Here is a 55,188-nt window from a genome sequence, read left to right as displayed (position 1 = left end):
GCTATTCCGTTCAACATATATACAGGAGAGATCACACCCTGCAGCGCCATCTGGCCGGTGTCAGTGGCAAAAACCCCATCCATAGAAATCCCAAGCGACGCCCCCGTCGCGCTGGCTTGGGTCAGGTTGACGCGATTGGAAGACAGGCGGAAATCAGCTTCGACCGTGTCAAAATATATCCCGTCCCCGTTCAACTCGTTGATCAGGCCGACCACGGAGACTGCGTTCACCAGCGCTGCAATCGTCGGGGCGTCCTTGATACGAACGTCTTTAATCTCTGCATGACCGTCGAAAGCCCCGCCCGATCCGGCGGGTACCAGGGTCAACGAAAGCGCGCCGCCGTGGACTTGTTGTGCAATGTTGGCAGACCTCAAAACGCCACCAGCATCGGTTGCCGTCAATTGCACCGCGCTACGGCCATCCTTGGGTACGACGCGGCCAGAAACCGGCGCGCCCCCGTTCAAGGCTGCCGTGAACCGTCCATCAAGGCCACGCGCGACGTTAAATTCGCCCTGCATTCCTGTCAGGGCAATCTTATCCGTGACCTGCAACCTATCCAGCGACAGCAACATCGGCGGGCTCGCGACCCCGCTGGGCTTGCTTTTTCCGAGCTCCGCCGTGCGCAAATCAAGACGGCCGCCCTTCACCACCACCTGCACCGGGCGACCTGCCCCCTGCCCGATCAGATCCACAGGCACATCCAGCCAGTTCCCAACCTGCAATCGGTGAAATTGCAATCTGTCCAACGCACCACTTGGGTGCACTGTGACATCTCCCTGCGCCGACAGCCCCGCGGCGCTGATCTTCAAGGTATCGACGTCTGGAACCGGCCCAAGCCGCCCCGATATCTCCAACGTGCCCGTCTGGGATCGCGCTTTGGTCCAGCCGATCTGTGGAACGGTGATGCTCAAACCCCGCAGATCCGATGTGACAGAAAAATCTGGGGGCTGGCCTTTAACCAGATCCATCGCGAACCACGCGCGCCCTTCACCTGCTATCGTATCAGGGGGCAGCGCGATCTTGAAAGTCTCGAGCGTTTTGGCGTTCAGCGCAATATCCGCCCTGACACTGCTCGCAGCGCCCGGCTTCCCGAAGGGTTGGGACCATTCGCCGTCAAAGGGAACGCCGTCCAATTCGCCCTCGCCCTTGATCGTCAGGCCGCTGTTGGACGCGTTCAACGTCAGCTGGTCGGCGCGCAGCGCGCGATCTTTGACCAGACGGTCGCTTTGGAATTCACCCAGCGTTCCGTTGATGTCAAAGATCGTCAGCTTCGGGTCAGAGCCTTTTTTCATCGGAAAGGACAAAGTGCCCGCCAACTGGGCCCGTGCATTGGCGACGTCAACCGGCAGGTTGGCCTTGTCCATCGCCTGCAACGGGGGCCGGTTCAACAGCGCCAGGACCGAGGTGATGTCCGCATCGGCGCGCAACCGAACGATGCCGGGAGGGCCGTCCTTGACCGTGACATCCGGCATGATGAACGAAGACCCATTTACCGACACCGGCGTCTCGTCGGGCGGTGTGATCACGCCGGTATCCACGCTGACAACAAAGCGATTGCGCGAAAGGCTCGCATGACCGCTGCCGTCGGTGATATTCGGCATGGTGCGCAAAAATCGAACCTCGGCACCCTGAAAATCAAAGTCGAGGTATGCTTGCGGTGCCTCGCCTGGCTTCAAACGAAAGGCAAGGTCAACATCGCTCAACGCGCCTGCGTAGATATTTTCGTCCACCCACTTGCGGGTTTTTGGTTTGACGTTTTCTGGCCAAAGCTCAAGCAGGCGCGCTGGTTTCAACGCGTTCAACCCCGCATCCAGCGCAACTTGCCACCCCTGCGGCCCCGCCCGCAAATCCCCCGACAGGTTCAACGTCGTCCCCCCGTCGACGATAGCCATACGGCCGACGGACATGTGAAACGGGTTGAAAGTGATTTTGGCATCCAGGTCGGCACCCTCAATCGAAACCGGGGCGTCATAAATATCGGCAGGGTCAGCCACCAAATCGCGCAGACGGACCTGTGCGACCAGTTCGCCAAGTTTGCCGCTGTCATCAATACCCAGGCTTGCGGCCCCCTCGATCCGGCCCGACACCCATTTGCTTTCGACCGAAAGCTCGTCAAAACGCAGCAGACGCTGATCTGGGTCATAGCTGAAATAGCTGCGGGCCCCGTCAAAGGGGATCGGCGTAGCACGTTCATTAGGTTGAACCACCCCGGCACCGATCTGCAGCGTCGCGTTCAGCGGCTCGAAGGTGCCGTCCTCGTCAAGGCTGCTGCGCACCGAACCGGAGATAGACGCGCGCAGCACTTTCAACCAAGCAAACGCCGGGTTCTGCACCGCGATGTCACCCGCGCTCACGCCATCGAAATTCACACCGAACTGCGACGCGGTATCGCCGATTTTGCTACTGTAGTTGGCAGAAAGCGTGGCCACATCCGCCCCCCCGCCCAAAACGGCGAGCTCGGCTGTCATCCGCAGGTTATCGCCTTCGCGGTCCAGCAACAGCCGCCCGCCATCCACCGTCCACATCCTGTCGGACTGCAGATCGGTGTAGCGCAAGGTCAGGGCGCGCAGCTCTATCGACCGCAGCCGCGACAGCGCCTTCGTCTCGAACACTGTATCAAGCTGGCCGATCAACTGCGGCATCGTGGCCGCCCGCCGCTCTGCCGGGGCAGTCCCGCTTGCCGCGCTCAGCGCGACGCGGCCATCCTTATCGCGCCGCAGATTGGCCACCACCCCGGACATCGCAATATCGCGCGGCTGCACATCGCCTGCCAGCAGGCCCTGAATGGAAAAACTGGCCCGCACTTCGCGGAAGGCGGCAAAGCTAACCCCTTGGGGGTTGGTGATATTCACGTCGCGCAGCCGAACGCGCGGCCGCCACCCTTCGTCCACGATCAACACCATCTCGCCAAAGCCGATCCGCGCAAGCGGCATATCTTTGGCAAACCGCTCTTCGATGCGCGTCTCGAGCCATTCCGGCACGACAATAGGGCTGCGGATCATATAGATGGCAGCCCCCGCGATGGTGGCAACAATCAGCGAAATAACCAGCAGCGACCATTTGGTGGCTTGCCAAAGTCGTCTCCGCTTGGGGCTGCGGGGGGCTGCGCTGGTGTTGGGCATGGGCGTCCGTTTTTTAGGGCGGCTTGGGGTTTAAGTTTCGCCAAGCCCGACTAGTATGACAGTGCAGACAACGGCTTCCAATACATAAGAAAGTGACCCATGCCAGAGATTTCCCAACCTGCACCAGACTTTACGCTTCCTGTGACGGGGGGTGGCGAAATTTCGCTCTCCGATCTGCGGGGCAAGGCTGTGGTTTTGTATTTCTACCCCCGTGACGACACGCCGGGCTGCACCAAGGAGGCCGTGGGCTTCTCCGAACATCTTGAAGCATTTGCTGACGCCGGTGCCGTGGTTTTTGGCGTATCCCGTGACACGATGGCAAAACACGACCGTTTTTCGGCCAAACATGCCCTGACGGTTCCGCTGCTGGCCGATATCGATGGGGCCGTGACCGAAGCCTATGGCGTCTGGGTCGAAAAGAATATGTACGGCAAAAAATCCATGGGGATCGAACGCGCCACCTATCTGATCGATGCGAGCGGCAATATCGCCCGCATCTGGCGCAAGGTGAAAGTCGCCGGTCACGTGGAAGAGGTACTGGACGCGGTGCGCGCCCTATGATCGCGCTGGCCCAAATGGCGGAAAACGTGCTGCGCACTGCGGATGGCCGTGAAAAAACTGCGCTTTCTCACAAGTACGCAGCCGAGTGGCGGGCTGCCCGCGCCGCAGGCGAGGCACCGGAAATCGGCACGTCAAACCCGCCGTTGCGCCCCGCCCGCCCCGACAAGCCAGAACTCTTGTCGCCCCGCGATGTGCCCCACCGCAAGCCCGGATCGCCCGAAGGGCGCATCGCCTTGCTGCACGCCGTGGCCCATATCGAATTGAACGCGGTTGATCTACACTGGGACATTATCGCGCGCTTTACCGATGTCAAAATGCCCATGGGATTTTACGATGATTGGGTCAGCGCCGCCGACGATGAATCCAAACATTTCAATCTGATGTGCGATTGCCTGGAAGCTTTGGGCAGCCACTACGGGGCCTTGCCCGCCCATGCTGGTATGTGGCGCGCTGCCGAGGATACGGTGGATGATTTCATGGGACGTCTCGCCGTTGTGCCTATGGTGCTTGAGGCGCGCGGGCTCGATGTGACGCCCAATATGATTCAGGTGTTCAAAAGCGCCAAGGCCACGCAGGCCGTCGACGCGCTTGAGGTGATTTACGCCGAAGAGGTCGCGCATGTGGCCTATGGGTCAAAGTGGTTTCACTTCCTGTGCGGGCGCCACGAGCTTGACCCGAAAGAGGCGTTCCACGATCTGGTGCGCACCTATTTCCACGGTGTTCTCAAGCCCCCGTTCAACGAAGAGAAGCGGGCAGAGGCCGGGATTCCACCGGATTTTTACTGGCCCTTGACCGAGAGTGTTTAAAATATTCGCCCTCCAAACCGTTGAATCGGCAATTTATTGCCAAATTTGTCGTTAAACTTTCATTAACCGCCTGTGGGAAAGTCTGAAGGGTTGCCCGACGGACCCCCACTGGCTAAGCACGGCGGGTGACAATCAGCGCGCGGTGGGGGCCTTGCGTGCTGTGACAGGGACGGAACAAGGATACCACGCGTGCGGACAAGGTTTGCGATCAAAATTCATTCGGCGCTTGAACGGTTTTTTCCCGAACGCCGCGTTTTTCTGAAATCCGATACCGACACACGCTTTATCCGCCTGCGCCCCGTTACCCAGCTTTTCGTCTTCACCGGGGCCTCTTTGTTTGTGGCCTGGTCCATCGTCGCCACCGCCGTGATCCTGATGGACAGCATCGGGTCTGGCAATTTTCGCGAACAAGCCAAACGCGACCAACGTACCTATCAGGCCCGGTTGAGCGATCTTTCAGCGCAGCGCAATGGACGCGCGGAAGAGGCCGTCGCCGCGCAGGAACGGTTTAACGCCGCGCTGAAGCAGATTTCGGTCATGCAGTCCGAGCTGCTGCAATCCGAGACGCGCCGCCGCGAGCTTGAGACCGGCATCGAAGTTATTCAAAGCACCCTGCGCGACACGATGAAAGACCGCGAAGCTGCGCGCACTCAGGTCGCCGAACTGGAAGGCGCTGCCGCCGGCGAAGGTAAAGCGACCCGCGCCGCCAACGGGTCCTCCGCCCCGATTTCCCTGCTGGCAGAGGCGCTTGAGCGTACCGCCGCCGAACGCGATCAAGTGGTGATTGATGCGCAAGACGCGCTGATCCAGGCGGATGAACTGAACCAGAAGCTGGCCTTGATGCGCGAACAGAACGACGCGATTTTCCGCCAGCTTGAAGAGGCGATGACCGTCTCTGTTGCCCCTCTTGATAAAATGTTCCGCAGCGCGGGCATGCCGACCGACCGGATGCTGGCCACCGTGCGCCGCGGTTATTCCGGTCAGGGTGGCCCGCTGATGCCGTTAAGCTTTTCCACACGGGGGGAGGCTCCTTCTCCCGACACACTGCGCGCCAACCGTCTGCTTGGCCAGATGGACAAGCTGAACATGTACCGCATTGCCGCGCAAAAAGCGCCGTTCGCGAACCCGCTGAAATCCTCTTTCCGCTTCAGCAGCCCCTTCGGCTACCGCCGCGATCCCAAGACGGGGGGCCGCCGGATGCACAGCGGGACAGATTTCGCCGCCGGTATGGGCACGCCCATCCACTCCACCGCCGAAGGGGTTGTGACCCACGCGGGCTGGAGCTCTGGCTACGGGCGACTGGTTAAAATCCAACATGAATTCGGGGTCGAGACACGTTACGCACACATGTCTAAATTGCGCGTAAAAGTCGGCCAAAGGGTATCGCGCGGACAGCGGATAGGTGATATGGGAACATCAGGACGGTCTACTGGTGTCCACCTGCATTACGAAGTCCGTGTCGGTGGCAAGGCTGTAAATCCAATGATCTTTATCAAGGCTGCAAACGATGTTTTCTAAAAGCAAAATCAATGATCCCGCTCCTAAGTCCGACGCAGACACGTCCAGCACCGCTGCACCGTCACCCTCTGCATCGGCTGCGCCCAAGCAAAGCGAATTCAAGGCCAGCGCCCCCAAGGCAAAACCACCTGCCTCCGTGCTGTCCTCCGATCTGCACATCACCGGCAACCTGAAAACAACCGGCGACATCCAGGTTGAAGGCACCGTGGAAGGCGACATTCGCGCCCACCTGCTGACCATCGGCGAAACCGCGACCATCAAGGGCGAAGTGATCGCCGATGACGTTGTGATCAATGGCCGTATCGTCGGCCGCGTGCGCGGTCTGAAAGTCCGCCTGACATCGACCGCCCGCGTCGAAGGCGACATCATCCACAAAACCATCGCCATCGAATCCGGTGCGCATTTCGAAGGCTCCGTTCAGCGTCAGGACGACCCGCTGAACCCCGGCGCGAAATCCGCCCCTGCGCAAAAGCCGAACCCCGCGTCCTGATCGGACAAGGGTGATGAATGTGAAAGGGCGTCGCACTGTTGCGACGCCCTTTTTCGTTGTGATATCAAAATCTTCAGCTGCGAAGTGCTGCGCGACCAAAGCGGGGCAAAGGCGCAAGCACCCCTGCCCTACGCGATGATTATTCGGTCACCTTGACCTCGACCATACGGTCGGGCGTGCCGGTGACAGCGCCGTTCCCGCCGGTCCCACGCTTGATCGCGTCCAGCACGTCCAGCCCTTCGGTCACTTTGCCCACAACGGTATATTGCCCGTTCAGGAAGTGCCCCTGGTCAAACATGATAAAGAACTGCGAGTTCGCGGAATCCGGGCTCTGACTGCGAGCCATGCCGACGACACCGCGGTCAAAGGGGATGTCCGAGAATTCGGCAGGCAGGTCAGGCAGGTCGGAACCTCCCATGCCCGCGCGGCCTGTGTCCCCACCGGCCTTGCCAAATTCGACGTCACCGGTCTGCGCCATGAACCCGTCGATCACGCGGTGAAACACCACGCCATCGTAGGCCCCTGCTTCGGCCAGCTCTTTCAGCCGTGCCACATGCGCGGGGGCCACGTCTTCGGCCAGATCGATCTTGATGGTGCCTTGCGCTTCGCCATCCACGGTGATCGCCAGACCATCCGCGAAAGCCGCCCCTGCCATCACGGCAGAGGCAACGCCTGCTGCAATCAGATTACGCATCAGCGGCAACCTTGACGCTGATCATGCGATCAGGGTTCGCTGGCGGCTCGCCACGGGTGATCGCGTCGACATGCTCCATCCCCGAGATGACCTGACCGTAAACGGTGTATTGACCGTTCAAGAAGTCGTTGTCTTTGAAGTTGATGAAGAATTGGCTGTTTGCGCTATCGGGGTTGGCGGAACGCGCGGCACCGATGCTGCCACGAGCGTGCGGCACTTTGGAGAATTCGGCTGGCAGGTTCGGCATGTCCGACCCACCGGTCCCCGCGGCGCGCAGGTTGAAATTGTCTTCCATGTTGCCGTTGGCCACGTCGCCCGTCTGCGCCATGAACCCTTCGATCACGCGGTGAAAGGCCACGTTGTCGTATTTACCGGCGCGGGCCAGTTCCTTCATACGCTCTACGTGTTTGGGGGCCACATCTGGCAACAGCTGGATGGTGACAGTGCCGCCCTTCAGTTCCATCAGGATCGTGTTTTCGGGGTCTTTGATCTCGGCCATGCCGGTCTCCTTTAAGAATTTCGTTGGCAATTACCTAGGACGTGCAAGCGCAATTGCCAAGCGGGTCCATTGACCCTGACGGCAATAACGGCAAAACACGACGGGAATTGTGGTTTTACACGAGGGACAAGATGGGCTGGAAAGCATTGGATGACATGGACCTGCGCGGCAAGCGGGTTCTGGTGCGCGTGGATATCAACGTGCCGGTTGAAAACGGCAAGGTAACGGACGACACCCGCATCCAGCGGATCATCCCCACCCTGCGCGACATTCTGGAACAGGGTGGCACCCCTGTGTTGCTGGCGCATTTTGGCCGCCCCAAGGGCAAACGCGTGCAGGATCTGAGCCTGCGTGTCGTCCTCCCCGCGCTCGAGGCTGCCTTGGGCCGCAAAGTCGTGCTGGCCGAAACGCTGGAGGCCGCCGAGGCGGGCACCGAAGAGATCAACGCCGCCGATGTATTGCTGCTTGAAAACATCCGTTTCTATCCGGGCGAGACCGAGAACGACCCCGATTTTGCCAAACGTCTGGCCGGTTTGGGCGATATCTATTGCAATGATGCCTTCTCCGCCGCGCACCGCGCCCATGCGTCGACCGAAGGGGTCGCGCGGCTCTTGCCCTCTTGTGCGGGCCGTTTGATGCAGGCCGAGCTTTCGGCGCTTGAAGCCGCGCTGGCCACTCCGCAACGCCCCGTGGGCGCGGTGGTGGGCGGTGCCAAAGTATCGACCAAGATCGAACTGTTGGAAAACCTCGTGAACCGGCTGGATCTGTTGGTGATCGGGGGCGGCATGGCCAATACGTTTCTGGGCGCGCAGGGCGCTGATCTGGGCAAGTCCCTGTCTGAGCCCGATTTTTACGACACCGCCAAGGATATTCTGGCACAGGCCGAAAAGGCCGGCTGCCGCGTATTGCTGCCCGTAGATGGGCTTGTCGCGCGGGAATTCGCCGCCCATGCCGCGCATGAGGTCGCAGCCCTTGGGGCCGATACCGTACTGGCAGCGGACCAGATGGTACTGGACGCAGGCACAAAGACGGTTGATCTGGTCAAAGACGCGTTTAACGGCCTGAAAACCCTGATCTGGAACGGCCCCATGGGCGCGTTCGAGATCCCCCCCTTCGACACCGCAACCGTCGCCGCGGCCAAGGCAGCGGCCGCGCTGACACGCGACGGCGCGCTGATCTCGGTGGCGGGCGGTGGCGACACCGTGGCCGCGTTGAACCAGGCGGGTGCGGCGGATGATTTCACCTATATTTCCACCGCGGGCGGTGCCTTCCTTGAATGGATGGAAGGCAAGACCCTCCCCGGCGTCGCCGCGCTGGACGCCTGACCTTATCCCCCGCCAGTCGTGGCACAGCGATGCGACTGGCGGGAAAGATATGCGACATCCTTGCCCAACCCCCTAAAAAGATGAACATTTTCTTGCCAATCGCAAGACGGGGGATTCCCTTCGCGAATCACCTGTGTCATACTGGGGGAACGTCCACTAAGAGACGATTAAAGGCAGATACATGAACCGCAGCAGCAAACCCGCTTTTGGCACTCTCTTGTTTTTCGCGATCGCCTTCGCGCTGAGCCTCTATTTCGCCTTTGCAGCGATTCAGGGGAACTACGGCCTGTTCCGCCGCGCCGAGATCGTGGCCGAAGCGCAGGATCTGCGGGTACAGCTTGCACAGGTGCAGATCGATGTGGCGCGGATGGAGAACCTGACCCATCGTCTGTCTGACGAATATCTTGATCTCGACCTGCTGGACGAACAGACCCGCAAGGTGCTGGGGATGATCCGCGCCGACGAAATCGTGATCCGCTGATACCCGCGCATCATCCGGCATAATCCCCCGCAGCGTCATAAAAAATTCACGTCCCGCCAGCAGGGTATTGCGTGACCTGTAAATGCCTCTCGCCATCATTGCTCGAATCCGATAAGAGATAGTTTAACGCTAAACTATTTTGCGCGTGCGCGGGACAAACTACGGAGGAATTGCCCCATGGCTGCCCAGAAACCGACGAAAAAGACAAACGCCAGCGCCGAAGAGCTCAAGGCCTATTACCGCGATATGCTGCTGATCCGGCGGTTCGAGGAGAAAGCGGGCCAGCTTTACGGCATGGGTTTGATCGGTGGTTTTTGCCACCTTTATATCGGACAAGAAGCGGTGGTTGTCGGGCTTGAAGCCACGGCCAAGGACGGCGACAGCCGCATCACCACCTACCGCGACCACGGGCATATGCTGGCCTGCGGCATGAACCCCGACGGGGTGATGGCCGAACTCACCGGCCGCGAAGGCGGCTATTCCCGCGGTAAGGGCGGGTCTATGCATATGTTCTCTAAGGAAAAGAAATTCTACGGCGGCCACGGCATCGTGGGCGCGAACGTGCCCCTTGGCGCGGGCATCGCCTTTGCGGACAAGTATAAGGGCAACGACAACGTTACCTTTACCTATTTCGGGGATGGTGCCGCGAACCAGGGTCAGGTCTACGAGACGTTCAACATGGCCGCCCTGTGGAAACTGCCGGTGATTTTCATCATCGAAAACAACCAATACGCCATGGGCACCTCGCAGCAGCGCTCTACCTCCAGCGCTGAAATCTGGGAACGCGGCAAGGCTTTCGGCATCCCCGGCGAAGCGGTGGATGGCATGGATGTGCTGGCGGTCAAGGACGCGGGCGAACGCGCGGTGAAACACTGCCGCTCGGGCGACGGCCCCTATATTCTGGAAATCAAGACATACCGCTATCGCGGGCATTCCATGTCGGACCCGGCCAAATACCGGACCCGCGAAGAAGTGCAGAAAATGCGCGACGAACGCGACCCCATCGAACAGGTGCGCAACATCCTGCTGGAACATAAACACGCCAGCGAGGACGATCTGAAAGCGATCGACAAAGAGATTAAGGAAATCGTTAACGCAAGCGCGGAGTTTGCCAAAGAAAGCCCCGAACCCGCGGCGGAAGAGCTTTGGACAGATATCTACGCAACCGAAGTCCCACAGGAGGCTTGAACCATGGCAATCGAAATTCTCATGCCCGCACTGAGCCCCACAATGGAAGAAGGCACGCTTGCCAAATGGCTGGTCAAAGAGGGCGACACCGTGTCCTCGGGTGACATCATGGCCGAGATCGAAACCGACAAGGCCACGATGGAATTCGAAGCCGTCGACGAAGGCACCATCGGCAAGATCCTGATCGACGCCGGCACCGAAGGCGTCAAGGTCAACACTCCCATTGCCGTGCTGCTGGAAGACGGTGAAGACGCCTCTGACATCGACAGCGCCTCCAGCGCCGCACCGGCGGAACAGCCCAAAGCCGACGACAGCGACGACGCCAAATCCGACAAGGCACCCGCCGCCGCCAAGCCCGACGCCGAGGCCCCGAAGGCACCGGAAACCGACACCACCCCCGACTGGCCCGAAGGCACCAAGCTGAAACAGCAGACGGTGCGCGAGGCCCTGCGCGACGCCATGGCCGAAGAAATGCGCCGTGACGAAGATGTGTTCCTGATGGGCGAGGAAGTCGCCGAATACGAAGGTGCCTATAAAATTTCCCAAGGCCTGCTGGACGAATTCGGGGCCAAGCGGATCATCGACACGCCGATCACCGAACACGGGTTTGCCGGTATCGGTGTGGGTGCCGCCTTTGGCGGGCTGCGCCCCATCGTCGAATTCATGACCTGGAACTTTGCCATGCAGGCGATCGACCACATCCTGAACTCCGCCGCGAAAACGCTCTATATGTCCGGCGGTCAGATGGGCGCGCCAATGGTCTTCCGCGGACCAAACGGTGCCGCGGCCCGCGTCGGCGCGCAGCACAGCCAGGATTACGCCGCGTGGTATATGCAGATCCCCGGCCTCAAGGTGGCGATGCCCTATTCTGCCTCCGATGCCAAAGGCTTGATGAAAACCGCGATCCGCGACCCCAACCCCGTCGTTTTCCTTGAAAACGAAATCATGTACGGCAAATCCTTCGATGTGCCCGATGTCGACGACTATACCGTCCCCTTCGGCAAGGCCCGCATCTGGCGCGAGGGCACGGATGTCACGATCGTCAGCTTTGGCATCGGCATGACCTATGCGCTGGAAGCCGCTGAAAAGCTGGCCGAAGAAGGCATCGACGCCGAAGTCATCGACCTGCGCACCCTGCGCCCGATGGACACCGCCAGCATCATCAAGTCGGTGATGAAGACCAACCGCCTTGTCACCGTCGAAGAGGGCTGGCCGCAAGGCTCCGTCGGGAATTACATTTCAAGCGTGATCATGCAGGAAGCCTTTGACTATCTGGATGCGCCGGTGATCAACTGCACCGGCAAAGATGTGCCCATGCCCTATGCCGCAAACCTCGAAAAACTGGCGCTTGTCACCACGGACGAGGTTATCGCGGCGGTCAAAAAAGTCACCTACAAGTAAGGAGCGGTCCACATGCCCATAGAAATCCTCATGCCCGCCCTCAGCCCCACGATGGAAGAAGGCACGCTGGCGAAATGGCTTGTCTCCGAAGGGGATAGCGTCTCCTCCGGTGATATCCTGTGCGAGATCGAAACCGACAAGGCGACGATGGAATTCGAAGCCGTCGACGAAGGCACCATCGGGAAGATCCTGATCGGTGACGGCAGCGAAGGCGTCAAGGTGAACACCCCCATCGCCGTGCTGCTGGAAGAGGGCGAAGAGGCGTCGGACATTGACAGCGCCCCTGCTCCGGCTGCCAAGGACAGCGCCAAGGAAGATGCCCCCGACCAGGACGCGGCCCCTGAAAAAGGCTACGGCCGCGGCGAAAGCGACGCCAACGACACAGGCAAATCCGCCCCCGCCGCGCCGAAGGGCAGTGACGGCAAACGGCTGTTTGTGACACCTCTGGCCCGTCGCATCGCGGCAGACAAAGGCGTGGACCTGACCGAACTCTCCGGCTCTGGCCCGCATGGTCGCATCATCAAAGCAGATGTGGAGGCAGCCTCCGCCGGTAGCACCAAAGCCAAACCGGCCGAAAGCTCGCAAACCGCCAGCGCACCGGCAGCCACAGCGGCCCCTGCCGCCGGCCCGTCCGCCGACGCCGTGATGAAAATCTACGAAGGCCGCGCGTTCGAGGAAATCTCCCTCAACGGCATGCGCAAGACCATCGCCGCGCGCCTGACCGAAGCCAAACAGTCGATCCCGCATTTCTACCTGCGCCGCGACATCGAGCTCGACGCGCTGCTGAAGTTCCGCGGTGAGCTGAACAAACAACTCGAAGCCCGCGACGTGAAGCTGTCGGTCAATGACTTCATCATCAAAGCCTGTGCGCTGGCGCTGCAAACCGTATCTGACGCCAATGCCGTCTGGGCCGGTGATCGCATCCTCAAGCTCAAGCCCTCGGATGTGGCCGTCGCCGTGGCCATCGAAGGCGGCCTGTTCACGCCTGTGCTGAAAGACGCCGAGATGAAATCGCTCTCGACCCTCTCGGCAGAGATGAAAGACCTCGCCACCCGTGCACGCGACCGCAAGCTTGCGCCGCATGAATATCAGGGCGGCAGCTTCGCCATCTCGAACCTCGGCATGTTCGGGATCGACAACTTCGACGCGGTCATCAACCCACCCCATGGCGCGATTTTGGCCGTCGGCGCGGGGGTCAAGAAACCCGTCGTCGGCAAGGATGGGGAGCTCGCCATCGCCACGGTCATGTCCGTCACCCTCTCTGTCGATCACCGCGTCATCGACGGTGCCTTGGGCGCGCAGCTGCTCAGCGCCATCAAGGACAATCTCGAAAACCCCATGATGATGCTGGCGTAACCCCGCTTCCAAATGGATCCAAATCCTCGGGGGTCCGGGGGCAGACAGCCCCTGGCCTCACAAAAAAGGGCCGGCCCCAATGACGGGTCCGGCCTTTTCACATCTCGACGAAGGCGCGCGCTCTCAATCCCCTAGCATTACATATTAATATCGCCTTGCGGCCCCAGCATGTGATCCATCAGGACCGACGGCTGATCGCAGCCCGCCTCCCCCACGACCCGCGCAGGGATGCCCGCGACGGTCTTGCAGGGCGGCACGGATTCCAGCACGACAGACCCCGCCGCAATGCGCGAGCAATGCCCGATAGAAATATTACCCAACACTTTCGCCCCCGCGCCGATCAACACGCCGTTGCCAATCTTCGGGTGACGGTCCTGCTCTTCCTTGCCCGTCCCGCCCAAAGTGACCGAGTGCAGCATCGACACGTTGTCGCCCACGACCGCGGTTTCGCCAATCACGACGGAATGGGCGTGGTCGATCATGATTCCCTTGCCGATCGTCGCGGCGGGGTGGATATCGACGCCAAAAATCTCGCTCACGCGCATCTGCACGAAATAGGCCAGATCCCGTTTACCTTGTTTCCACAGGTGATGGCCCACACGGTAGGCCTGCACGGCCTGATAGCCTTTGAAATACAGGATCGGTTGCAACAGCCGGTGGCAGGCGGGGTCACGCTCGTAAATTGCCACCAGATCGGCCCGTGCCGCCTTGATCAGGTCGGGATCACTGGCAAAGGCCTCCTCCACCATCTCATGGACCACCATCATCGACATTTCATTCGAGGCCAGCTTCGCCGCGATACGGTAGGATAGCGCTTTCTCGATGGATTTATGGTGCAGAATCGTAGCGTGGACAAAACCGCCAATCAGCGGCTCATCGCGGACAGCATTCTGTGCTTCCGTCTGGATCTGATCCCAAACCGGATCCACCGTGGCGATATTCGTGCGTGCATTTGCCATAAGACCATCCTTCTTTGTCCCCACGATATAGCAGGTTCCGCCCAAGTGCCAAACGCAAAGCCGAGGGGTTACACGCGCAGTTTATTACAAATTGATCTCGCCAAACAGCGCGGGCCCCGCCCCGTACAGCGCAGAAACCTGCGCAACACTGATCAACGCAGGCCCCGCCGCCCCGTCAGCTGCGCGCATTTGGGCGGTATAGGTCCAGCTTGCGCGGTCCACGATCTCTTCGCGCAGGACAACACCGTTTTGCAGGATACGCAGCTGATATTGCTCGCTTTCCTCGGCCAGTGGCACATCGAAACCCGTCCACCCATCGCCATTGATCCGCGTCCGGCGTATCCAGCCAAACCGCAACGCCCCCGCCTCTTCTTCTATTCGCAGGTGGCAGGGCCGATAGGGGCGCAGCCCGTTGCCGTCAAAGCTCTCGGTTTTTTGAATGTAGCTTGGGTCGTTTAGCGGGCGGCCCGCAGGCCCGATGCGATAGGTCTGCGCGATCCGCAACAGGTTCGGGCTCAGCTCGATCTGGCGAGGGATTGAATTGAGCAGCACAAACTGCGATCCCGCCGGCCAGACATCCGGCATCATCCCATCCGACCCCGCTTGTCCGCGGAGCCGGTCGCTCAGAAGATAGGTTTGCGGGGCGATCAGCTCGGCCCGCGCGAACTGGAACACCTCCCACCGGTCGGCAGAGCCGTCGCCGATAGCCGCCAGATTGGCTCCGCCCAGTAGATCGGCCTCATCAACACTCTCTAACACGCCGCTGGTCAGCATGACCTGCAGCGCCTGCCCGCGATCCACCACACCGGGGCGCGCATGGGCCATGTCGTTTTGCGTGACCCCCATTGTCGCGCGCAGGGGCATCAGGGTGTTCAACCTGAAATTCGTTTCCCCGCCAGAGGCATAGACCGCGACGTTGCCCGGCCATTGCCGTGCGCTGGCCGCAATATGCGGCGCATGGGGCACCTCGTCACCGCGCAGCAGCGGCAGGTCCAGAAACAGCGCGTTCACCGGCACGGGCGCGACAAAGGGTTTCAACGCGACCAATTCGTCATCTAAGGGCGCGGGGTCATAGACCTCGGGCTCAATCCGCACGGCCTCGATCAAAGACATCTCCCCCATCTCGACCCGATCCACGCGGTACAGCGCCTCCCCCTCGCCATCGTCTGGCGGCAAGGCAATCACATCGCCCGCGCCGACATCCATCATCGACGGCGGCAAGGCCAGACGCACCCCTTCGCGTGCCACACGCGCCTCTGTCAGCCAGCGTTCAGCTGTCTGGTGCCCCTCCGCCCGGGTGAGCGCCATATTGAACTCTGACATCGCCACCGCATGGGTCGCGTCGTCAGGCAAGATCGCCTCTTCCGCGATCACCTCGTAATCCCCGTCCGCTTGCACAAACCGCAAACGCAGACGCCCCGAAAGCGCCGCCTCTGCCTCACGGGACTGTTCCACCGGTACCTCCAGATCACCCGAAACAGCCAACGTCTCTCTGTTCAGCGGCACGGCATCCAATCCGTCCCGCATGATGAAACGCAACACCCCGTCGCGTTCCACCGCATCAAAGCCATAGCGCAGCATCAACGGCTGCAACGCCGCGCGCGCATCGGCCACCTCGTCCACCACATAGCCGCGGACATAGCCATACAGCCCAGAGGTATCGAAATCGTTAACGCCAGCACGCCGGCAGATCGCCGCCACAAGCTCGGACAAAGGCAGCGCCGCACTGCGGCCGTTCAGCCAATGCCCACGGGCGTAATTTCGACCATCGCTCCACAGCGCGCGATTATTGGGAAAGAAAGGATAGGGCCGCGTGTCCCAGGCCCAAACAAAGGCGCGGGTCATATCCACCATCGGCCCGCCATAGGCCGCCGAGGTCGGATTATGCGCCGGATCCCGCCAATGATCCGCCACGGCACGCAGATATTGCATCTGCATCAACTCATCCCGTGCGCCCGACGAATAGCGCGGCAAACTGCTTTCAGAACTTTTGAGGTCAAGAAACTTGTTCGGCTGGTTGGTCCCCTTGTCCACCGCCGCGCAGCCGTATTCCGTAAACCAGATGGGCTTGGACCCGGGCTGCCAGCCCGTCGGCTCTGCTGCGCGCACGCCGCCAATACGATTGTGGTGCAGGTTCTCCCACCAGCCGCGCAGATCCTTGTAACGGTAAACCCAAGGCTCCCCATGGGTGCCATCGGTGATCGGCGTACGGCGTTGCGCCGCGCGCGCCTCGGGCGAATGGTAGTACCAGTCAAACCCTTCGCCCCCCGCAACATTACCCGCCAGATAGTCGAGAGCATAAATGCTGTCGCTTTGCTGCGCGTCCAGATGATCCGCACCGTCACGCCAATCGGACAGCGGCATATAATTGTCGATGCCGATGAAATCGATCGTGTCGTCGGCCCACAGCGGATCAAGGTGAAAGAACACATCGCCGCTGCCATCCTGCGGGTGATAGCCGAAATATTCGGACCAATCCGCAGCATAGCTGATCTTGGTGCCCGCGCCCAAAAGCAGCCGCGCCTCTGCGGCCAGCGCGCGAAACGCCTGCACCGCCACAAAGCTGTTCCCCGCCCCGCGGATCTGCGTCAGCCCGCGCATCTCGGTGCCGATGCAAAAGGCCTCTACCCCGCCTGCGGCTTTGCACAGGGCGGCATAATGCAGGATGAACCGCGACATCGACCATTCCTGTGGACCGGAATAGACCACCTGCCCGCCCGCAACGGTAAAATCCGCCGCCGTGACCGTGCCAAAGAACGCCGCTACCTCGTTATGCGCGCTCAGCGTCCCGTCAGAGCTGCCCGCCCGACCCGGCGCTTTCGCCAGCGTGATCCGCCCCCGCCAAGGCAGCTTGGGCTGGGCGCCGGCATCGCTATAGGGGTCGGGCAAGCCATTCCCTTCTAGCTGGTCCATCAGGATGAACGGGTAGAACATCACCGCCTTGCCCGCCGCCTGAATGGCATGGATCGCCTCGATCACCGCGGCATCTGCGGGGGTGCCGCCATAGACCGGACGGTCGTCCTCGCGGGCGATCACCTCGGCGGTGCCGCGGGTCAGACCTGCCACCTGCCACGGCATGTTTTCGCCCTCGTCCTCGGCGCTTTCCACCTTGGGGCGCAGGCGGCATTCGCCGCAACGCAGATCATCGCCGAACCACGAAACGACCAGCGACGCGGCAGCCAGCTGCGGCAGGTCCTGCGTGGCATCCTCCAGCGCGGCGGTGAAATCACTGCGCCCGTCGGGGGTAGAGACATTCGCGCTCCACCGGCCACCCTGTCCGTCGGTATAATGCACCGGAGTCGTCGCTAACGCATATTCCCCAGTGCCCGGAATCAGCGCGACACCTTTAACTCCATGGGTCACGCTGATGTCGGCGGCAGGCGCATCCGGTTCCTCTGCCCGCAGCACCTCGAAGGAAAACTGCGGCACGCGGTTGCCAAAGAGCCCCAGCCCGAGGTTCTCCATCACCACATAGGCCGTGCCACGATAGGCCGGCACCGCGTCCGCCCCCTCGATCGCGGCAATCGTCGGGTCGGGCAGTTGATCGCGCGTCCCGCGATAAACCGCCATATTCAGCGCGTGTGCCGAGATTTCCTCCCCATCCGCCCAGATCCGGCCAATGCTGGTAATCTCCCCTTCGCACAGGGCAATGGCGAGGCTGACGCTATAGCTGTATTCCGTCGTCTGCGGGGTCGAGGGCGCGCCCTTGCCACCGCCGCCGCCCGTCACTGTCGTCGTCTCGGCGAAATCCGAGGCCCAGATCACCTGTCCCCCGACACGCATCCGGCCATAGACCTGCGCAATCGCCGCGCCTTCGCCCGCCTGGGTCAGACGAAAGCGGTCGACCTTGCCGGTCTCGACCGCCTGCGCCCCTTGCCCCAGCAGCCGCTGGTCGATCACACGGCCAAGGGTCGCCCCCACGGCACGCCCAATGGCGACCGAAGACAAGCCTGCCAATGTGCCCCCGACAGAGCCGCCAATCGCCGCACCTGCGGTTGAAAGAAGTATCGTCGCCATCAGATCGCCTCCGCCGGGAATTCAAAACGCGCCACAATGCGCCTGCGCCACGGCAGGCTCAGCGGGCTTTCCGTCACCCCATGCCCGCTGTAGCCGTGGATAAAGCTCGCCTGCGCGCCGACCTCTGCCGCCACGCCCAGATGTTTCGCCACCGACCCGCTGCGCATGCGGAACAACAGCACGTCACCGGGGGCCTCATCGATCAGGACCTTGGGCGAGAGGTGACGCAGCGCAGCACGCCAAAGCCGCTCGTCCCCCTGTGGTTCTGACCAGTCCATTGAATAGGAAGGGATCGCCTCGGGCTCCTCCCCCACCACCTCGCGCCAGATACCGCGCAACAGGCCAAGGCAGTCACAGCCCGCCCCCTTGCGCGCCGCCTGATGCACGTAGGGCGTGCCGATCCATCCCCGCGCCGCAGCCACCACGGCGGTCCCGCGCGCGCTCATCTCAGCGACCCGCCGGTATTGCTGCCCGAGGATTTCGGCACCGCCATCATCCAATCCGCGCTCGGCACATCAGGAAAGCCCTGAAAGTTCAGCAGGTTGTTGAACTTCAGCCGACAGGTGGTGTGGCGTTTGTCGCAGCCTGCCACCAGTCTCAGCCGTTGCCCGGCGGAAATTGTACCGCGGATCGGCTCCCACAGCTCGACCTCGCGCCGACCCTCCAGCACCCGGTCGTGCTTGATCATACCCCAAAGCCCCGCCGCAGGGCCGTCCAGCACCTCAAGCCGCCCCCGCGCGAACCATGCGTCGTCAAACCCGTTGATCCCCTCCCAACGGAACACCCGCCCGTCCTCGTGCTCCTGCACGGCGAGTGTCACGGCATAGCCCGCCGTCGCCAGATCAAACCCGCAGGCCGCATCCCCCAGCACCGCGGTGCAGGGCTTCTGAAACACCCGCCCCAAGGGCCGGTTCAACGCCTCGGTCAACCCGCGCAGTTCTGCGCGAAAGGCACCGCCCGCGCGCTGCATCTCGCCAATCGTGCCGCGAAAGATCATGCAGCGGGCGGACACATCGGCCCAGTTCACCCGCCAGCAGCGTACCTCCGCCCCGTCAAAGCGCCCCTGCTCGATCTCGTCCTCGCGGATCGCGTCATCGCTCAGCGCGCCCAGCGCCTCTGTGTTATCCACCGACAACCCCGTGCTCTGCGCCAAGGCCCGCGCACTCAGCCCGCTATCCGCACGAAACGCCAACCCGTCAAAGCCGAGCGGCTGATCATGGTCGGTAAACGCCAGCGTCACCCCGTCCCGCCGCCGGATTGCCCACGCCGTGCACAGCGTCGTCAGACCCGTGCGCGCATGCGCCAACACCGCGTCTTTGCCCGCCCCGCTCATACCCGCACCTCGATCACAGGCACATCCGGCACTTGCCCCGCCTGAAAGCTGGCAACGCTGACCAGAATGCGATCCGTGTCAAAGCGGACAGGCACGTCGAATTCGAACCCCGCCGACACCTGCATTTCGGGGTCCGGCGCATGGGCGAAACGGATGATGCCCGTGCTCAGGTCAACCTCATAGTCGCTCCCCTCTTGCAGGGCGTCCTGCTCTATCCCCACGCGCACGGTTCCGGCAACCGGCTTGGTGATCGGCCTGACGTAGCTATGCCCGCCCGAGCTATAGGTCTTGACCAGTTGATAGTCCGTCCGAACACCATCCCCGAAGCCAAGGCTCTGATCCTCGAAAGTGACCCCGACCGAAGAGGCGCAGGATTTGAAATCCGCCCAATCCTTCCACCGAAACCCGTACATCTGCCCCATACGCGCCTCGAAGAACCCCGTGAGCGCTTGGACATCGTCGATAGAGCGCATCCCCAGCCCCGCATCATACACACGGCGTGAATGGGCCCAGGGGGTGTTGCGCTCCTCATACCCGTTGGCGAGCGTCACCACATCGGTACGGCGTTGCGGCCCCCCGAGAGATCCAAAGCTCAGGCTAGGTGGAAATCTGACATCGTGAAAATTCATCGGCTTGCTCCCCTAGCGGTTACGGTTGCCAGTGTTCAGCGCGCGGCTTAGCTGAGCGGCTATCTGGCTTTGACTGCGTTGGAATCCCTGCACATCAGGGGTGGTGATGTTCATGACCACGGTCGTCCCGCCGCTCGCGCCCCCTTTGACACCCAGCTTACCGTCCGGCCCCCGTGCCAAGGGCATGATCGCCTCCGGTCCGGCCTCGCCCATCAGCCCCATCCCCCCGCGCATGCCAAAGCCAGTGGCGGTGCTGACAATCCCCCCTTGAGCAAAAGGCATCACACGTCCCTGAGAAAACGGTGCCCCATCGGCAAAGGGGAGTATTCCCTGCACCAGTGATCCCACACCTTGACTGATCAGCCCGCCGACGTGATCGGACACCGGCTTCATCGCCGCGTTATAAGTCGTGTTCACCATCGACCGCGCCACGGTGGACAGGGCATCCGACAGTTTCATCCCGTCAAACGCGACACCATCAAAGGCCCTGCGTAATCCACGGCTCAGCCCCTTCTCCAACGTCGCGACATCCTTGCCTGTCGCGGCCAATGCGCTGCGCATACGGCGCAGTTCGGCATCGAAACCGGCCACCAGCGTGGCCGTCGCGCCAAGCGTCTCATTCAACCGCTCTGCGCCATCCTCTAGCCCCTCGAATGTATCATCCTGTGCCATCAGTCTTCCTCTCTCTGCCTATCGGGATAAGCCGCCATCAAGGCTGCCAATCCCTCCCCCAACAGCGGAGCCCGCCCCGCCTCGCTCCCCAGCATCAGTTGCAGCTCTGCCGGCGTGAGCGCCCAGAATGCGTCGGGCGTCAGCGACAATCCCCTCAGCCCCGCCCGCAGTAGCGCAGCCCAGTCCATCCCCGGCGCGGTCTCTGCCTTTGTCCTCTCGGGGGGCACGCTCATACCGGCACGACAAAGGCACGCGCCAAAAGCTCTGCGGCGGCCTGAGAGGCGGCAACCGGCCCGCCCTCGATCTCGGCCTGCGCAAGCGTCTCGGCGCTCACCTCGGTCCCCCTTGCACGCAGCCCCGCGGCCAGCAGCAACAGCACATCCCGACTGCGGAACCGATGACCCTCGAACCGCTCGACCAAAGCCACCAGCGACGGCTCCTCCAGCGCGTCCTCCAGCTCGGCCAAGGCCCCCAGGGTCAGCCGTGCCACGCGTCGCTGACCATTCACCACCAGCGCCACATCCCCTCGCCACCGGTTCACCATGATCAGACCCCGCCCCCGGGTGCGTTTGCCGTATCCGCGGTAAAGCTCAGCTGCCCCGCGGATTGCAGGCTCAGCTCATAGGTCGCCTCCCCATTCAGCGACCCGCCATATTCAATGGCCGCCACCTGGAACGGCCCCTCGATAATACCGAAGCTGGGGATCACGATCTGGAAATCCGGCGTCAGCCCGTCAAAAAACAACTGTCGTGCACGTTCATCCGTGCCCGCATCGCGAAACACCCCCGACCCGCTGATTGCGGCAGATCGGACGCCCGCGCCCGCCAGCAGCTCCCGCCAGCCCCCCTCACTGTCAAGCGAGGTCACCTCAACCGGTTCCGCGTTAAAGCTCACCCGCGTGGCACGCAGCCCCGCGATCGTTTCGAACTGACCATCGCTCGTCATGTCCACCTTGACCAAAAGATCTTTGCCCGCTTGAACAGCCATATCCACTCTCCTGTTAATTTCCTGAAACTTCGGCTCAGCCGTCCTGAACCCGCGCCCTGAACCGCATCTCTATCTGGCGGCGCGCATCCGCCCCGATCTGTCGCGCGACGGCCCGCTCGAACCGCAAGCTCACCAGCCGCCCGCGGCTCAGGCCAAACTGCCCACCGACCAGCGCATCACTCACCGCCGCGGCCACCTGTTTCGCGGGGGCGAACCCCGCATGATGCGTGACGACAAGAACCGTGAACCGATGCTCCGCCCCGCCGCCCGTCCTGTCAGAGGCATCGCGCACCGCTTCGGACCCCAGCTGCACATACAGCGCCGGCACCTCCCCCGCAGGAGCCGCATCAAAAACCGCATCGCCCACAAGCGCCGTGATCTCCTGATCTGTGCTCAACACGCCAAAGACCGCCTGTTGCAGGGCAAACCCCATGCCATAGCTCATACCGCCACCTCCTCATGGGTCAGGCAGGCCAGATACCGCCCTTGTGCGTCCTGCTCGGCCACCGACTGGATCTGATAGACCCGTGTGCCCTCGCGAAAGCGCTGCTGCGGCAAGGGGCGCGCGGGATCGCCCACTGGCGCACCGCGTACCGTCACCACATAGACCCCGCGGCTCACCGCAATGCCGCCACGCCCCAAACGCCGGCCCCGCCGCGCCGTAACATCCGCCCAGAGATCCCCCACACGCACCCAGCTCCGGCTCTCTCCGCCCGCGCCATCAGGCTGAGGCACCTGCGCCTCCAACACCAAGCGGCGGCTCAACGACAGTCGGCTCATGCGCGTGCCCCCAAGCCGATCCGCAGCGGGCGGTAGCGCTCGATCAGGCTGCTCACCCCAAAGGGCATGCAGCCGTCCCCAAGGCGGGTCTCGTGGCGGTATTCATAGTAATGCGCCGCCAGCATCAGCACGGCCTGCTGCAAATCCGCGGGCACAGCGCCCCAGCTTTCCCCAAGCCCCGCCTCGAACACGACCTGCACCGACCCTTGCGGCGGAATGAACGGCAACATCGCCCCCGAGGGCTTCAGCAGCGGAGCCTGCATATCGCGCACCAGCCAGTAGCGCTGCGGCTCGATCACCGTCTCCATCGCATCCCGCGCCACCACGGTGACACCCACGATCTGCCGGACCGGCCCCACGGGCAAAGCCTGCGCCTGCGGGTCCGCCCACTCTTGCACGGTCATGGTAAACAACCGCGAGATCAGCGCCTTGGACGTGCGCGCCTCAATCGCGGCAATGGCGGCACGCAGAAAGCTCGCCAAAACGGGCTCTTGTACGGTTTCGGTGCCAAAACCGGTGCCCATCCGCAAATGCGCCTTGAACGGCTCCAGCGGCAGATCGGCCTCCGCCACCCCTGTCTCTTCGATCAACATCTCATCGCTCCAAATCTAGCCCGCCAAAGCCCCCCGAACGCGCACCCCGACTGCATCGCTCGGTCGGAGGCAGCAGCTAGGCAATGCACCCGGCGCATCACGGCGCGCCCGGGGGGATGGGGCCAGCCACCGCCAGCCCCCCTGTTCGACCCCGCGCCTTAGGCGGTGCCGAATTTCAGCAGCTTGATCGCGGCAAAGTCGCTCACGTCGCCGCCCACCCGTTTGGTGGCATAGAACAGCACATGCGGCTTGGCGCTGAAGGGATCGCGCAGGATCCGCAGGTCGGGCCGCTCTGCTACGGTGTAACCGGCGGCAAAATCACCGAAGGCGACCGAGAATGAATCCGCCGCCACATCGGGCATGTCCTCGGCCACCAGCACCGGATAGCCCATCAGCCGCGCGGGCTGGCCCTGCGTCATCCCGTCAGACCACAGGAACCGCCCGTCCAGATCCTTGAGCTTGCGCACGATCCCTGCCGTCTTCGAACTCATCACAAAACTCGCCTGCGCGCGGTACTGCGCCCCAAGCGCATAGACCAGATCAACCACCGCATCCGCCGTGATCTCGCCAGCGACGCCGGTGGGCACATAGCCCAGATTGCCCCACTCCCAGATCACATTGTCGACCGTGGCATGGGCCAGAAACCCCTTGGGCTTGTCGATCCCGTCCCCGTGGATAAAGGCTGCGGCCTCTGCCCGCGAGAATTTATCGGCGATCCGCCCCGCCAACCACGCTTCGATGTCAAAGGCACTGTCATCCAGCAACCGCTGCGAGGCTTTGGGCAGCGCGCTCAGCTCGTGCAGCGGGATGGTGATCCGGTCGATCTGCGGCGTATCGGTCTCGGACACGGCCCCCGTTTCTGTCGCCCAACCGGCCCCGACATCCGCATGATCCACCAGCACGTCGTAAGAGGTCGCCTCGACCTGCACCACCGACGCAATCGCCCGGATAGAGGCCGTGGCATTCAACACCGACTTCACCCGATCCGAGGTCTGCGGGTCCACCAGATAGCCACCATCCGAATTCACCGCCGCCGACAGCGCCTTGCTCTCCAGCTCAAGTCCGCGCAACCCGTCGTCGTCGCCGTTGCGGATATAGGCATGCAGCGCCTTCTGATGCGGCGCGCCCGTCTCTACAGCCCCCGCCAATGGTGTGCGCGCCGGCAAAGTCATCTTTCGATCCAACATAGTCATTCGCTCTTCTGTTTGTTGCAACTTGGTCGTCATCTCGTCCTGAAACCCTTTGAAATCCTGCACAAATCCACCCACCGCGCGGCGCATCTCCTCGACCGCGCCTCGGGGCTCGGTGCCCATGTCATCCTCGTGTCGTTCCATCCGCTTACCCTCCGTTCCGTTTCAAATTCCGCCGCGCCTCGTCAAAGACACCGGCCATGCCGCGCAAGACGTCTCCGATGGCGATAAAATCCCCCTTGGCCGCGATCCGCGCCGTGGGGAGCATGGGAAAGGTCACCAGCGACACCTCCCACAGGTCCAGGGTCTGCAGCACCCGCTGGCCCGCGTCATTCTTGGCCGCCCGCTGCGTGCGATAGCCGATGCTCAGGCCATCAATCGCCCCTGCCTCGATCAAGGCCGCCGCCTCGCGGCCCCGCGCCACACTGTCCAGCAGCCGCCCCTTGACCCAGAGCCCCCGCGCATCCTCGCGCAGCTCGTCCCAGACGCCGATGGGCTGTGCCGGATCATGCTGCCACAGCATCTTGATCCGACGCCCCGCGGCCTGCGCCGCCGCCAGCGAGGCGCCATAGGCTCCCCGTGCCACCAGATCACCGCCCTGATCGACCCGCCCGAACAGGCTGGCATAGCCGCTGATCTCGGTGCCGCCCTCCACCACAAGCCCCTCGTCGAAACGCGCGAACTTATGCTCCAACCCAGCGCCCATATGGGGCAAACCTCTCCCGTTCTCCGACCCGAGGCCGAAGCGCATGCCATCTTCCATGACACCCTCCCTTGCGTTCAAATTGCTACGGCGCGACCACCAGAAACGACTGTACCGCCTGCGCCAAAATCACCGCGACCACACCATAGACGGTCAACCACAACCGCCGCTCCAGCCGCTCCATCATCTCCTCCAGCCGGTCGAGCCGCTGCAAAAGATTCTCGTGGTGGATCGCGCTCACCCTCTCATGCGCCTGCAACCGCAACCCCGGCGCACATTCAAACCGGTCATATCCCATCTCCTCAACCATCCGCCGCCACCGCTGGCAGCCCCAACAAGGACCGCTTTTCCGCCTGCGTCAGAAAATCCGCCCCCGCCACCCGCGCCCATTGCGCGTCACGCTCCTGCGCCAGGGCGGGCACCTGATCCAGATCGGGCTTCAACGTCACCGCCTCATGCGTGAACCCCGCCAGCCATGCGCCAAGCGCCGCGGCAACCCGCGTGGCCAAAGGCAGGACCGTCAGCCGGTAGAACGCCCGATGCGCCTCCTGATAATTGGCATAGGTCGCATCCCCCGCGATCCCCAGCAGCATCGGCGGCACCCCAAAAGCCAGCGCCACTTCCCGCGCCGCCGCCTCCTTGGTGCGGTGAAACTCCATGTCCGAGGGCGAAAACCCCATCGGCTTCCAATCCAACCCGCCTTCCAGCAGCATCGGCCGCCCCGCATTGCGCGCGCCTTGATGGTGGCTCTCCATCTCGCTGACCAAACGGTCATACTGATCATCGCTCAGCTTGCCCTGCCCCTCCGCACCGCGATACACAATCGCCCCCGATGGCCGCGCCGCATTGTCCAGCAAGGCCTTGCTCCAGCGCGAGGCCGCGCCATGCACATCCAAGGCCATCGCCGCCGCCTGCAGCGGGCTGAACCCATAGTGGTCATCCTGCGGGTGGAAATTCTTGATATGACAGATCGCGGCCGTATCCCCGGCCACGTCAAACCGATGCTTGCGCCCGCCGACGGCATATTCATAGGCCACCGGCCAGCCATCCGCCCCCGGCACCACCGACATGCGATCCGACCGTAAGACATGCAGCTCCACCGGCACTGGACCCGCGCCAACCGCCTCGATATAGCCGTTGCCCGTCAACAACAGCTGCGCATAAAGCGCCTCCAGCAGCTCCGCACGCCCCTGCGCCCCATTGGGCCGTGCCACCAGATCCAGCAGCGGATGCGCCTCGAACCGTTGCGCGGCATCCTGCAACACCAGCGGCAAGGCCGCCGCGGCCTCCGCGATCAGCTTCACCGACCGAAATCCCACAGGGTTGCCGCAAAACCCGCTGCGCGTCAGACTGACCACATCGCGCGGGCTCCAGGCCACGCGCCCGCTGGTCTGAACCGCAACGACAGGCCCCGTGGCAGAGGCTTTCTTCTCCGCAACCACCTCAACCGCCCCCCGTTTGAGAAAATCAAAAACCATGCCGCTGCTCTCCCTGCTCATTGACCGCCCCATGAAGATCTCACCAATCCCTTAACGCCGCCCGACCAGAGCGCACGCCCCGCCCGCAACAGCGCTTCATTTTGCCCGTTAAACTCTCCCCGAAGGGCCGCTCTCCTCCGCGAACCACTCACAATCCACGCACCCCGGGCATCCGCCACTGCGCCGCAGGCTCGATCATCAGCTCATGCAGCGCCCAGACCAGCGCATCGACGCGGTCCGGCGATCCGCCACCCTCGTAGCCCCGCGCTGTCATCCGGCACATCTGGTCTTCCAGCGCGTCCAGCCCCGCCACATGCCCCACGCGCCCCTGCTCATAAAGTGCCGCCACAGGCTCCGCCCGCGCCACCTTGCCACGGCTGGCATGAACCGATTTGACCGGCACCAATGGGTCGACCTGACGCAAGACCTCCGCCACCATTTGCCCGCCCTGATTGACCTCGGCGACAAGGCGGTCTGCGCCGTACTGCGCCATCGCGCTGATCGCCGCGCGCGCCCACCCCGACGGGGTCGCCCCCTGCACCGTGCAGTCGGCCAGCACCACGGCGCGCCAATCCTGCGGCGGGCCTTGGGTCTGCGCGCCCACCACCACGATCCCGCATTCATCCGACCCCGCGCCGGCGGTGGTGGCAGGGTCCAACCCCACGACGATCCGGTCCAACAAGGGCACATCCCGCACCCGCCCGGCCTCGATCCGCTCGGATGTCCACAGCGCCCCTTCCGCATCGGCCAGCAACACACCGTCCAGTTCCTGCCGCCCCAACCGCGTCCCGCGATAGCGCGCCCGCACCTCCTCCAGGAAAGAGCCCGCAAGGTTCGCGGCATTCGCCTCTGTCGGGGCATGGGTGGTCACGGTCGACGGCGACGCCAGCAGGTTTTTCAGCACGCCGACATTGCGCGGAGTCGTGGTCACACAGACCCGCGGGTCCTCCCCCAGCCGCAAGGCGAACTGCAACTGGTCCCACGTCTCTTCGGCCTTCTTCCACTTGGCCAGCTCATCCACCCAGGCCGCGTCAAACTGCGGCCCGCGCAACCCTTCGGGGTCGTGCGCTGTGTGCACCGTCGCCACCGCCCCGTTTGGCCAGACCAACCGCTTACGCGTCGCCTCCCAATCCGGTCGCCGATCCGCGGGCGAGCACGCCAATATCCCGCTGTCGCCAAAGATCATCACCTCGCGCACCTGCTCGATCGTCTCTCCCACCAGCGCCACGCGGCGACAGCGCCCCGCATCCAAGGGCCGCGCCCCTTCGACCTGCGCGCGCACCCATTCCGCCCCCGCACGCGTCTTGCCCGCACCGCGCCCGCCCATGATCACCCAGGACCGCCAGTCGCCTTCGGGGGGCAGCTGATGCGGCATGGCCCAGAACTCGAACAAAAAAGGGAGAGCCAACAGCTCTCCCTCCTCCAGATCATTCAGGAACCGGTCTTGCACCGCAACATCGGCGGAGCCGATCCAGCTTGCACCCGATGTCAGCCCGCGCCCTTTCCATGTCCAGCGCGTATCCCCCTCGGGCAATGCCCGCTTGTCTGTTTCTGCACTCATTCAGATAGGTCTCCACCTTGACGCAGGTCGCCACCATGCCACTGGCCTTACCCAATGCCTTCGACGCTGCTGTTTCGTTTACTTCCTCCCCGGATCGGGCCTGTTCGCGCAGGCTCTCTATCTCGCGGCGCAAATCGCGGATCGCGACCTGCAACGCCTGAAGCTGCTCTTCGCTGGCAGCAATTTCCTGTTCCGGGGTATTCATCGTCATCTTGCTCTTACCTCTCGTTTTGGACCTCCAACCCGAGCAGACACGAAAAAACGGCCACCGGAACTTAATCCGGGGCCGTTTGCCCATGTCTTCTAGCATGGACGTATTTCTATGTCAGAGCGGACGCAAAGTCAAGGAAAACAAGGTTACCGAAACCTTCCAAGTCCTTACGATGGTTAATAAATTCCTAACTTACACCCGCTCTGACCCTTAGTTTCCGCCCGTCGACGCATTGCCCGCCGCTTCCGCGCCACGCTCCGCCTCGATCTGGCGCCAGCGTGCAACATTGGCGTTATGCTCTTCCAATGTCTCGGCAAAAGCGTGACCGCCGGTGCCATCGGCAACAAAGAAAACATAGTCCTCGCTGGCCGGTTGTGCCGCAGCCATCAGGCTCGCACGTCCGGGGTTCGCAATCGGCGTCGGTGGCAGCGCGTCGATGACGTAGGTGTTGAACGGGGTCTCCTTGCGCAGCTCACTGCGGCGCAGACCACGCCCCAAGACGCCCTGCCCGTTGGTGATCCCGTAGATCACGGTCGGGTCCGTCTGCAGACGCATGCCTTGGTTCAAACGGTTGACGAAAACGCTCGCCACCTGTTCGCGCTCTTCCGGTACGCCGGTTTCCTTCTCGACGATAGAGGCAAGGATCAACAGTTCCTCAGGCGTCTCGACGGGCAGCCCCGGATCGCGCGCCTCCCACGCTTCGGCCAAACGCTGTTCTTGTGCCGCGGCCATACGCGTCAGGATTTCGGCGCGGTCGTCCCCTTCCGAGACCTCATAGCTGTCGGGGGCCAAAGATCCCTCCGCAGGTACCGCCGCGATCTCGCCTGACAGCAGGTCAATGGCTTTCAACGCCTCGGCCACCTGCCAGCTTGTCACGCCCTCTGCCATCGCGATGCGGAACCGCGTGTCGGCCTTCGCCTTGGTCTGGGTATAGACCTCTGGCACCTCATCCTCACCGGGGGTGAATTCGGCACGCTCGACGAAGCGGCTTGTTGCGGGGTCCAGTTCACGCACCTGCGTGCTGATGCGGTTCACACCGATGCGGTAGACAACTTCGGTACCGCAGGTGCTTGCCCCGCCGCGTGTCACCGTGTCCACGATCTCTTTCATCGAGGCTTCGGGCTGGATTAGAAAGCTCCCCGCCTTCAGGTCGCGGGTCTTTTCCTCATACTCCGCCCCAAGACGGAAAATCGCAGCCGAGCTTACGGCCTCTTGCGTAGCAAGATCATCGCCCACGGCACGCATGTTCGACCCGCGCTCCACCTGCAGGCAGATCGCCTGCGACAGTGGACCGGGGGCATCATACTGCCCCCGCCCCCACAGGATAATCCCGCCTAACAAAAACAAGCCTAAAATCAGAAACGTAACAGCGTTAGACGCGATATGACGCCACATTAGGATGCTTTCCCGAAGATCACGCTCGCATTGGTGCCACCAAAGCCGAAAGAGTTGCTCAGCGCGACATCAATCTTGCGCTCGACCTTCTTGTTCGGGGCCAGATCGATCTTGGTTTCAACCGCAGGATTGTCGAGGTTGATGGTCGGTGGGGCCACCTGATCGCGGATCGCGAGGATAGAGAAGATCGCCTCGATCGCGCCAGCCGCCCCCAACAGGTGACCTGTCGCGGATTTCGTCGACGACATGGTGACCGTCTCAACCGCGTCGCCCAGCATCCGCTCGACCGCGCCCAGTTCGATCACATCAGCCATGGTCGATGTGCCATGCGCGTTGATATAGTCGATGTCTTTTGGCTCCAGCCCGGCACCACGCAGAGCGTTGCGCATAGACCGTTCGGCCCCGTCGCCATCCTCGGCAGGGGCGGTGATGTGATAGGCATCGCCCGACAGACCATAGCCCAGCACCTCGGCATAGATCTTGGCCCCACGGGCCTTGGCGTGTTCGTATTCTTCCAGCACGACAATACCCGCGCCCTCGCCCATGACGAAACCGTCACGATCCGCGTCATAGGGGCGGCTTGCCTTGGTGGGGTCGTCGCCCCGCTTGGTGGACAGCGCTTTACAGGCGTTGAACCCGGCCATGCCGATCTCGCAAATCGCGGCCTCGGCCCCGCCAGCAATCATCACATCCGCGTCGCCATGCTGGATCAGACGGCTTGCGTCACCAATCGCATGGGCACCGGTGGAACAGGCGGTCACAACCGAATGGTTCGGGCCGCGGAATCCATAGCGAATCGATACCTGACCCGAGATCAGGTTGATCAGCGCGCCGGGCACAAAGAACGGGCTCACGCGGCGCGGGCCTTTCTCGTGCATCATCACGGCAGTGTTCGCGATAGAGTTCAGGCCCCCGATGCCCGACCCGATCAAGACGCCGGTGCGTTCCAGATCTTCGCGGTCCGTGGGCATCCAGCCGGAATCCTCGACCGCTTGCTGTGCTGCGGCCATGCCGAACAGGATAAAGGTATCCACTTTGCGCTGTTCTTTCGGCTCCATATACTTGTCGCCGTTAAAGGTACCATCCGTACCGTCGCCAAGCGGCACTTCGCAGGCGTATTGAGTGACCAGCTTGCTGGGATCGAAGCCCGTGATCTTGCCCGCCCCGGACTGACCATCCAAAATTCTGGACCAGCTGGCCTCCACGCCATCGGCCAACGGAGTTACCAATCCCAAACCTGTCACTACTACTCTGCGCATATCCAAGCCCCTTGGTGTTTCTTTGCGTTGACCGGCTATACCTTGCCGAGACCGTAAATTTCAAGACGCGAAGCGCCCAAGCCACGGTCAGACCGGCGGGCCTTTGCGCGTCATCAGACGTATCTTGTCGCCGTCAAGCTCTATGTCGCGCAGCGCGGTATATCCCAGGGTCTCGGCCAGCCGCAGCGACGATGCATTCGCCACGGCGATCATGCACACCGTGCGCCCCGTCACCACGCGGTCGAACCAGTCATGCGCCGCGCGCGCGGCTTCCAGCCCCAGCCCCGTGCCCTGCGCTTCGGGGGCCAGCACCCAGCCGGCCTCGGGAAAGGGATCGAAATCGTCGCCAAACCCGCGGGACCCAAAGAAAAACCCGACCTGACCTTCCATCTCGCGGGTGCCGCGCGACTGGATCGCCCATTGACCAAAGCCGACAATCTGCCAATGGCCCGCATTGCGCAGAAACGCATCCCAGCTTTCGGCCTTGGGTTTGGGCTTGCCGGTAATATGGGTCACCACGGCGGGCGTGGCCCAGATGTCAGCATAACGGGGGAAGTCTTCGGCCCGCATGGCGCGCAGGGTGAGACGGGCGGTATTGATGGTCGGTACTGATCGCGACATGTGGTGAATTACCTTCACGCTTGAATTTCTGTCACCGGCAGTGTCACGCCGCAGCCCGCGCAACACAAGTGACGCGCGGGCCCCCCAAGCAAAAACGGCGCCCTTCCGCTAGGAAGAACGCCGTTCTCTAAATCTCGTGCCACCGCGACGCCTATTGGGCTGCGGCTGGCGAAAACGTCTTAGGACGCTTCTTTGATGAACTTGACCGCGTCGCCGAAGGTCTGGATGTTCTCGGCTGCGTCATCGGGGATCTCGATGCCGAACTCTTCTTCGAACGCCATAACCAGCTCAACAGTGTCGAGGCTGTCTGCGCCAAGATCGTCGATGAACGATGCGTTCTCAACAACTTTGTCTTCTTCAACACCCAGGTGCTCTACAACGATCTTCTTTACGCGGTCTGCGACGTCGCTCATATTCAGTCCTCATTCATTCGGGCAATCCTGCCCTCTTCTGTTTCCGTCAGAACCTTATGTGGTCCGTATGGATCGTGCCCCGAGGGGCGGCTATGGCCCTTGTTGTCACAAGGTAAGGGGGGCAATCAAGCCTCCCTATGATGGATTCTGCGCCCCATTTAGCACAAGACGCAGATTTGGCAAACGCTTTGCAGCGCAGGGTCACAACATGGCCATGCCGCCGTTCACATGCAAGGTGGTTCCGGTAACATAGGCGGCTTCCGCACTCGCCAGATAGACAACAGCCGACGCGATTTCGGATGCTTCGCCCATACGGCCCGCAGGGATTTGCCCCATGATTCCCGCCTTTTGGTCGTCGGTCAGCTTGTCAGTCATTGCCGTGGTAATGAAACCGGGGGCGACCGCGTTCACGGTGATCCCGCGGCTGGCAACCTCATAGGCAAGTGATTTGGACATGCCCACCATACCGGCCTTGGACGCGGCATAGTTCGCCTGACCGGGGTTACCGGTGGCCCCGACCACGCTCGAGATATTCACGATCCGGCCCCAACGCGCCTTCATCATGCCGCGCATCACGCCTTTGCACAGCTTGAACGTCGCGGTCAGGTTGACGTTCAGGACCGAATTCCATTCATCATCCGACATGCGCATGAACAGGTTGTCGCGGGTGATGCCGGCGTTATTGACCAGAATATCAACCGATCCCATCGCTTCGGCCGCCTGTTTGGGCAGCGCGTCAACGGCGTCCATATCGCTCAGGTTACAGGGCAGCACATGGGCGCGCTCGCCCAGTTCGGCGGCCAGCGCCTCAAGAGGTTCGGTGCGGGTGCCGGACAGGCCCACGGTCGCGCCACGGGCATGCAGGCTGCGCGCGATTTCCGCGCCGATACCACCCGAAGCCCCGGTGACCAGCGCATTTTTTCCAGTAAGATCAAACATATGTAATTCCTTTCGCAGCCTGTCTCAGGCCGTTTTCACGGCAGCGGCATCGGCAGCGGTGCCGATGTTCACGCAGGTGATTTCCTTGTTGATGCGGCGGATCATGCCGGACAGCGCCTTGCCCGCGCCGATTTCCCAGACCTCGGTCACGCCCTGCGCGCCCATCCATTCAACCGACGACATCCAGCGCACCTGACCGGTGACCTGCTCGATCAGCAGCTTGCGGATCTGTTCGGGATCGGTGACCGCCTCGGCCACCACATTCGCCACCACAGGCACGGCGGGGGCGTTCATTGCCACATCCGCCAGCGCACCGGCCATCTCTTCTGCGGCGGGGGCCATCAGGGCACAGTGGAACGGGGCAGACACCGGCAAAAGCAGCGCACGCTTGGCACCGGCCGCTTTCGCCAGATCAATGGCGCGTTCAACGGCAGCCTTGCTGCCCGAAACGACATTCTGCGCCGGATCGTTCTGGTTGGCGACCTGACAGACCTCGCCCTGTGCGGCCTCTGCGGCAACGGCCTCGGCCTGATCAAAGCTCAGCCCCAGAAGGGCGGCCATAGCGCCCTGCCCCACGGGCACAGCCGCCTGCATCGCGCGCCCCCGGATGCGCAGCAACCGCGCCGTATCGGCAAGCGAGAATGTCCCCGCCGCGCACAGGGCCGCATATTCACCCAGCGAATGGCCCGCGACATAGGCCGCTTTGTCGACGGTAACGCCTTCGGCCTTCAACGCCGCCATCGCCGCCATTGATGTCGCCATCAGCGCAGGCTGCGCGTTCTGTGTCAGCGTCAGCTCCTCCGCGTCGCCTTCCCAGATCAGCGTCGACAGCTTTTCGCCCAAGGCTTCGTCCACCTCGTCAAACACGGCCTTTGCCGCCGGATAGGCGTCGGCCAGATCGCGGCCCATACCGATGGTTTGCGCGCCTTGGCCCGGATATACGAATGCAATGGTCATAAAGTCCCCCGAATTTGCGTTTCCAGCGCTTTAGCGCGTGGGTGGCCGTCAAACAAGCCTGCACGGCGACTGTGCGCTGATCCGCATTGGTCCCCAAGCCCCGCTGCAGTATGGAGAAACCACCCCATTTCGCGACGGAGCACCCAGATGGCCTTAACCAATACCTCAATCCGCTATGGCGGGGTGACCAAGTTCTTTCACTGGCTCACCGCCCTGCTGATCCTCACCCTGATCGCCCTTGGCCTTTATGCCAGCGATCTGCCCCACGATACGCAAGCGGAGCTGACCCGCAAAGCGTGGCTGTTCTCGCTGCACAAAACACTGGGCGTGACGGTTTTCTTTGTCGCCCTTGCCCGCATCGTCTGGGCCTTTACCCAACCCAAACCGGGGCTGCTGAACGCGGATCACCGTCTTGAAAGCTGGCTGGCTGAAACGGTGCATTGGGTGCTCTATGGCTCGCTGGTGATCGTCCCGCTGGCCGGCTGGATCAACCACGCCGCCGCCTCTGGCTTTGCGCCGATCTGGTGGCCGCTGGGGCAGTCGCTGCCGTTTATCCCCAAGAACACAACAGTAGAACACGCCTTTGGCGCGCTGCACGTCATCTCGGGCAAACTGCTGATCGGCGCGTTGATCCTGCATATCGCCGGCGCGGTGAAGCACCACGTTGTGGACCGCGATTCGACCCTGCGGCGGATGCTGCCGGGCGAAGCCGTCGTCGGCCCGCTGCCTGCGCAGCACCACACTGCCGCGCCGGTGATCACGGCCACTGTGGTCTGGGTCGCCGCGATTGCCGTCGGGCTGGGGCTGGGCCTTGGCTTGGGCCAGCAAAGCGATCAACCCGCCCCGACCGAAACCGCCGCGCTAGAGGACGTCGCCTCTGACTGGCAAGTGCAGGACGGGACCATCGCGCTAGAGGTCACGCAGTTCGGGTCCGTCGTGGCTGGCAGCTTTGCCGATTGGACATCCGCGATCACATTTGACGACACCGTACAATCCGGCAAAGCGGGCGACGTAACGACCACGGTCGCGATCCCGTCGCTGAGCCTCGGGTCGGTGACGGATCAGGCGATGGGGGCGGATTTCTTCAACAGCGAGGCATTTCCCACCGCCACGTTTCAGGCCGATATCAATGCCACCGCCGACGGCTATGTCGCAGCGGGCAGCCTGACGATCAAGGATCAGACGATGCCGGTCGACCTGCCTTTCACCCTGACGTTGCAGGACGACACTGCCCGGATGACAGGCTCCACCACGCTGGACCGTCGCAACTTTGGCATCGGGGAAACGGTGACGGACGAAAGCACGCTGGCCTTTAGCGTCACGGTGAATATCGACCTCACCGCCACACGCGGGCAGTAATCCCGCCCCATAAACGCAAAAACGCCGGGGTCCTGCCCCGGCGTTCTCGTTTCTTAATAAACTGTGAAAAGCTTATTCAGCCTTCATCGCTTCGATAGAGATGTTCACTTGCACTTCGTCGCTGACGAAAGGCGCGAACTGACCAAGGTTGAAATCGGTGCGTGTGACCGTGGTCGTCGCGTCGAAACCGGCCCAAGGCTTCTTGGCCATCGGATGCTCGCCCATCTGGTTCAGCTTGGCATCCAGCACTACGGATTTGGTTACGTCGTTCATGGTCAGATCACCGGTGATCAACGCGGTCTTTTCACCTGTGACCTCGATACCGGTGGATTCAAACGTCACCATGTCGCCGTCTTCAGCGCCAAAGAAATCATCCGTCATGAAGTGTTCGGTGCGGGGTTCCCAGCCGGTGATCATGTCTTTGACCGGGAAAGATACGGAGACAGAGGAGTTCGCGGGCTCTGCCTCGTCCAGCATGATTTCACCGTCAAAACCGCTGAACATCGACGTGGTGGTCGAGAACCCGAGGTGGTTATAGGTAAAAACGATCTGGCTGTGGCTTGCGTCCAGCACATATTTCTCGGCGGCGAAAGCAGAGGTGGCACCCAGTGTCAGGGCGGTGGCAAGAAGGACAGACTTCATGGTCATTGGAATACTCCTGTTGGCGTTTGTCTGCACCATACATGAAGCATTTCAGCGTTTCAGCAACCCAGCAGCGTTCAACAGTTAGTGCGCATTGGCGAACAGTCGCGCGTCGGACATGCGCTAAACACGCACATATCGACCTAGCTACGATCAGATCGCCTGACCCGAGTCGCGCAGGCTAAAGGTCAGGTTATCGACCACGCGGCGCTCTGCGATATGGACATCAACGATGAAATTGCCGCGCCCGTCCCAGAAGTGAAAGTTGCGGCCCACACGCTCCACCCGTCCCAGATCGCCAAAACTGCAGCGTTGCAGCACCCGTTGCGCCCCCATCGTGCGCGGACGCACCAATCGCAGCTCGCGCCGCAGCGTGTCGATCTGGATCTCGGGCAGCGCGGGCTTTTGCCCCGACAGCATCAGGCTTGCCCCCAACATCACAGACAACGCCGACAGCCCGACCTTGAACAGCATCACATCTGACCCAAAGTTCGACCCCGGCGTCAGCCACAACCCCGACGCCGCCAGCACCAAGGCCGCCCCCAGCAACCGCTGGACGCTGCGCACCACCGCCCGAGAGCCATCTACCATCCCGGCCTGTGCCGAAAACTGAAGACTATCCGCCGAGAAATTCGTAACTGCGCCCATTGTTCTGATAAACCTTGCTTAACCGTGTGATCTCCCCCTCAGTTCTCGTATGGGTTCATGACGAAAAAGAGGCGCGACCGTGATCGAAGTGGTACTTTTCAAAGGATCATCCGCCCCAAATCGATAGACGCCCGTGCCATAGCGCCAACGCACCCTTGCCCTGCCTGCAAAACCGTGTATATCGGCCCTTCGTTTTGCATCATCTTTTGAACCGCGCAGACTCTCGTGGTGGGGCCGCAAAACGCAAATGCCCTGCCTATGAAATGCGCCTTGATATAAATAGGAGTGCACATGCCGCTTTATGAGCATGTTATGATTGCGCGTCAGGACTTGTCCAACACGCAAGCAGAAGGCCTTATCGAACATTTTGGCACAGTTTTGGCTGACAACGACGGCAAGCTCGTCGACAGCGAATACTGGGGCGTCAAAACGATGGCCTACAAGATCAACAAAAACCGCAAGGGCCACTATGCCTTCCTGCGTTCGGACGCACCAGCGACCGCCGTACAGGAAATGGAACGCCTGATGCGTTTGCATGATGACGTGATGCGCGTTCTGACCATCAAAGTTGATGAGCACAAAGAGCTGCCATCGGTTCAGATGCAGAAACGTGACGAGCGCCCCGAGCGTGGCGAACGCCGCGAACGTCGTTGATCATCAGCTTGCAATAAAGGACATAAACCATGGCCGCTAAACCATTTTTCCGCCGTCGTAAGGTCTGCCCCTTCTCGGGCGACAACGCACCGGCAATCGATTACAAAGACACACGTCTTCTGCAGCGCTACATCTCTGAGCGCGGCAAAATCGTTCCTTCCCGCATCACCGCAGTCTCCGCGAAAAAGCAGCGTGAATTGGCCCGTGCCATCAAACGCGCCCGCTTCCTCGCCCTGCTGCCCTACGCCGTTAAGTAAGGAGAAAGCACATGCAAGTTATCCTTCTGGAACGTGTGGCCAAACTGGGCCAAATGGGCGAAGTCGTGGACGTAAAGCCCGGCTACGCACGCAACTTCCTGCTGCCCCAAGGCAAAGCGCTGTCGGCTTCCAAAGCCAACATCGAAGCCTTTGAAGGTCAGAAAGCCCAGCTTGAGGCACAAAATCTCGAGACCAAAAAAGAAGCCGAAGCACTGGCCGACAAGCTTAACGGTCAGCAGTTCATCGTCATCCGCTCCGCCTCCGATTCGGGTGCGCTTTACGGTTCGGTTACGACCCGTGACGCGGCAGACGTTGCCACAGCCGAAGGCTTCACCATCGACCGCAAACAGGTCGTTCTGGGCAGCCCGATCAAAGACCTGGGCCTGCATGACGTCACCGTCATCCTGCACCCCGAAGTCGAAGCCACAATTCAGCTGAACGTTGCACGTTCCCCTGAAGAGGCCGAGCTTCAGGCCGCAGGCAAGTCGATCCAGGAACTGGCCGCAGAAGAAGAAGCTGCAGCCGAATTCGAGATCTCTGAACTGTTCGACGATATCGGCTCCGCCGCATCCGACGACGACGATCTGGCAGAAGCTGTCGAGAAAACAGACGAAGACGAAGCGCAAGCCTAAGCCTTCCGATCTGATTCCAAATGAAACGCCGCCGCTGACCTCTCAGCGGCGGCGTTTTTCATTGCGCGATCGGCAATATGCCGCCCTGTGCTAAGCGACCCTCTGCCCATCCACCACCACCCTTGTTGCGCGGTGCCCCCGGCGTTGTAAGCATTTGGCTCCCGTCAACGATGCGAGTCACCCGCATGATCGCCCTCACACGTCGTTCCCTTTGCCAGATGTTGCTTTGCACACCTGCCCTCTCTGCCTGCGCCAGTACCGCGCCAGAGCCCGCCCCCGCGCCCCGCAAGCTGCCGCTCTATCCCAACGAGACGCCCGAGCTGCGCGGGCTGATCAACAAATGGGCCGACCACTACGAAGTCCCCCGCCCGTTGGTCCACCGTCTTGCCATCCGTGAAAGCACCCACCGTCCAGAGGCCCGCAATGGGCCCTACTTCGGCCTGCTGCAAATCCTGCCCGCCACCGCACGCGGCATGGGGTTTCGCGGCGATGCCGGCGATCTTCTCGATCCTGATGTAAACTTGAAATACGGCGTCAAATACCTGCGCGGCGCTTGGCTGCTGTCTGATGGCGATCACGCCACAGCAATCAAATGGTACGCCCGCGGCTATTATTACGAGGCCAAACGGCGCGGTATGCTGGTTGAAACCGGCCTGCGCAAAGGCTGAGCCCCCCGAGGCGCGCCGTGCTGCCCCATGGGCGCAGGCGTGCCTTTCTCAGATCCAGTCGAGGTTCACCTGTCGCGCAGGGTATTTCGCAGCAAAGGTTTCGCGCAGCGCGCGGAACCTCGGTCTGAGATCCGCGAACTTGCGTTCATGGGTTTCCACGACCAAGCACCTGATCCCCTTGATCAAATCCGCTGCATCCATCGCCTCAAGCAGATCAAGCTCCGCGCCTTCGATGTCCATCTTCACAAAAGCGATCTCGCCGCGTTTATCGATTTCAGCCCTGATGATTTCCAGAAAATTGAGCAATGCGACATCGACATAATTGTCTGCGTCAATCGTACGCCCGCCGTCGACGATTGTGCTTTTGACCGATGCCCCCTTCATATTGTCGTCAAAATTCGCGGCCCGCATCAGCCGCACAGTGCCCGAGCTGGCCCCAACCGCCGCGTTGACAAGACGCACGTTCGCGCGGTCTTTCACAGCCGCTGAGAGCTGTTCAAACGCGTAGGGATCGGGTTCATAGCTGATCACCTCGGCGCCTGTGTCGGCCAACAAACGGGTCACGACACCCACATTGGCCCCGCAGTCCATCGCCAGATCGCCAGGCTTCAGCATCGCCGTCACCCCCTTGAGAAAACCCATCGCCTCGGCCTGACGCAGGTTCCGCTTCGCACGCCGGCGGGCTTTGCGCTCCTCCTCGGTCAAGGGTGTCTTTGCTCTCGCGGCGCGGCGCGCCCTGTTGCTGGCTTGATCTGACATGTGTCTACCACCCTCCCCTTGACCGGAACTGCCGCATTTTGCTGCACTAAAACGGATACCCCCCCAGCCGTCCAACGAAAAAAGCCGCCCCAATCGGGACGGCTTTGATCTTCGTGATACCGAAAAAGGGGAAAGACTTATTCGTCTTCCAGCTCTTCTACGGCTTTCTGCAGGTCTTCTTTCGACACTTCTTTCTCGTTCAATGTCGCCTGTTCAAACACGTGATCAACGACTTTGTCTTCGAACAAAGGTGCGCGCATCTGCTGTTGCATCTGCTGGTTTTGCTGAACGAATTCAAAGAACTGACGTTCCTGACCGGGGTACTGACGTGCCTGGTTCATGATCGCTTGCGTCATTTCCGCGTCGGTGACCTGAACTTCGGCTTTCTGACCCAGCTCGGCCAGCAGCAGGCCAAGACGCACGCGGCGCTCGGCGAGCTTCTTGTGCTCGTCTGTGGTTTCGATTTCCGGGTGGTCGTGGCCCTGAACATCAGGGTTGTCTTCGTGCCACAGCTGGTGCGCGATCTGGCCTGCTTCGGCTTCGACCAGCGACGGCGGCAGGTCAAAGCTGACCAGCTTGTCCAGCTCGTCCAGCAGACCGCGTTTCATGACAGCGCGCGACGCACCGGCATATTCCGCTTCCAGACGCTCTGCGATCTGGGATTTCAGCGCAGCCAGATCTTCGGCACCGAATTTCTTGGCCAGCTCGTCGTCCACTTTCGCGGCAACAGGCATTTTCACTTCTTTAACCTTGCACTCGAACACGGCTTCTTTGCCGGCGAGGTGAGGTGCCTGGTAATCTTCCGGGAAGGAGACCGTTACGTCTTTCTCGTCGCCTGCCACAACACCGACCAGCTGCTCTTCGAAACCGGGGATGAAGGAGTTGGAGCCCAGCACCAGCGGGTAATCTTCTGCCGCGCCGCCTTCAAAGGCTTCGCCGTCTACTTTGCCGAGGAAATCGAATGTGATCTGGTCGCCGTCTTCTGCCTTGGCACCCTCTTCGCGGGCTTCAAAGTCCTGTGCGGTCTCTGCCAGGTTGGCCAGCGCCTCTTCAACGGCGGCGTCATCGGCTTTGACAACCATTTTTTCCAGCGTGATGGACGACAGGTCGACTTCTGGGATCTCGGGCAGTGCTTCGTAGGTCATGGTGACCTCGACGTCGTCGCCTTCTTTCCAGTCTTCATTCGCCATTTTGACGTCGGGCTGCATCGCAGGGCGATCGCCGGACTTTTCAAAATGCTCTTGCATGGCGCCATCAATGCTTTCCTGCATTGCTTCGCCCATAACCTTTTGGCCGAACTGCTTTTTCAGCAGCGCCATTGGGACTTTACCTTTGCGGAAACCCTTCATCTCGACTTCGGGCTGCGCTTCGGCCAGCTTTTCGTTGACCTTGGCCTCCAGCTCAGCTGCTGTCACAGTGATGGCATAGCCGCGTTTCAGACCTTCGTTCAGCGTCTCGTTGACCTGCATGTTTGCTCCATAGGGTAAGGCCGCGCATTGCGGGGCGCGGGCGGAAAAATTTCCGCTCTTCTATTGGGGCCTGCGCTTGGGCGCAAGCGGATTTGGCGGCGGGGTCCCGTGGGACGGGGCGAATTGCCCCCTGCCCCCGCGTACCGATGGCATTAAACGTCTCGCGCGGCGTCCAGTGGGCGCATAATCAGCCCCCGAGGCACCGCATCCGGCTCAGGACATGCCAAGCGCTTCTTTATACATCTCAAGCACGGCTTCTTCTTCGGCGATATCATCGGCTTCACGCTTGCGCAGAGCGATGATCTTGCGCAGCACCTTGGTGTCGTAACCGCGGGATTTCGCTTCGGCCATCACCTCTTTTTGCTGTTCGGCGAGGTCTTTCTTCTCGGCATCCAGCCGTTCGATCCGCTCTACGAACTGGCGCAGCTCATTCGCGGTCACGCGATATGTGGCATCACCGATGGCGTCTTGGGATTCGGGATTGGTGGCACTGTCGCTCATCTGGGGCGTCCTATGTCTTGAATGGGTCAGCGCATTGACTACCCGCGTGCCTGCGCTGCCGCAAGCCACTCTTGCCCATTGGGCGGAATTCGGATAGCTCGCGGCCTATGGAAAATGCATCTCTTTCACTCTTTGACGTCCTGATCTGGGCGGGCGCGGCGATCTCTTTTGTAGGGTTGGTCGGGCTTGTCTGGTGTATCCTGCGCGTGGCCCGTGCCAAACGCGCGGCCCTGCCCGAAGAAGAGATGCGGATCGTCCTGCAAAAAGTGCTGCCGATGAACCTTGGCGCATTGCTGCTGTCGGTGATCGGGCTGATGATGGTCGTGATCGGTATCATCCTCGGCTGAGGCAGGTGACGGCCACTTTCTGCCCCTGTCTCTATAGATAACGCCCCTGTCTCTATAGATAACAAACGCCCAGAGACCGACACAGCGTCAACCTCGCGCTTGCGGCTTGCCACACATTCAGCATTCATTATATGTTTTCCCGACACCCGCCGCTTACGGCGGTACGAAAGGGCGATATAGCATATGATTGAAGCAGATTGGATTTGGGGCCTGATTGGCGGGCTGATGATTGGCAGCGGCGCTGCGGTCTACCTGTTGGGGAATGGCCGCATCATGGGGGCCAGCGGCATTATCGGCGGGCTGGTGGACGTATCGGCGCGCGGCGCTTGGGCCGAACGCGGCAGCTTTCTGGCGGCGCTGATCATCCTCCCTGCGGTGATCGCAGTCTTTTCCCCCGTCCCTGCGACCACCAACCTGACAGAGAACCTGTGGCTGGTCGGCGCGGCTGGTCTTCTGGTCGGGCTGGGCACGCGCATCGGCAATGGCTGCACCTCGGGTCACGGGGTCTGCGGCATTTCGCGGCTGAGCCCGCGCGGTATCGTTGCCACGCTCGTTTACATCGCGGCAGGCGCGCTGATGGTTGTCGCCCTGCGCGCCCTGGTCGGAGGGGTCTGAGATGCGCAATATGCTTGCCGCCCTCGCCGGGGCCTTGTTTGGCACCGGGCTATATCTGTCCGGCATGACCGATACCCAAAAGGTCCAGGGGTTTCTGGATTTCTTCGGGGATTGGGATCCGACGCTCGCCTTTGTTATGGGCGGGGCCATTTTGCCGATGGCGGTCGCTTGGGCGCTGACCCGTGGGCGGCGGCCCGTGGTGGGCGGTGATTTCCCTGAACGCCCCGACCCGCGGCTGGACCGCAAGCTGATCGTGGGGGCCGTGCTCTTCGGCGCGGGCTGGGGGCTGGTCGGGCTTTGCCCGGGGCCTGCGCTGGCGTCGCTTGGCTTTGGCGGCTTGGGCGGCCTGATTTTTCTGATCACCATGCTGGCGGGTATGATGATCGCCCCCAAAGCGCGGCGGATACTAGACACAACGCGGGCGGCTGGATAAGTCAAACTATGGATATTCGTCAAATCACCCCCCGCTTCTTTGCTGCCCCTCAGATCGACCCCTCCGATATGGAGGCGATCAAAGAGGCTGGCGTTACCTTGATCCTGTGCAACCGTCCCGACGCGGAAGTGCCCCCCAGCCACCAGCATGCCGCCATCCAGGCCGCGGCAGAGGCGGCTGGCTTGCGCTTTGCGGTGCAAGAGCTGACGCACCAAACGATGACCCCTGATGTCATTGCCCGTAACCGCGAGATCGGCGTGGCGCAGGACGAGGTTGTTCTGGCCTATTGCGCCTCGGGTACACGGTCGACCATCGCTTGGGCCTTGGGTCAGGCAGGCGAACAACCGGCAGACGCGCTGATTGAGGCCGCACGGGCCGGTGGCTACGACCTAAGCCATATGCGCGGCGTGCTCAGCGCCCCCTACGCGTAACCGCAACGCGCCACGGGTCAGCGCGCAACCAGTCAACGCGCCACCGGTCGATCCGCCAAGGATCAGGCCAACCGCGCCGTTGCGGAAGCCATACCAACGGATAGCGCCAAGACGGCGCTGTCTCCCCGCATCTGATGTCACCGGCATCATTTGACGAAACTCACATCCCTTACCCCATCGCACGCCTCCTTCACTGCCATTTCACCCCTATGAAATGACGCAGAGAGGTTACGATTCCCTTTAAAGAATCGAAAAAATCGCGCTAGGCCCCATTCTGCGCCAACGGCAATTCAACCCGGAAACCGGTGCCCGACACCTCGGTGAGATACGAGATATCCCCCTGCAAACGTTTGATAATCTCGCGGCATATCGCCAGTCCCAGACCGGCCCCCTCGCCGCCCTGCCCGGGCAAACGACTAAACTTTTCGAAAATCAATTCCTGAGACGCAGCATCGATCCCCGCGCCATTGTCGATCAGGTCCACAATGATGCGCTGCCCCCGCTGGTGGGCGCGGATTGACAGCTGCGGGTCGTCGGCAACGCAATACTTCTGCGCATTTGTGATAAGGTTGATGAAAACCTGCACGAGCCGGTCCAGATCCGTCTCCAACATCACCTCCTCGCCCGCCAGATCGCGGTCAATCGTGATCGCGCGGGTATTGGCGGCGCGCGCTGTGGTCACGGCCTGATCCAGCACATCGCGCAGCGACCCGCGCTGGCGGTTCAACGACACCTCGCCGTTTTCCAGCACAGACAGGTCCAGCAGATCGTCCAGCAACCGCGTCAGCCGGATGGTTTCGGAGTGGATGATCGAGGCATAGCGCGTCTTTTCTTCGGGCCCGAGCCCTTGGGCGTCGCGCAGAATCTCGGAGAACGACCGGATAGAGGTCATGGGCGTGCGCAGTTCATGGCTGATCTGGCTCAGAAAACTGTCTTTCTGATGCGACAGTTGCGTCAGCTTGTCATTGGCGCGGCGCAGCTTCGCGGCGGTATCGGTCAGCTCGCGCGACTTGATTTCAAGCTGGCTTGAATACTCCAGCATCTGCGCCGATTCGTCCGCCACCGCCAGCAGATCCTGCACCGAGACAGAGGCACCGCCGACCAGCTGCGACACCATCGCATGGGCCGTCGCCGCCCCGACCGAGGCTGCCAATTCACGCTCCAGCGCCTGGACAAAACGCGGCGTGGGCTCTGGCAAACCATCCGATTTTTCCTGCAACTGGGCTTGCGCGCGGAAAAATCCCTGCGCCTCGGCGGGGCCCAAAATCCGCTGCGCCATGATCATCAGATCCTCGCTGGCCGCGACAGACGCGCTCCACCCGCGGGCGGCGGTGGAATGGTCGAAGATATTGACAAATTGCGCGCCTTGCAGCCGCTCGACAGGGGCGGGAAAGCTGAACAGGGACACGGCGACAAAGACCAGCGCATTGAGCGAAAGGCTCCAGATCACTGCGTGAACAGTGGGGTCCAAACCGTTGATTCCAAACAAGGCTTCGGGGCGCAGCCAGATCATACCGAACAGCCCGTCCTGAAAGGTCGCAACCGACAGCGCCGCGCCGGTGCCAAAGCTGGGCAAGAGCATCGTATAGACCCAGATCGCGAAGCCCACGCTTAGCCCGCAGACGGCCCCCGTGCGCGTGGCCCCGCGCCAGAAGATACCGCCCAGCAACACCGGCAGGAACTGCGCGACCCCCCCGAAAGAGATCGTCCCGATCGCCGCCAACGCACCGCCGCCGCCCGACAGCCGGTAATAGAAATACCCCAGCGAGATGATCAGCAGGATGGACAGCCGCCGCGACAGGATCACCACATGACGCACATCGCCCGATTGTTGCACCGAGTTCTGCCCGTAGGTCAGCCAGATCGGCATGACGATATGGTTGCTCACCATTGTCGAAAGCGCCAGCGTCGCCACGATCACCATCGACGTGGCCGAGGAAAAGCCCCCCAGAAAGGCAAACATCGCAAGGCTGTTCTGCCCTTGGCTGAGCGGCAGGCTCAGCACGAACAGATCGGGGTTCGACCCTTCGGGCAGCAGGTCCAGCCCGACCACGGCAATCGGCACGACAAACAGACTCATCAGCATGAGATACAGCGGGAAGGCCCAGCTGGCGGTTTGCAGGTGACGTTCGTCGTCATTCTCCACCACCAGCACCTGAAACATCCGCGGCAGGCAGATGAAGGCCGCAGCGGCCAGCAGCGTCAGCGCGGCCCAACGGCCGCCTTCGACCTGCCATTGACCAAGGGCCGACCGGTCGATCTGCGCCAGCGCCTGATCGACGCCGCCCGCCAGCCCCCAGACCACGAAAACGCCGACGGCCAGGAGGGCCAGCAGCTTGACCACCGCCTCGACAGCGATGGCGATGACCACGCCGTGGTGGCGTTCGTTCACGTTGAGATTGCGGGTGCCGAAGAGCACGGTGAATAGCGCCAGCCCCACCGCGACCCAAAAGGCCGCCTGTGCGGAATTCAGCGGATCGCTGCCCGGTGTCACCCCCGGCTCGGCGCTGGCAAAGATCGACAGGGACAGGGTAACCGATTGAAGTTGCAGCGCGATATAAGGCGTCACCCCGATCACCGCCATGATGGTGACCAAGATCGCCAGCAGGTTCGATTTGCCATAGCGCGAGGAAATCAGATCCGCGACAGAGGTCACCCGATGCGACCGCCCGATGCGCACCAACCGCCGCAGCACCCACCACCAGCCGATCATCACCAGCGACGGGCCAAGGTAGATCGTCACAAACTCCAACCCCGACCGCGCGGCATAGCCAACGGCGCCGTAAAAGGTCCAGGCGGTGCAATAGATCGACAGCGACAGCGTATAGACCAGCGGAGAGCGCAACAGCCAGTCGCCCCGCCCCCGTGCCGCCGCACGCTCTGCCGCGAAGGCCACGGCAAAGAGCCCGACCACGTAAAGCAGACAGACCGCGACCAACTGGTTCAGCGACACCATCAGTCTTGAGCTTCCTGAGCAATCTGCCGCGCCGTGCGCCGCCAGAGCAGAAAGCACAAGACGATGCCCGCCAGCCAGACGCCAAAGACATAGCGCAGCGCGTGCGACATGGGCACGGCCGCGCCGACAGGGGCATCCTGCACAGGCCAGAGCAGCGGCACCATCCAGAAGGCCAGCACCAGCAAGGGCAGCAGACGGACGGCATCCATCATGCGGCGAAACCGGTAGCTGCGCCGTTCCAGAAACAGCGGCGAGCCGGGGGGCTTGCTCATGCTTTTGCGGTGCCTGCGGCGGTCAGGTCGCGCACGGCTGCAAGCATATCGGCGTTGGAAAACGGTTTGGTCATAAACCGGCTGACCCCGGCCTCTAGTGCGATTTCGCGGTCGCGGGTCTGACCGCGGGCGGTCAACATCAGGATCGGCAGATCAGCCAACGCCGCATCCGCACGCAGTTCTTTCAGGATTTCGAAACCGCTTTTGCCCGGCAGCATCACATCCAGCATCACCAGATCGGGGTTGGCGTTGCGGATCACCTCCACGGCTGTCGCGCCATTGGCCAGCGTTTCGACGCGCCAGCCCTCACGGCCGAGTAAAAATCGTATCGCCTCGGCGATGTTCGTCTCGTCTTCCACGAGCACCACATGCTTGCCCATTGGCAAAATCCCTCCCTGTGGCCCTGGTCGCTTGTGCCGCGATCTCGGTAGGCCGAGCGGCAAGATGCACGGAAAACCCTGCCCTGTCAAAAGCCTGTTGCCCCGCGCTAGACCCCGTCATTCAGGATCGACGGTTCGCGCCGCGCCGGACAGGCTGCGCGCGGGCAGACGCGACAGGTGGCCCCCACATCCAGCGCGGGCGCGCTGTCCGGCCCCGCGGGCAGGATCAACATCACCGAATGCAGCAAGGGTACCGCGTTGTAATCGCGCACGCTTTGCGTTTCGCAGGTGGCAAAACAGTCAAAAGCAGAATGACCCCGCCCCAATTGCGCGACCCGTTGTTTCTGCACCATACCCGGGCTGCCCAGAACGGCGAACAGCGGCCAAAGCGGGCAACAGGCCCCAAAGCGCGGCACGACGAAACCGTCGATGGATTTGCGAAAGATCAACGTGCCCGACCGGTCGCAGATCACCAGCCCTGCCCCCAGTTCCGGCACCGTCGCCATGCGCCGCAAGACGCGGGCCACGGGCTGGCGCAGCTCTGCACCAAGCGCCACGGGGTCGGGTCTAAGCCGGTCAAGCGCCTGTGTCAGCCGCGTGATCGGCAAGGCTTCGGCGTCGATGGCGATCTGCTGCAACACATCGCGCGCGATGTGACGCGCAGCCACGCTTTGCAGTTCGGGGGCGGTCTGGATCAGCTTGTCGATAGCATCCGCATCCCCTTCGGTGATCTCGAGCGTGGCAAAACGATAGCGATGTGCGGCCAGAAACGCCTCTACCTCCTCTTGCGGGGAATCGGCGGCGGGGGTGATTTCGGGGTCGGCCTCAAGATATCCCACAAGCGCCTGCGCGCTATCGGCAAGGCGACGGCTGTCCTGATCGATGTTGATGTGAAACCGGTCGCGCCATTCGGGTTCAAGCGTTTTGGTATCGGCCAAAATCGACGCGGTGGACCGGATCGCGGCAGCGGTCGTCAGCAGTTCGTGCATAGAGGCCGCCAGATGCGGGTCATGGGCCAGCCGGTCGGTCAGGGTTTCGACCGTACGCTCCAACGTGGCGATCCGGCGCTGCGCGGTGGCCAGCACATCGGCCCAGCCCGGGAACCGCCCGGCAAATTCATCGGCGCGGGTCGCCTCTGGCCCGCTGAGCCGCGCATCATCCGCCGCCTCGCGCAGGGTGGCGATCAGCGCAGCCTCCGCCCCTTCGGTCAACGCCGTCGGCTCCACCCCAAGGGCGGCGGCGATATTCAGCAGCAGCTTCCCGCCGATTCTGCGACGGTTGTGTTCGATAAGATTCAGATAGCTGGCCGAGATGCCGATCCGCTTGGCAAGGTCCGCCTGTTTCTGCCCCGCCATCACCCGACGTTCACGGATGCGGCTGCCGGTCAGCGCATCACGGGTCACGCGGCACCCCCGCACGAATTATATTGCGTTATCAACGGCTTTCTGCGCTGCAATATCATTAAATTTACAACTCCCCCTCAACCTGTGCGAATATATTTACAGAATAGTTGTTTTTATCAAGGGGCTTGTTGATCGGTTTTCAGTTTTCCTCTCATATCATATTTGCACCTCTGTGCATCATGGACCCGGAAAAATAATCGGGCCGTGATTTCAACATTTGGGAGGAATTACATGTCATTTTCTAACTTGACGCGTCGTGGCGTGATCAAAACCGGCGCTGCTGCCGGGGCCGGTCTGGCGCTGCCGACGTATCTAAGCGCGGCCGCGCATTCCGGCTTTACCAACGCGCCAACGGGCGACACGGTGACGCTTGGCTTTAACGTACCCCAATCAGGCCCCTACGCGGACGAAGGCGCAGACGAGCTGCGCGCGTTCGAGCTGGCGGTCGAGCACCTGAACGGTCAGGGCGACGGCGGTATGCTGAACACCTTCAGCTCTAAGGCGCTGGAAGGTAACGGGATCATGGGCAAGAAAGTCCAGTTCGTGACCGGCGACACGCAGACCAAATCGGACGCGGCCCGCGCATCGGCGCAGTCGATGATCCAGAAAGACGGCGCGATCATGATCTCGGGCGGCTCAAGCTCGGGCGTGGCGGTTGCTGTGCAGGGCCTGTGCCAAGAGGCCGGCGTGATCTTTATGGCGGGTCTGACCCATTCGAACGACACCACGGGTAAAGACAAGAAAGCCAATGGCTTCCGTCACTTCTTCAACGCCTATATGTCCGCTGCCGCTTTGGCACCGGTGCTGAAAAACCTCTACGGCGATGATCGTAAAGTCTATAGCCTGACAGCCGACTACACATGGGGCTGGACGCAGCAGGAATCCATTCAGGCCGCGACCGAAGCCATGGGCTGGGAAACCATCAACGACGTGCGCACGCCGCTCGCCGCGACCGATTTCTCGTCCTATATCGCGCCTGTCCTGAACTCCGGTGCGGATGTTCTGGTCCTGAACCACTACGGCGGAAACATGGTCAACTCGCTGACCAACGCCGTGCAGTTCGGCCTGCGCGAAAAGCAGGTGAACGGCAAGAACTTCGAGATCGTCGTGCCGCTCTATTCAGAGCTGATGGCCCGTGGTGCGGGTGAGAATATCACCGGTATTGTCGGTTCGCAGAACTGGGACTGGAAGCTCGAGAACCAGATGGGCGACCGCTACAAAGGCACCAACGCGTTCGTTCAGTCCTTCGGCGAAAAATACGGCTTCCCCCCCAGCCAGGCGGCACAGACCTGCTATGCGCAGACGCTGCTGTACGCGGATGCGGTGGCCCGTGCCGGATCGTTCAACCCCTGCGCCGTCGGCGAAGCCCTTGCCGGGTTCGAATTCGACGGTCTGGGCAACGGCCCGACGCTGTACCGCGCCGATGACCACCAGTGCTTTAAGGACGTTGTGGTCGTGCGCGGCAAAGAGAACCCCGAGAATGAATTCGATCTCGTGGAAATCGTCGAAGTCACCCCAGCCGATCAGGTCACCTATGCACCTGACCACCCGATGTTTGCGGGCGGCGAGTTGGGCGACTGCAACCCCGGCGCGTAAACCAAGTCTAAGGCAGGGGGTGACCCCTGCCTTACCTTGCGGGCGGGCTTTTCCGCCTTTCACTTCTTAAAAATTCGAGGGCACCGCGATGGACGCCATTCTTTTGCAACTTCTTAACGGGTTGGACAAAGGTTCAGCCTATGCGCTCATCGCGCTTGGTCTGACGTTGATTTTCGGCACGCTGGGTGTCGTGAACTTTGCCCACGGGGCGCTGTTCATGATCGGTGCCTTCTGCGCCGTCACGCTAAGCAAGATTTTCACGCTCAGCCATAAGGCATCGGAACCCTCCGGCGTCGATTTTCTGGGCAAGCCGAAATACGAGGACATTCTCTATATCAAGGACTGGTTCGGAGAGACCGCCGGTGCCTGGATGCTGGATTGGTCCGTTCCCCTGTCGATCCTCTTTGCCGTGCCGATCATGCTGGCCATCGGCTTTGTCATGGAGCGCGGGTTGATCAAACATTTCTACAAGCGCCCCCATGCCGACCAGATTCTGGTGACCTTCGGTCTGGCGATCGTGTTGCAAGAGGTGATCAAGTATTTCTACGGCGCGAACCCGATCCCCACCTCCGCCCCGGAGGCGTTTCGCGGGTCGTTCGACTTTGGCGTGATGCTGGGCTTTGATCCCAATGCGATCATCTACCCCTACTGGCGCCTGATCTATTTCGCTTTCTCGGCGGTCATCATCGGCGGCGTTTTTGCCTTCTTGCAGTTCACCACCTTCGGGATGGTCGTACGCGCCGGTATGGCCGACCGCGAAACCGTCGGTCTGCTGGGCATCAACATCGACAAACGTTTCACCATCATGTTCGGCATCGCCGCCGCGGTCGCCGGTCTGGCCGGTGTCATGTATGCGCCGATCAATTCGCCCAACTACCACATGGGTATGGATTTTCTGGTGCTGAGCTTTGTGGTCGTCGTGGTCGGCGGCATGGGGTCGCTGCCCGGTGCCGTGCTGGCGGGGTTCTTGCTGGGCATTCTGGAAAGCTTTGCCTCCATGAACGAGGTCAAGAACATCCTGCCCGGCATTGACCAGATCATCATTTACGTTGTCGCGATACTCATCTTGCTGACACGCCCCCGTGGCCTGATGGGCCGCAAAGGCGTGATGGAGGAATAACCCATGCACTCACTCACGAAAAAAGACTTTCTCCTGCTGTTGGTGGTGGCATTCCTGACCATGGCAGCCCCTATCATCCTGAACCCCTTCCCCGCCGGATCAGGGCTGGCGCAGTTCAACGCGGGCTACCCCGACTTGATGCAACGCTTTGTGATCTTTGGCATCTTTGCCATCGGCTTCAACATTCTGTTCGGGTTGACCGGATACCTCTCTTTTGGTCACGCGGCCTTTCTGGGGGTCGGTTCCTACTCTGCCGTGTGGATGATGAAGCTCTTGTCGATGAACGTGATCCCCGCGATCCTTTTGTCCGTGATCGTGGCGGGGCTGTTCTCTGTCGTGATCGGCTTTGTCTCGCTGCGCCGGTCGGGGATCTACTTTTCGATCCTGACGCTGGCCTTTGCGCAGATGTCGTTCAACCTTGCCTATTCGGTGCTGACGCCGATCACCAACGGGGAAACCGGCCTGCAAATCGCGCTGAGCGATCCGCGTATCCTTGATGGGGCGAATGCACCCAGCTACCCCAATCTGTTCGGGGCGCAAATGAATGCGGCGACGACGCTGGATTTCGGGGCGTGGTCCTTCACCTTCTCGGTCGGGTATTACCTGTGTGCCGTGATCATGCTGCTGGCGTTCTATATCTCGATCCGCGTCTTCCGGTCGCCCTTCGGCATGATGCTGCGGGCGGTGAAATCCAACCAGCAACGGATGAACTACACGGGCCTGAACACCAAACCCTACACGCTGGCGGCCTTTGTCATCTCTGGCATGTATGCCGGTCTGGCCGGTGGCCTGCTGGCCGCAATGGACCCGCTTGCCGGTGCTGAACGGATGCAGTGGACCGCCTCGGGCGAGGTGGTTCTGATGACCATCCTTGGGGGTGCGGGCACCCTTCTGGGGCCGGTTCTGGGCGCGGGCTTTATCAAGTACTTTGAAAACATCTTTTCCAAGATCAACGATAACGTGCTGCACGGTTGGTTCGCCTTTATGCCCGATGGGCTGGAAGACACACTGATCACGCTGATCCACCCCTTTGTGGGCAAGGGCTGGCACCTGACGCTGGGCCTGCTGTTCATGCTGGTCGTGATCTTCCTGCCCGGTGGTCTGGTCGAAGGCGGTCAACGTATCGGTCGCGTGTTCCGCCGCAAGGACCGCAACGCCGGATCGGTCGAGGCAGACGCCGCCGCACAACGCAACACACCCCCAGCCGAATAAGAAGGAGCTGAACAGATGGCCATTCTCGAAGTCAAAAATGTCGGCAAACGTTTCGGCGGGTTGCAAGCGCTGAGCGACGTGAACCTCAGCGTCGCGGAAAACTCGGTCCATGCGATCATCGGGCCGAACGGGGCGGGTAAATCCACGCTGCTGAACTGTCTGGTGGGCAAGCTGATCCCCGATACAGGATCGGTCATGTTCGACGGGCAGTCGGTGCTGGGGCGCAAACCCTACGAGATCAACCAGATGGGGATTTCCCGCGTATTCCAGACGCCAGAAATCTTCGGCGATCTCAGCGTGCAGGAGAACATGATGATCCCCTGCTTTGCCAAACGTGACGGGGCGTTCCAGATGAACGCGCTCACGGCCATGTCGAGCCAGCGTGACGTGATCGAAAAAGCCGAGGAGATGCTGGTCGAGATGAAGCTCGCCGACAAGCGCCACATGCACGCGGCCTCTATGTCGCGCGGGGACAAACGTCGGTTGGAAATCGCGATGTGCCTGTCGCAAGACCCACGCCTGCTGCTGCTGGATGAACCCACAGCAGGCATGGCGCGGGCCGATACCAACAATACCATCGACCTGCTGAAGCAGATCAAGGACGAACGCGACATTACCATCGCCATCATCGAACACGACATGCATGTGGTGTTCTCGCTGGCGGAACGGATCACCGTGTTGGCCCAAGGCACCCCGCTGGTCGAAGACACCCCCGACAACATCAAAGGCCACCCCAAGGTGCGCGAGGCGTATTTGGGCGAATCCCAGGACGCCGCCTGACGCGTGGGGGCTCCCCCCTCCCGCGTCGCCCCGCACCAGAGGCTTTGCAAGGACAAGACTATGAACACGAAACCCGATTTCTCGAACAGCGCCAACCACGCCGCTACCGCCCCCGCCTATCTTTCGGTCTGGGACATCCACGCCTATTACGGCGAAAGCTACATCGTGCAGGGCGTCAGCTTTAACGTGCATGAAGGCGAAATTCTGGCGCTTCTGGGCCGCAACGGGGCGGGGAAAACCTCTACCCTGCGGGCCATCGCGCAGATCGGCGACCCCGAGTTGCGCAAAGGCGAGGTCTGGCTCGACCACCAGCCGCTGCACAAGATGGCCAGCCACGAGGCCGCCGCAAACGGTCTGGCGCTGGTCCCCGAAGACCGCCGCATCATCGCGGGTCTCACGGTCGAGGAAAACCTGCAACTGGCGCAGATCGCCCCCCCTATCGGCTGGTCGCTTGACCGCATCTACGAATTATTCCCCCGCCTCAAGGAACGCCGCAAGCAAGAGGGCGTGACCCTGTCGGGCGGCGAACAGCAGATGCTGGCGATTGCCCGTGCGCTGGCCCGTGACATCAAGGTGCTGCTGCTGGATGAACCCTATGAAGGGCTTGCCCCCGTCATCGTGGACGAGATCGAAAAGACCCTGTCGCTGATCAAATCCCAAGGCATCACCACCATTCTGGTCGAACAAAACGCGGTGCGTGCGCTTAAACTCGCGGATCGTGCGGTGATCCTTGATACCGGCGGCGTGGTGTTTGACGGCACCGCCGAAGAGGTGCTGAACAACGCCGAACTGCGGGCCGAATATCTGGCAATCTGACGGCCAAGCCTCGACGCGTGCGGGAAAAACAGACGAAACATATGTTTCACACCGGCATTTTCCCGCGCCCGCGTCCCCCTGTCACATCCCCCATATCCCTCGCCCCGATCCGCTGCCCGATCCCGTGCTTTGCGCGGCCAAGCTTACGTTAGGCAACTGCTTGCTTTTCATGGCTGCGCCCATGCCCTATAAGGCAGCAATTCAAGGGCACAGGCAGCGCCCGATCGACTTAGACTGGCTGAGGAAAATATGACAAAAAACACCCATGACGCCGATGTGGCTTTTATCCAGGCGCTCGCCGAGTTGCTGAATGAAAACGATCTGACCGAATTGCAGGTCAAGCGGGATTACGCCGAGGATGACAGCCTGAATGTGCGCGTCAGCCGTAAACCCCCACAACAAATCGTCGCGCCGCAACAGGCGCAGTCGGCCCCTGCACAATATGCAGCCCCCGCCCCCGCGGCCCCAGCAGCGGCAGCAGCCCCTGCCGCAGACAACAGCGACCCGGCGGATCACCCCGGCGCAGTCGTCTCTCCGATGGTGGGCACCGTCTATATGCAAGCCGAACCCGGCGCGCCCGCCTTTATCTCTGTCGGGACAAGCGTTTCCGAAGGCGACACGCTGTTGATCGTCGAAGCGATGAAAACCATGAACCACATTCCTGCGCCACGCTCCGGCACGGTCAAGCGGATCTTGGTAGAAGACGGCGCCGCCGTTGAATTCGGCGCGCCTTTGGTGATCCTGGAATAAGGCGAAACCCATGTTCAAAAAAATCCTAGTCGCAAACCGCGGCGAGATCGCGTTGCGCGTGATCCGTGCGGCCCGCGAGATGGGCATCGGGTCTGTCGCCGTCCATTCGACGGCTGACAGCGATGCGATGCATGTGCGCATGGCAGACGAATCTGTCTGCATCGGCCCGCCCTCTTCGCAGCAATCCTATCTGTCGATCCCGTCGATCATCGCCGCCTGCGAGATCACCGGTGCCGAAGCGATCCACCCCGGATACGGTTTCTTGTCGGAAAACGCGGGCTTTGTGCAGATCGTCGAAGACCACGACCTGACCTTCATCGGCCCCACAGCGGAACACATCCGCATCATGG

At 61.7% G+C, this 55,188-nt stretch carries 61 protein-coding genes (2 of these 61 cut by a window edge); 25 read left to right on the top strand and 36 right to left on the bottom strand.

The genetic code is table 11. The annotated features are described in order from the left end of the window. Positions 1 to 3,122, bottom strand: partial view of a DUF3971 domain-containing protein gene (locus tag ABM428_RS07945; RefSeq protein WP_353627808.1) — the 5' portion only. It extends 223 nt beyond the left edge of the window; only the first 3,122 of its 3,345 coding nucleotides appear in the window; the start codon lies at positions 3,120 to 3,122; its stop codon lies off the left edge, out of view. A 99-nt stretch (positions 3,123 to 3,221) separates the two neighbouring features. Here ABM428_RS07945 and ABM428_RS07940 point away from each other — a divergent pair, with 99 nt between their 5' ends. The 4 genes from ABM428_RS07940 (at position 3,222) to ABM428_RS07925 (ending at position 6,497) form a co-directional block, all read left to right on the top strand. Further along, entirely contained in the window at positions 3,222 to 3,683 is a 462-nt protein-coding gene (locus ABM428_RS07940; RefSeq protein ID WP_353627807.1) for a peroxiredoxin, read from the top strand. Continuing rightward, positions 3,680 to 4,489, top strand: a complete 810-nt coding sequence (locus tag ABM428_RS07935; protein WP_180827559.1) for a ferritin-like domain-containing protein — start codon at positions 3,680 to 3,682, stop codon at positions 4,487 to 4,489. Before ABM428_RS07940 ends, ABM428_RS07935 begins: the two co-directional genes overlap by 4 nt. Positions 4,490 to 4,678: 189 nt before the next feature. Then, positions 4,679 to 6,007: a M23 family metallopeptidase gene (locus tag ABM428_RS07930; protein WP_005852951.1), complete on the top strand. Its 1,329-nt coding sequence runs from the start codon at positions 4,679 to 4,681 to the stop codon at positions 6,005 to 6,007. Then, complete coding sequence (locus tag ABM428_RS07925) at positions 5,997 to 6,497, top strand: polymer-forming cytoskeletal protein (RefSeq protein WP_306284728.1); 501 nt, start codon at positions 5,997 to 5,999, stop codon at positions 6,495 to 6,497. The genes ABM428_RS07930 and ABM428_RS07925 overlap by 11 nt, the downstream gene beginning before the upstream one ends. Before the next feature lie 139 nt (positions 6,498 to 6,636). Here the strand turns inward: ABM428_RS07925 and ABM428_RS07920 are convergent, their stop codons facing one another. Both ABM428_RS07920 and ABM428_RS07915 read right to left on the bottom strand, forming a co-directional pair. Next, positions 6,637 to 7,191, bottom strand: coding sequence for a peptidylprolyl isomerase (locus ABM428_RS07920; protein WP_064216830.1), 555 nt, complete (start codon positions 7,189 to 7,191; stop codon positions 6,637 to 6,639). Further along, positions 7,184 to 7,690 carry a peptidylprolyl isomerase gene (locus tag ABM428_RS07915; RefSeq protein ID WP_009826761.1) on the bottom strand — a complete coding sequence of 169 codons (507 nt, stop codon included), beginning with the start codon at positions 7,688 to 7,690 and terminating at the stop codon, positions 7,184 to 7,186. The genes ABM428_RS07920 and ABM428_RS07915 overlap by 8 nt, the downstream gene beginning before the upstream one ends. A gap of 131 nt (positions 7,691 to 7,821) precedes the next feature. Here ABM428_RS07915 and pgk point away from each other — a divergent pair, with 131 nt between their 5' ends. The 5 genes from pgk (at position 7,822) to ABM428_RS07890 (ending at position 13,441) form a co-directional block, all read left to right on the top strand. Next, on the top strand, positions 7,822 to 9,015 hold the full coding sequence (gene pgk, locus ABM428_RS07910; RefSeq protein WP_353627806.1) for a phosphoglycerate kinase: 1,194 nt from the start codon (positions 7,822 to 7,824) through the stop codon (positions 9,013 to 9,015). Between the two features lie 181 nt (positions 9,016 to 9,196). Next, entirely contained in the window at positions 9,197 to 9,496 is a 300-nt protein-coding gene (locus ABM428_RS07905; RefSeq protein WP_005852941.1) for a septum formation initiator family protein, read from the top strand. A 177-nt stretch (positions 9,497 to 9,673) separates the two neighbouring features. Further along, positions 9,674 to 10,684 carry a pyruvate dehydrogenase (acetyl-transferring) E1 component subunit alpha gene (pdhA, locus tag ABM428_RS07900; RefSeq protein WP_005852939.1) on the top strand — a complete coding sequence of 337 codons (1,011 nt, stop codon included), beginning with the start codon at positions 9,674 to 9,676 and terminating at the stop codon, positions 10,682 to 10,684. Positions 10,685 to 10,687: 3 nt separating this feature from the next. Further along, entirely contained in the window at positions 10,688 to 12,085 is a 1,398-nt protein-coding gene (locus ABM428_RS07895) for a pyruvate dehydrogenase complex E1 component subunit beta (protein ID WP_243250008.1), read from the top strand. Positions 12,086 to 12,097: 12 nt separating this feature from the next. Beyond that, entirely contained in the window at positions 12,098 to 13,441 is a 1,344-nt protein-coding gene (locus ABM428_RS07890) for a pyruvate dehydrogenase complex dihydrolipoamide acetyltransferase (protein WP_132996755.1), read from the top strand. 137 nt (positions 13,442 to 13,578) lie between these two features. Here ABM428_RS07890 and cysE read toward each other — a convergent pair whose 3' ends face one another. From cysE to fabD, 24 genes are all read right to left on the bottom strand, one after another. Beyond that, positions 13,579 to 14,400: a serine O-acetyltransferase gene (gene cysE / locus ABM428_RS07885; RefSeq protein WP_005852922.1), complete on the bottom strand. Its 822-nt coding sequence runs from the start codon at positions 14,398 to 14,400 to the stop codon at positions 13,579 to 13,581. Between the two features lie 84 nt (positions 14,401 to 14,484). Next, positions 14,485 to 18,417, bottom strand: coding sequence for a glycoside hydrolase/phage tail family protein (locus tag ABM428_RS07880; protein WP_353627805.1), 3,933 nt, complete (start codon positions 18,415 to 18,417; stop codon positions 14,485 to 14,487). After that, entirely contained in the window at positions 18,417 to 18,863 is a 447-nt protein-coding gene (locus ABM428_RS07875; protein ID WP_288960676.1) for a peptidase, read from the bottom strand. Before ABM428_RS07875 ends, ABM428_RS07880 begins: the two co-directional genes overlap by 1 nt. Continuing rightward, positions 18,860 to 19,750, bottom strand: coding sequence for a DUF2163 domain-containing protein (locus ABM428_RS07870; protein ID WP_353627804.1), 891 nt, complete (start codon positions 19,748 to 19,750; stop codon positions 18,860 to 18,862). Before ABM428_RS07870 ends, ABM428_RS07875 begins: the two co-directional genes overlap by 4 nt. After that, positions 19,747 to 20,379 (bottom strand): DUF2460 domain-containing protein, encoded by a 633-nt coding sequence (locus tag ABM428_RS07865; RefSeq protein ID WP_005852914.1) that lies wholly within the window; start codon positions 20,377 to 20,379, stop codon positions 19,747 to 19,749. The genes ABM428_RS07870 and ABM428_RS07865 overlap by 4 nt, the downstream gene beginning before the upstream one ends. A 12-nt stretch (positions 20,380 to 20,391) precedes the next feature. After that, entirely contained in the window at positions 20,392 to 21,051 is a 660-nt protein-coding gene (locus ABM428_RS07860; protein WP_037944010.1) for a phage tail tape measure protein, read from the bottom strand. Beyond that, positions 21,051 to 21,239 (bottom strand): rcc01693 family protein, encoded by a 189-nt coding sequence (locus tag ABM428_RS07855; RefSeq protein ID WP_353628346.1) that lies wholly within the window; start codon positions 21,237 to 21,239, stop codon positions 21,051 to 21,053. Before ABM428_RS07855 ends, ABM428_RS07860 begins: the two co-directional genes overlap by 1 nt. A 41-nt stretch (positions 21,240 to 21,280) precedes the next feature. Beyond that, a complete protein-coding gene (locus ABM428_RS07850) occupies positions 21,281 to 21,595 on the bottom strand; it encodes a gene transfer agent family protein (protein ID WP_353627803.1) in 315 nt (104 codons plus the stop codon). Between the two features lie 2 nt (positions 21,596 to 21,597). Next, positions 21,598 to 22,038, bottom strand: coding sequence for a phage major tail protein, TP901-1 family (locus tag ABM428_RS07845; RefSeq protein ID WP_306284722.1), 441 nt, complete (start codon positions 22,036 to 22,038; stop codon positions 21,598 to 21,600). 34 nt (positions 22,039 to 22,072) lie between these two features. Next, positions 22,073 to 22,483 carry a DUF3168 domain-containing protein gene (locus tag ABM428_RS07840; RefSeq protein WP_353627802.1) on the bottom strand — a complete coding sequence of 137 codons (411 nt, stop codon included), beginning with the start codon at positions 22,481 to 22,483 and terminating at the stop codon, positions 22,073 to 22,075. Continuing rightward, positions 22,480 to 22,818 carry a head-tail adaptor protein gene (locus ABM428_RS07835; protein ID WP_037944006.1) on the bottom strand — a complete coding sequence of 113 codons (339 nt, stop codon included), beginning with the start codon at positions 22,816 to 22,818 and terminating at the stop codon, positions 22,480 to 22,482. Before ABM428_RS07835 ends, ABM428_RS07840 begins: the two co-directional genes overlap by 4 nt. Next, entirely contained in the window at positions 22,815 to 23,411 is a 597-nt protein-coding gene (locus ABM428_RS07830) for a head-tail connector protein (protein ID WP_353627801.1), read from the bottom strand. The genes ABM428_RS07835 and ABM428_RS07830 overlap by 4 nt, the downstream gene beginning before the upstream one ends. Positions 23,412 to 23,569: 158 nt before the next feature. Next, on the bottom strand, positions 23,570 to 24,745 hold the full coding sequence (locus tag ABM428_RS07825) for a phage major capsid protein (protein WP_005852898.1): 1,176 nt from the start codon (positions 24,743 to 24,745) through the stop codon (positions 23,570 to 23,572). Between the two features lie 4 nt (positions 24,746 to 24,749). Continuing rightward, complete coding sequence (locus tag ABM428_RS07820) at positions 24,750 to 25,364, bottom strand: HK97 family phage prohead protease (protein ID WP_081858784.1); 615 nt, start codon at positions 25,362 to 25,364, stop codon at positions 24,750 to 24,752. 25 nt (positions 25,365 to 25,389) lie between these two features. Beyond that, entirely contained in the window at positions 25,390 to 25,614 is a 225-nt protein-coding gene (locus tag ABM428_RS07815) for a hypothetical protein (RefSeq protein ID WP_005852894.1), read from the bottom strand. After that, positions 25,607 to 26,782: a phage portal protein gene (locus ABM428_RS07810; protein WP_037944001.1), complete on the bottom strand. Its 1,176-nt coding sequence runs from the start codon at positions 26,780 to 26,782 to the stop codon at positions 25,607 to 25,609. The genes ABM428_RS07815 and ABM428_RS07810 overlap by 8 nt, the downstream gene beginning before the upstream one ends. Before the next feature lie 148 nt (positions 26,783 to 26,930). Beyond that, complete coding sequence (locus ABM428_RS07805; protein ID WP_278375408.1) at positions 26,931 to 28,157, bottom strand: DNA-packaging protein; 1,227 nt, start codon at positions 28,155 to 28,157, stop codon at positions 26,931 to 26,933. Between the two features lie 52 nt (positions 28,158 to 28,209). After that, positions 28,210 to 28,554, bottom strand: coding sequence for a hypothetical protein (locus tag ABM428_RS07800; protein WP_240790778.1), 345 nt, complete (start codon positions 28,552 to 28,554; stop codon positions 28,210 to 28,212). A 210-nt stretch (positions 28,555 to 28,764) separates the two neighbouring features. Continuing rightward, complete coding sequence (mltG, locus tag ABM428_RS07795; protein ID WP_184582353.1) at positions 28,765 to 29,949, bottom strand: endolytic transglycosylase MltG; 1,185 nt, start codon at positions 29,947 to 29,949, stop codon at positions 28,765 to 28,767. Continuing rightward, positions 29,949 to 31,208, bottom strand: coding sequence for a beta-ketoacyl-ACP synthase II (gene fabF, locus ABM428_RS07790; RefSeq protein WP_074635104.1), 1,260 nt, complete (start codon positions 31,206 to 31,208; stop codon positions 29,949 to 29,951). Before fabF ends, mltG begins: the two co-directional genes overlap by 1 nt. 87 nt (positions 31,209 to 31,295) lie before the next feature. After that, on the bottom strand, positions 31,296 to 31,829 hold the full coding sequence (locus tag ABM428_RS07785; RefSeq protein ID WP_005852883.1) for a GNAT family N-acetyltransferase: 534 nt from the start codon (positions 31,827 to 31,829) through the stop codon (positions 31,296 to 31,298). Between the two features lie 179 nt (positions 31,830 to 32,008). Further along, positions 32,009 to 32,242: an acyl carrier protein gene (locus tag ABM428_RS07780; protein ID WP_005852881.1), complete on the bottom strand. Its 234-nt coding sequence runs from the start codon at positions 32,240 to 32,242 to the stop codon at positions 32,009 to 32,011. 201 nt (positions 32,243 to 32,443) lie between these two features. Then, positions 32,444 to 33,181 carry a 3-oxoacyl-[acyl-carrier-protein] reductase gene (fabG, locus tag ABM428_RS07775; RefSeq protein WP_005852879.1) on the bottom strand — a complete coding sequence of 246 codons (738 nt, stop codon included), beginning with the start codon at positions 33,179 to 33,181 and terminating at the stop codon, positions 32,444 to 32,446. Positions 33,182 to 33,205: 24 nt separating this feature from the next. Next, positions 33,206 to 34,138, bottom strand: coding sequence for an ACP S-malonyltransferase (fabD, locus tag ABM428_RS07770; protein ID WP_353627800.1), 933 nt, complete (start codon positions 34,136 to 34,138; stop codon positions 33,206 to 33,208). A 147-nt stretch (positions 34,139 to 34,285) separates the two neighbouring features. Here fabD and ABM428_RS07765 point away from each other — a divergent pair, with 147 nt between their 5' ends. Beyond that, entirely contained in the window at positions 34,286 to 35,497 is a 1,212-nt protein-coding gene (locus ABM428_RS07765; protein WP_353627799.1) for a cytochrome b/b6 domain-containing protein, read from the top strand. Between the two features lie 72 nt (positions 35,498 to 35,569). Here ABM428_RS07765 and ABM428_RS07760 read toward each other — a convergent pair whose 3' ends face one another. Both ABM428_RS07760 and ABM428_RS07755 read right to left on the bottom strand, forming a co-directional pair. Continuing rightward, positions 35,570 to 36,139: a YceI family protein gene (locus ABM428_RS07760; RefSeq protein ID WP_180829322.1), complete on the bottom strand. Its 570-nt coding sequence runs from the start codon at positions 36,137 to 36,139 to the stop codon at positions 35,570 to 35,572. Between the two features lie 153 nt (positions 36,140 to 36,292). Further along, the gene (locus ABM428_RS07755) at positions 36,293 to 36,787 is read right to left on the bottom strand and encodes a hypothetical protein (RefSeq protein WP_235602539.1); all 495 of its coding nucleotides are present in this window, start codon (positions 36,785 to 36,787) and stop codon (positions 36,293 to 36,295) included. A gap of 291 nt (positions 36,788 to 37,078) precedes the next feature. On the opposite strand from ABM428_RS07755, the gene rpsF reads away from it, so the two are divergent. From rpsF to ABM428_RS07735, 4 genes are all read left to right on the top strand, one after another. After that, positions 37,079 to 37,441 (top strand): 30S ribosomal protein S6, encoded by a 363-nt coding sequence (gene rpsF, locus ABM428_RS07750; protein ID WP_005852867.1) that lies wholly within the window; start codon positions 37,079 to 37,081, stop codon positions 37,439 to 37,441. Positions 37,442 to 37,470: 29 nt separating this feature from the next. Continuing rightward, positions 37,471 to 37,698 carry a 30S ribosomal protein S18 gene (rpsR, locus tag ABM428_RS07745; RefSeq protein WP_005852865.1) on the top strand — a complete coding sequence of 76 codons (228 nt, stop codon included), beginning with the start codon at positions 37,471 to 37,473 and terminating at the stop codon, positions 37,696 to 37,698. A gap of 11 nt (positions 37,699 to 37,709) precedes the next feature. Then, complete coding sequence (gene rplI, locus ABM428_RS07740; RefSeq protein ID WP_064216809.1) at positions 37,710 to 38,330, top strand: 50S ribosomal protein L9; 621 nt, start codon at positions 37,710 to 37,712, stop codon at positions 38,328 to 38,330. Between the two features lie 218 nt (positions 38,331 to 38,548). Then, complete coding sequence (locus tag ABM428_RS07735; protein ID WP_005852857.1) at positions 38,549 to 38,998, top strand: transglycosylase SLT domain-containing protein; 450 nt, start codon at positions 38,549 to 38,551, stop codon at positions 38,996 to 38,998. Between the two features lie 48 nt (positions 38,999 to 39,046). On the opposite strand, the gene ABM428_RS07730 is transcribed toward ABM428_RS07735, so the two are convergent. The 3 genes from ABM428_RS07730 to ABM428_RS07720 form a co-directional block, all read right to left on the bottom strand. Then, entirely contained in the window at positions 39,047 to 39,757 is a 711-nt protein-coding gene (locus ABM428_RS07730; protein WP_009826730.1) for an FkbM family methyltransferase, read from the bottom strand. A gap of 137 nt (positions 39,758 to 39,894) precedes the next feature. Continuing rightward, a complete protein-coding gene (gene tig / locus ABM428_RS07725; RefSeq protein WP_132996772.1) occupies positions 39,895 to 41,226 on the bottom strand; it encodes a trigger factor in 1,332 nt (443 codons plus the stop codon). Between the two features lie 213 nt (positions 41,227 to 41,439). Beyond that, positions 41,440 to 41,727, bottom strand: a complete 288-nt coding sequence (locus ABM428_RS07720) for a DUF2312 domain-containing protein (RefSeq protein ID WP_009826729.1) — start codon at positions 41,725 to 41,727, stop codon at positions 41,440 to 41,442. A gap of 107 nt (positions 41,728 to 41,834) precedes the next feature. Here ABM428_RS07720 and ABM428_RS07715 point away from each other — a divergent pair, with 107 nt between their 5' ends. The 4 genes from ABM428_RS07715 to ABM428_RS07700 all read left to right on the top strand — a co-directional run bounded on the left by ABM428_RS07715 (position 41,835) and on the right by ABM428_RS07700 (position 43,553). After that, the gene (locus ABM428_RS07715; protein WP_037943991.1) at positions 41,835 to 42,074 is read left to right on the top strand and encodes a hypothetical protein; all 240 of its coding nucleotides are present in this window, start codon (positions 41,835 to 41,837) and stop codon (positions 42,072 to 42,074) included. Between the two features lie 183 nt (positions 42,075 to 42,257). Then, on the top strand, positions 42,258 to 42,689 hold the full coding sequence (locus ABM428_RS07710) for a YeeE/YedE thiosulfate transporter family protein (protein ID WP_353627797.1): 432 nt from the start codon (positions 42,258 to 42,260) through the stop codon (positions 42,687 to 42,689). Position 42,690: 1 nt separating this feature from the next. Next, positions 42,691 to 43,122, top strand: coding sequence for a DUF6691 family protein (locus ABM428_RS07705; protein ID WP_132996774.1), 432 nt, complete (start codon positions 42,691 to 42,693; stop codon positions 43,120 to 43,122). Positions 43,123 to 43,130: 8 nt separating this feature from the next. Beyond that, positions 43,131 to 43,553, top strand: a complete 423-nt coding sequence (locus tag ABM428_RS07700; protein WP_005852802.1) for a TIGR01244 family sulfur transferase — start codon at positions 43,131 to 43,133, stop codon at positions 43,551 to 43,553. A gap of 262 nt (positions 43,554 to 43,815) precedes the next feature. On the opposite strand, the gene ABM428_RS07695 is transcribed toward ABM428_RS07700, so the two are convergent. The 4 genes from ABM428_RS07695 to ABM428_RS07680 form a co-directional block, all read right to left on the bottom strand. Then, a complete protein-coding gene (locus ABM428_RS07695; protein WP_168593069.1) occupies positions 43,816 to 46,509 on the bottom strand; it encodes a sensor histidine kinase in 2,694 nt (897 codons plus the stop codon). Beyond that, positions 46,509 to 46,781, bottom strand: a complete 273-nt coding sequence (locus tag ABM428_RS07690) for a hypothetical protein (protein WP_009826724.1) — start codon at positions 46,779 to 46,781, stop codon at positions 46,509 to 46,511. Before ABM428_RS07690 ends, ABM428_RS07695 begins: the two co-directional genes overlap by 1 nt. Next, positions 46,778 to 47,161, bottom strand: coding sequence for a response regulator (locus ABM428_RS07685; RefSeq protein ID WP_340287081.1), 384 nt, complete (start codon positions 47,159 to 47,161; stop codon positions 46,778 to 46,780). The genes ABM428_RS07690 and ABM428_RS07685 overlap by 4 nt, the downstream gene beginning before the upstream one ends. A 107-nt stretch (positions 47,162 to 47,268) precedes the next feature. Further along, a complete protein-coding gene (locus tag ABM428_RS07680) occupies positions 47,269 to 48,564 on the bottom strand; it encodes a short-chain fatty acyl-CoA regulator family protein (protein WP_353627796.1) in 1,296 nt (431 codons plus the stop codon). Between the two features lie 231 nt (positions 48,565 to 48,795). Between ABM428_RS07680 and ABM428_RS07675 the strand changes: the two genes are divergently transcribed. The 7 genes from ABM428_RS07675 to accC form a co-directional block, all read left to right on the top strand. Next, positions 48,796 to 50,160 carry a substrate-binding protein gene (locus ABM428_RS07675; protein ID WP_037943985.1) on the top strand — a complete coding sequence of 455 codons (1,365 nt, stop codon included), beginning with the start codon at positions 48,796 to 48,798 and terminating at the stop codon, positions 50,158 to 50,160. A gap of 88 nt (positions 50,161 to 50,248) precedes the next feature. Continuing rightward, positions 50,249 to 51,280 (top strand): branched-chain amino acid ABC transporter permease, encoded by a 1,032-nt coding sequence (locus tag ABM428_RS07670; protein ID WP_009826721.1) that lies wholly within the window; start codon positions 50,249 to 50,251, stop codon positions 51,278 to 51,280. Between the two features lie 3 nt (positions 51,281 to 51,283). Continuing rightward, positions 51,284 to 52,492 carry a branched-chain amino acid ABC transporter permease gene (locus tag ABM428_RS07665; RefSeq protein ID WP_005852794.1) on the top strand — a complete coding sequence of 403 codons (1,209 nt, stop codon included), beginning with the start codon at positions 51,284 to 51,286 and terminating at the stop codon, positions 52,490 to 52,492. Between the two features lie 15 nt (positions 52,493 to 52,507). Beyond that, positions 52,508 to 53,272: an ABC transporter ATP-binding protein gene (locus tag ABM428_RS07660; RefSeq protein ID WP_005852793.1), complete on the top strand. Its 765-nt coding sequence runs from the start codon at positions 52,508 to 52,510 to the stop codon at positions 53,270 to 53,272. A gap of 60 nt (positions 53,273 to 53,332) precedes the next feature. Then, on the top strand, positions 53,333 to 54,088 hold the full coding sequence (locus tag ABM428_RS07655; RefSeq protein WP_005852792.1) for an ABC transporter ATP-binding protein: 756 nt from the start codon (positions 53,333 to 53,335) through the stop codon (positions 54,086 to 54,088). Between the two features lie 249 nt (positions 54,089 to 54,337). Beyond that, entirely contained in the window at positions 54,338 to 54,838 is a 501-nt protein-coding gene (gene accB, locus ABM428_RS07650) for an acetyl-CoA carboxylase biotin carboxyl carrier protein (protein ID WP_009826719.1), read from the top strand. A gap of 10 nt (positions 54,839 to 54,848) precedes the next feature. Then, positions 54,849 to 55,188, top strand: the beginning of a protein-coding gene (accC, locus tag ABM428_RS07645) for an acetyl-CoA carboxylase biotin carboxylase subunit (RefSeq protein WP_132996778.1). 1,013 nt of this gene lie beyond the right edge of the window; 340 of the gene's 1,353 nt are visible here — the first part of the coding sequence; it begins with the start codon at positions 54,849 to 54,851; the stop codon falls past the right edge of the window.

Origin of the sequence: Sulfitobacter sp. TCYB15, assembly GCF_040435955.1 — a bacterium.
GTDB classification, from domain to species: Bacteria; Pseudomonadota; Alphaproteobacteria; order Rhodobacterales; family Rhodobacteraceae; genus Sulfitobacter; species Sulfitobacter pontiacus.
This window is presented reverse-complemented; position numbering and strand designations above follow the sequence as displayed.

Coding starts and splice junctions, on each gene's coding strand:
- ABM428_RS07940 (WP_353627807.1), top strand. CDS start 3,222: ATGCCAGAGATTTCCCAACCTGCACCAGACTTTACGCTTCCTGTGACG.
- ABM428_RS07935 (WP_180827559.1), top strand. CDS start 3,680: ATGATCGCGCTGGCCCAAATGGCGGAAAACGTGCTGCGCACTGCGGAT.
- ABM428_RS07925 (WP_306284728.1), top strand. CDS start 5,997: ATGTTTTCTAAAAGCAAAATCAATGATCCCGCTCCTAAGTCCGACGCA.
- ABM428_RS07920 (WP_064216830.1), bottom strand. CDS start 7,191: ATGCGTAATCTGATTGCAGCAGGCGTTGCCTCTGCCGTGATGGCAGGG.
- ABM428_RS07915 (WP_009826761.1), bottom strand. CDS start 7,690: ATGGCCGAGATCAAAGACCCCGAAAACACGATCCTGATGGAACTGAAG.
- pgk (WP_353627806.1), top strand. CDS start 7,822: ATGGGCTGGAAAGCATTGGATGACATGGACCTGCGCGGCAAGCGGGTT.
- ABM428_RS07905 (WP_005852941.1), top strand. CDS start 9,197: ATGAACCGCAGCAGCAAACCCGCTTTTGGCACTCTCTTGTTTTTCGCG.
- pdhA (WP_005852939.1), top strand. CDS start 9,674: ATGGCTGCCCAGAAACCGACGAAAAAGACAAACGCCAGCGCCGAAGAG.
- ABM428_RS07895 (WP_243250008.1), top strand. CDS start 10,688: ATGGCAATCGAAATTCTCATGCCCGCACTGAGCCCCACAATGGAAGAA.
- ABM428_RS07890 (WP_132996755.1), top strand. CDS start 12,098: ATGCCCATAGAAATCCTCATGCCCGCCCTCAGCCCCACGATGGAAGAA.
- cysE (WP_005852922.1), bottom strand. CDS start 14,400: ATGGCAAATGCACGCACGAATATCGCCACGGTGGATCCGGTTTGGGAT.
- ABM428_RS07880 (WP_353627805.1), bottom strand. CDS start 18,417: ATGGCGACGATACTTCTTTCAACCGCAGGTGCGGCGATTGGCGGCTCT.
- ABM428_RS07875 (WP_288960676.1), bottom strand. CDS start 18,863: ATGAGCGCGCGCGGGACCGCCGTGGTGGCTGCGGCGCGGGGATGGATC.
- ABM428_RS07870 (WP_353627804.1), bottom strand. CDS start 19,750: ATGAGCGGGGCGGGCAAAGACGCGGTGTTGGCGCATGCGCGCACGGGT.
- ABM428_RS07865 (WP_005852914.1), bottom strand. CDS start 20,379: ATGAATTTTCACGATGTCAGATTTCCACCTAGCCTGAGCTTTGGATCT.
- ABM428_RS07860 (WP_037944010.1), bottom strand. CDS start 21,051: ATGGCACAGGATGATACATTCGAGGGGCTAGAGGATGGCGCAGAGCGG.
- ABM428_RS07855 (WP_353628346.1), bottom strand. CDS start 21,239: ATGGACTGGGCTGCGCTACTGCGGGCGGGGCTGAGGGGATTGTCGCTG.
- ABM428_RS07850 (WP_353627803.1), bottom strand. CDS start 21,595: ATGGTGAACCGGTGGCGAGGGGATGTGGCGCTGGTGGTGAATGGTCAG.
- ABM428_RS07845 (WP_306284722.1), bottom strand. CDS start 22,038: ATGGCTGTTCAAGCGGGCAAAGATCTTTTGGTCAAGGTGGACATGACG.
- ABM428_RS07840 (WP_353627802.1), bottom strand. CDS start 22,483: ATGAGCTATGGCATGGGGTTTGCCCTGCAACAGGCGGTCTTTGGCGTG.
- ABM428_RS07835 (WP_037944006.1), bottom strand. CDS start 22,818: ATGAGCCGACTGTCGTTGAGCCGCCGCTTGGTGTTGGAGGCGCAGGTG.
- ABM428_RS07830 (WP_353627801.1), bottom strand. CDS start 23,411: ATGTTGATCGAAGAGACAGGGGTGGCGGAGGCCGATCTGCCGCTGGAG.
- ABM428_RS07825 (WP_005852898.1), bottom strand. CDS start 24,745: ATGGAACGACACGAGGATGACATGGGCACCGAGCCCCGAGGCGCGGTC.
- ABM428_RS07820 (WP_081858784.1), bottom strand. CDS start 25,364: ATGGAAGATGGCATGCGCTTCGGCCTCGGGTCGGAGAACGGGAGAGGT.
- ABM428_RS07815 (WP_005852894.1), bottom strand. CDS start 25,614: ATGGTTGAGGAGATGGGATATGACCGGTTTGAATGTGCGCCGGGGTTG.
- ABM428_RS07810 (WP_037944001.1), bottom strand. CDS start 26,782: ATGGTTTTTGATTTTCTCAAACGGGGGGCGGTTGAGGTGGTTGCGGAG.
- ABM428_RS07805 (WP_278375408.1), bottom strand. CDS start 28,157: ATGCCGCATCAGCTGCCCCCCGAAGGCGACTGGCGGTCCTGGGTGATC.
- ABM428_RS07800 (WP_240790778.1), bottom strand. CDS start 28,554: ATGACGATGAATACCCCGGAACAGGAAATTGCTGCCAGCGAAGAGCAG.
- mltG (WP_184582353.1), bottom strand. CDS start 29,949: ATGTGGCGTCATATCGCGTCTAACGCTGTTACGTTTCTGATTTTAGGC.
- fabF (WP_074635104.1), bottom strand. CDS start 31,208: ATGCGCAGAGTAGTAGTGACAGGTTTGGGATTGGTAACTCCGTTGGCC.
- ABM428_RS07785 (WP_005852883.1), bottom strand. CDS start 31,829: ATGTCGCGATCAGTACCGACCATCAATACCGCCCGTCTCACCCTGCGC.
- ABM428_RS07780 (WP_005852881.1), bottom strand. CDS start 32,242: ATGAGCGACGTCGCAGACCGCGTAAAGAAGATCGTTGTAGAGCACCTG.
- fabG (WP_005852879.1), bottom strand. CDS start 33,181: ATGTTTGATCTTACTGGAAAAAATGCGCTGGTCACCGGGGCTTCGGGT.
- fabD (WP_353627800.1), bottom strand. CDS start 34,138: ATGACCATTGCATTCGTATATCCGGGCCAAGGCGCGCAAACCATCGGT.
- ABM428_RS07765 (WP_353627799.1), top strand. CDS start 34,286: ATGGCCTTAACCAATACCTCAATCCGCTATGGCGGGGTGACCAAGTTC.
- ABM428_RS07760 (WP_180829322.1), bottom strand. CDS start 36,139: ATGAAGTCTGTCCTTCTTGCCACCGCCCTGACACTGGGTGCCACCTCT.
- ABM428_RS07755 (WP_235602539.1), bottom strand. CDS start 36,787: ATGGGCGCAGTTACGAATTTCTCGGCGGATAGTCTTCAGTTTTCGGCA.
- rpsF (WP_005852867.1), top strand. CDS start 37,079: ATGCCGCTTTATGAGCATGTTATGATTGCGCGTCAGGACTTGTCCAAC.
- rpsR (WP_005852865.1), top strand. CDS start 37,471: ATGGCCGCTAAACCATTTTTCCGCCGTCGTAAGGTCTGCCCCTTCTCG.
- rplI (WP_064216809.1), top strand. CDS start 37,710: ATGCAAGTTATCCTTCTGGAACGTGTGGCCAAACTGGGCCAAATGGGC.
- ABM428_RS07735 (WP_005852857.1), top strand. CDS start 38,549: ATGTTGCTTTGCACACCTGCCCTCTCTGCCTGCGCCAGTACCGCGCCA.
- ABM428_RS07730 (WP_009826730.1), bottom strand. CDS start 39,757: ATGTCAGATCAAGCCAGCAACAGGGCGCGCCGCGCCGCGAGAGCAAAG.
- tig (WP_132996772.1), bottom strand. CDS start 41,226: ATGCAGGTCAACGAGACGCTGAACGAAGGTCTGAAACGCGGCTATGCC.
- ABM428_RS07720 (WP_009826729.1), bottom strand. CDS start 41,727: ATGAGCGACAGTGCCACCAATCCCGAATCCCAAGACGCCATCGGTGAT.
- ABM428_RS07715 (WP_037943991.1), top strand. CDS start 41,835: ATGGAAAATGCATCTCTTTCACTCTTTGACGTCCTGATCTGGGCGGGC.
- ABM428_RS07710 (WP_353627797.1), top strand. CDS start 42,258: ATGATTGAAGCAGATTGGATTTGGGGCCTGATTGGCGGGCTGATGATT.
- ABM428_RS07705 (WP_132996774.1), top strand. CDS start 42,691: ATGCGCAATATGCTTGCCGCCCTCGCCGGGGCCTTGTTTGGCACCGGG.
- ABM428_RS07700 (WP_005852802.1), top strand. CDS start 43,131: ATGGATATTCGTCAAATCACCCCCCGCTTCTTTGCTGCCCCTCAGATC.
- ABM428_RS07695 (WP_168593069.1), bottom strand. CDS start 46,509: ATGGTGTCGCTGAACCAGTTGGTCGCGGTCTGTCTGCTTTACGTGGTC.
- ABM428_RS07690 (WP_009826724.1), bottom strand. CDS start 46,781: ATGAGCAAGCCCCCCGGCTCGCCGCTGTTTCTGGAACGGCGCAGCTAC.
- ABM428_RS07685 (WP_340287081.1), bottom strand. CDS start 47,161: ATGGGCAAGCATGTGGTGCTCGTGGAAGACGAGACGAACATCGCCGAG.
- ABM428_RS07675 (WP_037943985.1), top strand. CDS start 48,796: ATGTCATTTTCTAACTTGACGCGTCGTGGCGTGATCAAAACCGGCGCT.
- ABM428_RS07670 (WP_009826721.1), top strand. CDS start 50,249: ATGGACGCCATTCTTTTGCAACTTCTTAACGGGTTGGACAAAGGTTCA.
- ABM428_RS07665 (WP_005852794.1), top strand. CDS start 51,284: ATGCACTCACTCACGAAAAAAGACTTTCTCCTGCTGTTGGTGGTGGCA.
- ABM428_RS07660 (WP_005852793.1), top strand. CDS start 52,508: ATGGCCATTCTCGAAGTCAAAAATGTCGGCAAACGTTTCGGCGGGTTG.
- ABM428_RS07655 (WP_005852792.1), top strand. CDS start 53,333: ATGAACACGAAACCCGATTTCTCGAACAGCGCCAACCACGCCGCTACC.
- accB (WP_009826719.1), top strand. CDS start 54,338: ATGACAAAAAACACCCATGACGCCGATGTGGCTTTTATCCAGGCGCTC.